The organism is Vibrio sp. S457-15 (genome assembly GCF_000960545.1).
Classification (GTDB): domain Bacteria; phylum Pseudomonadota; class Gammaproteobacteria; order Enterobacterales; family Vibrionaceae; genus Vibrio; species Vibrio parahaemolyticus.
The window spans coordinates 1-57671 of sequence record NZ_JYOQ01000177.1; the positions used below are offsets into that span (position 1 = coordinate 1).

Consider the following 57671-nt stretch of genomic DNA (forward strand, 5'->3'; position numbering starts at 1 on the left):
CTAAAGGGTTGTCGGAGACTACGACGTTGATAGGTCAGGTGTGTAAGTGCTGTGAGGCATTGAGCTAACTGATACTAATTGCCCGTGAGGCTTAACCATACAACACCCAAGGGGTTTTGATGGACTCGAAACAAGAACAGAATTGAATGTGTAGAGAACACAGAAACAGCTTTCCGAATTAAAGAATTTGCTTGGCGACCATAGCGTTTTGGACCCACCTGACTCCATTCCGAACTCAGAAGTGAAACGAAATAGCGCCGATGGTAGTGTGGGGCTTCCCCATGTGAGAGTAGGACATCGCCAGGCTTTTAATTTGAAGAAGCCCACTCGAAAGAGTGGGCTTTTTTGCATTTCAGAGTTCTGAAAATTAGGGTTATAAAAAATAACCCAAGTAATTCGAATCCATATACCTATTATTAAGGTGCAATGTATTTGCTCTCCGCTACCTTCCAAAAAGCTTTCACTAATGGGTTTTCTAACTGGTTTTTGGTGCAACAGACGCCAAGTTCAAATGGCTTAATTGGCAATACTTTTAAGCGATTAATCTTTTCCCTTACTGGACTGTTGTTGATTACGACATCCGGTGCGATACCCACCCCACATCCCAATGCAACCATGCTTACGATGGCCTCATGTCCAGACGTTTGCGCGTAGATATTCGGTTTTATTTTCATTTTTTTGAGCCAAGTATTAGCCCTGTCCCTTGCTGTGCCTGCTTCCGGAAGAATGAATGGAATGATTGACCAATCTGGCTGCTCCTTTTGCAATTCCTCAGCAAATGAACTGACACCGACAGGAGCGATGACAGACAGAGGGATTTCACTGATCGTTTCAAACGCGATTTTGTTTGGCATCTGCTCCGATTTGGCTGAGATGGCAATATCGGCTTCATCTGCTAGTATTTTGTCGATTGCTTGAGCTGGGTCACCGGTTGATAGCTTAAATTCAATAAAAGGATGCTGAAGACGAAAATCGGAAATTAACTCTGGTAAATGGCTGTAGCTGGCGGTCACCGAACAAAAGAGACGGATTTCCCCCTTTAGCTCGCCTTCGGTTCCTTTTATATGGTTTTGATACTGTTGCCATTCACTAAGAATTTTTAACGCGACAGGCATTAATTTTTTGCCTTGGGTTGTCAGCTCTACACTGCGATTATCGCGAACAAACAGCTGTTGATTTGTTTCTTCTTCCAACTTTTGTATTTGTCGACTGAGGGCAGAAGGACTGATGTGCATGGCTGCAGCGGTTTTGGCAAAACTTTTACTCTCACAGAGATGAATGAAAAGTTGCAGGCTTTTGATATTCATTAAATCTTTATTTCCATGTTGCATAAATTGCAATAAGTAATTGTGAATATATCACTTTAAGCAACGTTATGTCTGTTTTAGTATGAAGTTATTCGGTAAGACGGTTACCGACCTTTATGGAAGAATGTTTAAGGAGCGCCCAGATGGCTAACTATTTCAATACCCTAAACTTGCGCGAGCAATTGGATCAACTTGGTCGTTGTCGCTTTATGGACCGTGAAGAATTTGTATCTGAAGCGGATTACCTGAAAGGTAAAAAAGTGGTCATTGTGGGCTGTGGTGCTCAAGGTCTAAACCAAGGCCTGAACATGCGCGATTCTGGTCTTGATGTGTCTTACGCACTACGTCAAGCTGCGATCGATGAACAGCGTCAATCGTTTAAAAACGCCAAAGATAATGGCTTTGAAGTTGGTAGCTACGAAACGCTAATTCCTCAAGCCGATCTGGTTGTTAACTTAACGCCAGACAAACAGCACACTAACGTTGTTGAGACGGTGATGCCACTAATGAAAGAAGGCGCTGCACTAGGTTACTCTCACGGTTTCAATGTTGTGGAAGAAGGCATGCAGATTCGTAAAGATCTGACCGTTGTCATGGTTGCTCCTAAGTGTCCTGGTACAGAGGTTCGTGAAGAATACAAACGTGGTTTTGGTGTTCCTACCCTAATCGCGGTTCATCCAGAGAATGATCCAAAAGGTGAAGGTTGGGATATCGCGAAAGCTTGGGCTGCAGCAACAGGTGGTCACCGTGCGGGTTGTCTTGAGTCTTCTTTTGTCGCTGAGGTGAAATCAGACCTAATGGGTGAGCAAACCATTCTATGTGGCATGCTACAAGCGGGGTCTATCGTATGTTACGAGAAGATGATTGCTGAAGGCATTGATCCGGGTTATGCAGGTAAGCTACTGCAGTACGGTTGGGAAACCATTACGGAAGCTCTGAAATTCGGTGGCATCACTCACATGATGGACCGTCTATCTAATCCAGCGAAAATCAAGGCGTTCGAGCTTTCTGAAGAATTAAAAGACCTAATGCGTCCACTTTATAACAAGCACATGGACGACATTATTTCTGGTCATTTCTCTAGCACCATGATGGCTGACTGGGCAAATGATGATAAAAATCTTCTAGGATGGCGTGCAGAAACTGGTGAAACTGCATTTGAAAATTACCCAGAAACGGACGTTGAGATTTCTGAGCAAGAGTACTTTGACAACGGCATTCTAATGATTGCAATGGTTCGTGCTGGGGTTGAACTGGCATTTGAAGCGATGACAGCTTCTGGAATCATCGATGAATCAGCGTACTACGAGTCTCTACATGAACTTCCGTTGATTGCTAATACTATCGCACGTAAGCGTCTATATGAGATGAACGTGGTTATCTCTGATACGGCTGAATATGGTAACTACCTATTTGCTAACGTAGCAACGCCTTTATTACGTGAGAAATTCATGCCTTCTGTTGGTACAGAGGTTATTGGTAAAGGTTTAGGCGAAACGTCTAACCAAGTGGATAACGCGACTCTTATCGCAGTGAACGAGACTATCCGTAATCACCCAGTGGAATACATTGGCGAAGAACTACGTGGCTACATGACGGATATGAAGCGCATCGCGGTTGGTGGCTAATTCTCTTCGCTGCACAGCATTGAAGATATTAAATGAACTCCAGACAGATTGGAGTCGATAAATACAAAAAACACGACATCTAATTAAAAGGCTTGGTCTCCGTTGACCAAGCCTTTTCGTTTTTAGTCGATTTGTCCATGTGCTGATAAGAAAAACGCTCCTGTCGAAGGAGTGTTTAGGGGCTTATTTATCAGCTAGCTTTTCTTCAAGCTCGGCTAATTTCTTTTCCATTTCTGTCAGCTTTTGACGCGTGCGTAGTAAAACTTGAGTTTGAACATCAAATTCTTCGCGGCTTACCACATCTAGCTTATTTAGTTGGCCTTGGATTACTTGGCGAACTTTTTGCTCAACGTCTGCGCCTAGCTCTTTTACTGGTGCTGGCATTGAGTCATGAATTTGTTTAGCAATTTGCTCTAATTTCTTTGGGTCAAACATAGTGGCTAAAACTCCTTTTGATTTGCCGACATTCTAAGTAAATGATACGGGAAAGTCGCCATTTAGATGGTAAAAAAGAGAGCAGCAATAAAAAAGGCCACCGAAGTGACCTTTTTCTTCGCTTCTTGAGCTTATTTGTTTTCTGCTAGTTCGCGGTGCGCTGCTTTCGCTTCATCAACTCGAGCTAACTTTTCCAAGTCTTTATCTTCAACAAAAACTGGCAGTGGTTTGTGTTTTTCAGCTAGGTAGCTGTAAATCACAGGTAGTACGAATAGCGTGAACAACGTACCAAGTGCCAAACCAGCCACGATTACGATACCGATACTAAAGCGCTGCTCTGCGCCTGCACCCGTTGCGTACATGAGTGGGATAAGGCCGGCAATCATCGCCGCAGTGGTCATCAGAATTGGACGAAGACGCACTTTCGCCGCCTCCATTACTGCATCGATTCGAGACAGTTTGTTGTGCAGCTGCTCTTCTTTTGCTACTTCACAGATCAAGATACCGTGTTTGGTGATCAGACCGACCAACGTGATCAGACCGACCTGCGAGTAGATGTTCATCGAGGCTGTGCCCCAAGCCAAGGCGATCAACGCACCACACACCGCTAGCGGTACCGATACCATGATAACGATAGGGTCACGAAGTGATTCAAATTGAATCGCGAGAACCAAGAAGATGATGGCTAACGCAAGACCAAACGTTGCGTATAGCGCGCTACCTTCCGTCACGAACTGACGTGCTTCACCCATGTAATCATGGTTGTAACCTGCTGGCAGTTTGTTTTGTGCGATATCTTCAAACCAATTAATGGCATCACCCATGGCTACACCAGGAGTCGGAACTGCACCCACAGTCGCTGAGTTTAATTGGTTGAAATGTGGCAGAGAGCGAGGCTCTGCCACGACATCAATGGTGATCAGGCTACCCAATGGAACCGCTTTGCCATCAACGGAGCGTACGTAGTAGTGCTTCATTGACTCTGGATTTAAGCGCCACTTACGTTCAACTTGTGGAATAACTTCGTACGAGCGGCCGTTAAGGTCGATACGGTTAACATAACCGTCAGCCATCATAGTGCTTAGCGTGATACCGATGTCTTGCATCGTCACACCGTAAGCGCCTGCTTTATCCTTATCGATCTTGATCTTCATGGTTGCTGAATCATATTTCAGATCGAGATCGGAATAGACGAACATTGGACTGCTTGCTACTTCCGAAAGAACGTCACTTGCAACGGTAAACAAGCTTTCAAAGTTGTTTGGTGTTGTAATCACGAACTGGATAGGCAGACCAGACCCCGCACCTGGTAGTTCAGGCATTTCGAATGCAGTGACGGCCATGCCAGGTACTCCTTGCACTAAGGCACCCACACGCTCTTTCAATTCGGCTTGGCTGGCTTCACGTTCGCTCCAAGGTTTCAGCGTTGCTAGACCAAACGCTTGGTTCGAGTTAGGCACACCGGTAAACACCTGCGCGTATTCCACCTCTGGTTGAGCTGACAGAATCTTGTTTACATCGTTCATGGTGTTTTGGATGTAATCCAAGTTCGCGTTCGAAGGTGCGGTACCCATAAGTACAACTACACCTTTGTCTTCCGAAGGTGCAAGTTCACTAGGAATGAACTTGAACAAGATAGGTAAGCTCGCAAATACAATAATGGCAAATACAATCACAACCGGACGATTAGCCATTACCGATCTCAGTATGCCCTCGTAACGAGTCGTCATACCATCAAGGATATGGTGAACTTTTTGTTCAAACTTGCTTGGTTTTTCGTTCGCCTTCAGCATTTTCGAACACATCATTGGTGATAGTGTCAAAGCGATGATGCCGGATACGAATACCGAACCTGCCAGTGTCAAAGCGAACTCTTTGAACAATGAACCTGTGATACCACCCATTAATGCGATTGGCGCGTACACCGCACCTAGTGTCAATGTCATTGCGATAACCGGAACCGCAATTTCACGCGTACCAATGATCGCTGCACGGAATGGGGATTCACCTTCTTTGATGTGACGGTCAACGTTTTCTAGTACCACGATCGCGTCATCCACCACCAAGCCAATGGCTAGAACCATCGCCAGTAGCGTCATCAAGTTCCAAGAGAAACCCATTGCTTGCATCACCATCGCCACACCAATCAAAGAGAGTGGAATAGTCACGATAGGAATGATTACCGCACGGAACGAGCCTAGGAACAGCGTGATAACCACAAGTACTATGACCGCTGCTTCCAGGATGGTTTTCACCACTTCGTGAATCGATTCGTTGATCGCAATCGTAGAGTCGTACATCACGTTCATTTTGATGTTGCTTGGTAGGTTGCGCTCAAGTTGAGGCAATAGATCAAGCACGTCTGCCGCGATGTTGATCGGGTTAGCACTTGGCGCTGCGTTGATCGCCGCAACCACAGCTTCTTGACCGTTTGCACTTGCGCGGTAAACGTCGTGACTCTTCTCTAGCGTTACTTTAGCGATATCACCTAGGCGAATCACATCCCCTTCACCAGTTTTCACAACTAAGGCTTCAAGTTCAGCAACGTTTGATACCTGAGTATCTGCGCTACCGTTGTAAAGCACGAACTCGCCAGTCGCTTGACCTGTTGCGGATTGGTAGTTATTGGCGTTCAAAACGCTCATCACATCGGTTGCAGTCAGCTTCAAAGCGCCCATTTTGGCAGGATCTAGCCATACACGTAGTGCGTATTTCATACCACCATAGAGATCAACTTTGGACACACCGTTTACGGTGAACAACTGCGGGTTGATTACACGTTCAAGGTAGTCAGTGATCTGACTTGAAGATAATTCGTCACTCGTAAAACCTATGTACAGTACCGCCGTAGTCGAACCAGTCGACATGGTTACGGTTGGGTCTTCGGCTTCTTTTGGAAGCTGTGAACGTACCGAGTTGGTTTTTGCCAGAATGTCAGACAACGCTGCATTTGGGTCCGTGTTTAACTTCATGTTTATGGTAATGGTCGATTTACCCAGTACCGATTGAGAAGTCATGTAATCAATGTTGTCGGCTTGTGCTACTGCTTGCTCCAAAGGCTGAGTAATAAAGCCTTGGATTAAGTTGGCACTTGCACCGTAGTAACTGGTGGTTACGGTAACCACCGTATTTGTCATTTCAGGGTATTCACGAACCTGCATTTTGAACACTGCTTGCAAACCAAGTAGTGCAATCAAAAAGCTGATCGATACCGCTAAAACTGGACGTTTTATAAAAACATCAGTAAAGCGCATGATGCCTCCAATTAAAGCATTGGTGTTTCAGCAGGTGGAGTAATGGCATTGCTTTCAACAATGCTAACTTTTGCGTGGTTGCTTAAACGGACTTGACCCGAAGTAACTACCACATCACCAGGTTTCACGCCTTCCAAGATGTGTGCGATGTCTTTAGTACGTTCGCCCACTTTAACTACGTGTTGCTTCACGCGCTTTTCACCCTCTTCTTCTGTCACGATGTAGACGTTATCGCCGTACAAAGTGAAGGTGATTGCTGTTTGAGGTAGCGTCACTTGGTTTGCCAATTTCGGCATGATGATGTTTGCACGTGCGAACATACCGCTGCGAAGTTTGCCATCGCTGTTTGGAATGTCAGCTTGTACTTGGATCAGACCACTTTGTACATTTACCGCAGGTTCAATGGCAGAAATTGAGCCTTTGAATGGCTGATCTGGGTAGGCATCTACAAAAATATCCACTTCTTGGTCAAGTTTGATACGCGAGATGTCTGTTTGAGGCACGGTAAAGCGCAGACGCATTACGCTGCTATCTTCTAGGCGAACAATATCGCTACCAGCTTGGATGTATTGACCAAGATAAACGTTACGGATACCAACTACACCTGCAAATGGCGCTTTGATTTCACGACGATCGATGGTTGCTTTTAAACTCTCGATATCTGCTTTAAGCGAGTAGTAGTTTGCTTCAGCTTCATCGTAAGCTTCTTTAGAAATAGAACCTTTCTTAAACAGACCTTGGTAACGTTTGTATTTCGCTTCTGCTGCAGGAAGTTTCGCTTGTGAACTCTTCAAGTTCGCTTTTTCTACTTCAGAATCAAGCAGAACGAGAGGCTGGCCAGCTTCAACTTGAGTCCCTGATTCAAAAGCGATCTTGTCGATAACACCGCTCGTTTCGTTCGCTACCGTCACCCCTTGGTTTGGCTCGATAAAACCGATAGCCTCGATCACTGGTACCCAATCCACCGCTTTTACTTCCGTAACGGTTACTGGGAACTCAGGTTCAGGGCGGCTAGCGAAAGCGTCCATTTTTTGCTTGATATCAATTAGCCTGTATGTCACTACACTACCAAAAAGTAATAAAACAATTGATAGCATCAAAATCCACTTTTTCATTCTATTAAGAACTCCAAGTTAGTGTTTAATAATTGCATCCCAACTGGCTTCAATGGCTGCTTCCAGCGCATCGTCGTCCAATTGATAAAATCCCAAAGCATGTTTTCTCGCAAGCGCGACGCTTGCTTCAAAGCTTAATCCAGAGAGCACTTCGTTATCGAGAGGCTTAAAAACCCCTTCTTCTTTGCCCTGGTTGAAAAGGCGATCTACTTGGGCAAACATTTTTCGCTCAAGTTCCCACGTCTTGTTTCTTGTTGTGCAAGGTAACGAATCATATTGAACTCGATTACTGATGGCGTTTAAGTTGGAACCCGCCAAATTCCAGATGTTGAGCCACATGGTTCGATAGCGTTCCTTCAATGGCATGTCGTCATTAACGCCCGCTTGCACTGCAGAGGCAATGCGTTTGGCTACGTTAAGACGCACTTCTTCCAATAGATGTTCTTTGTCTGAGAAATAGCGATAAATCGTCCCGGCGGCGACACCCGCTTCGTTAGCCAGCTTTTGCATAGAAAGCCCTTGAAAGCCAGACTCTGCAATTAACTGTTCCGCAGCGGCAAGTATTTGATCGCGTTTATCTACAGCAGGGTTGTCCGTCATAATCCTACTACCAGTGAATGAACGTTCATTCATTATAGCTTAAAGTCTGGTCTACTATGCAACAGAATGTTGCACCAATCGGGGTAAAATTTACGAGAAAATCACCGTAGCATTCAAAGAGCCACCCCTTTATCATAGGCGCCACATTTGTCACCCGCAGAGAATTTGTATGAAGCTGAACCCTAGACAAGATGAAGCCGTAAAATACGTGTCTGGTCCATGCCTAGTGCTTGCCGGCGCAGGCTCAGGTAAAACGCGCGTAATTACTAATAAAATTGCTTACTTGGTTCAGCAATGTGGCTACAAAGCAAGAAACATCGCGGCCGTGACCTTTACCAACAAAGCCGCGCGCGAAATGAAAGAGCGTGTTGGTCAAACCTTGGGTAAAGCCGAGTCGAAAGGTTTGATGGTTTCTACTTTCCATACCTTGGGTTTGAATATCATCAAACGTGAGTACAAGCAGCTTGGGTTAAAAGCGGGCTTTTCGTTGTTTGATGATCAAGACCAGATGGCGCTGTTGAAAGAGTTGACGGAAAAGCAACTCGACGGTGATAAAGACCTACTCAAACAACTATTGAGTACGATCTCCAACTGGAAAAACGACATGTTAACGCCAGAGCAAGCCAAAGCGATGGCGAAAGGCGAGCAACAACAGCTGTTCGCTTTTTGTTTTGAGATGTACCAGAAGCAGATGAAGGCGTACAACGCGCTCGATTTTGACGACCTGATCTTGCTGCCGGTATTGCTGCTGCGTAATAATGAAGACGTGCGTCAGCGTTGGCAAAATCGCATCCGCTATCTATTGGTTGATGAATACCAAGATACCAACACCAGTCAGTATGAACTGGTCAAATTGATTGTGGGTGAGCGCGGTCGCTTGACCGTCGTGGGTGATGATGACCAATCGATTTATTCGTGGCGTGGTGCCAAACCGCAAAACTTGGTGCTGCTCGGGCAAGATTACCCGAATCTGCGTCTGATCAAGCTGGAGCAGAACTATCGCTCGACTAGTCGAATTCTTCGTGCTGCAAACATTTTGATTGCCAATAACCCGCACGTGTATGAAAAATCACTGTTCTCAGAAATTCCTGACGGCGAAAAACTGAAAGTGTTGCTAGCCAAGAACGAAGAGCACGAAGCAGAAAGGGTCACGGGTGAGTTGATTGCGCACAAGTTCTTAAATCGCACGGAATATCGAGATTATGCGATTTTGTATCGCGGTAACCATCAATCGCGCTTGATTGAAAAATCACTGATGCAAAACCGCGTACCGTACAAACTGTCTGGCGGTACATCGTTTTTCGCGCGTGCCGAAATCAAAGACATCATGGCGTATCTTCGAGTGTTGGTGAACCCGGACGATGACAACGCATTTCTGCGCATTGTGAACACGCCGCGACGCGAAATTGGCCCGGTAACGTTAGAAAAATTGGGCAGTTACGCCAATATGCGCGGCAAAAGCCTATTTGAAGCAAGCTTTGAAATGGGATTAGAACAACACCTATCGGGGCGTGGTCTCGAAAATCTGCGTCGCTTTACACAATGGTTGGTGGCGATTGCCGATCAAGCTGAGCGAGGTAACACAGTAGAAGCTGTTCGTTCCTTGGTTCGTGACATTCATTACGAAGATTGGCTGTACGAAACCTCAGCCAGCCCGAAAGCCGCTGAAATGCGCATGAAGAACGTTTCGGATCTCTACTCTTGGATTGTGGCTGACTTAGAAGGTGACAATTACGACCAAGAAGAGAAAACGCTGAAAGAAGTGGTTCAACGTTTGACCTTGCGTGACATGATGGAACGCGGCGAAGAAGACGAAGACAGCGATGCCGTTCAATTGATGACATTACACGCATCAAAAGGCCTAGAGTTTCCTTACGTTTATTTGATTGGTTCGGAAGAGGGCATATTGCCGCATCAAACCAGTATTGATGAAGATAACGTCGAAGAAGAGCGACGCTTGATGTACGTAGGCATCACCCGCGCACAGCGAGAGCTGACGTTTACCATGTGTAAAGAGCGTCGCCAGTTTGGTGAGTTGATCAAGCCGACTCAAAGTCGTTTTTTGGATGAGCTGCCGTTTGATGATGTCGAATGGGAAGTGAACAAAAAGCCTGTGTCTCAAGAAGAACGAATGGCAAAAGGTCAGGCGCACATTGCAAACCTGCGCTCGATGTTTAAGAAGTGATCTCTTTGATCTCACGGTAAATCAAGTTCACTCCAAACAAAAAGGCTTGCCGATTGGCAAGCCTTTCTTAATTCAGATGAGTCGCCGCTGTATTACAAGCCATCAATCATGTGGTCGATGGCAGCAATGATTTCATCATCAGAACAGTCCATACATGTACCTTTTGCTGGCATCGCGTTGAAGCCTTCAAGCGCGTGCTTCACTAGCACGTCTTTGCCTTGCGCGATACGCGGAGCCCAATCGTCAGCATTGCCCGATTTTGGCGCGCCGTTTACACCAGATGCGTGACAAGCAATACAAAAAGTACCGTAAACTTTGGCGCCATCACGTGGACCGGTTGGTTCTTCCTTCACAGGCTCTGAACCTGCTAGATAAACATCACCGACAGGTTTGATGCGTTCTGCGATCGCATCGTATTCAGTTTGGCTGATGTCAGAAGCTAAAGCTGCCGTAGAGAAAGTTAAGGCAGCGAACAAAACGCTAATCATTTGTCGAGACATATCCATTAAACCCACTTCACATTCCCGAGGTAAGTGACTTACCTATTTATATAGTTAGAGTATTGATACCGCGTCGAGAAAATCATTCGAAATCTCTCCGATGGCATAAAATGATTAAACAACTTGGTTGCAGCTGTTAAATCAATGTAAATAATGGGTGATTATATCCCGATAACTTGTTGCAATAAACAACAAGTTATCCATGACAGGGCGTGAATCACATCAAAAATACACTTTAAAGGCAGATAACTGTCGAAAAAGAGACCAAACGATAAAAAAAGTAAAAAAAGTACTAGACGGCATAGTGTGATATCCGTATTATTCCACTCCGCCGATAGGGCATGCGCCCGTAGCTCAGTTGGATAGAGCGTTGGCCTCCGGAGCCAAAGGTCGAAGGTTCGAATCCTTTCGGGCGTACCATACCCCGGAGGAAAAGTCGGTAAAACTCAATGGTGGCTATAGCTCAGTTGGTAGAGCCCCGGATTGTGATTCCGGTTGTCGCGAGTTCAAGTCTCGTTAGCCACCCCATTCTTTCCTTTTTGGATAGAATACGGTAGCATTGCTTCCCATCTTGATGTTGAATCAGGATAAAACATAAGTCGGTGAATAGCGCAGCTTGGTAGCGCATCTGGTTTGGGACCAGAGGGTCGGGGGTTCGAATCCCTCTTCACCGACCACTATCTAGTTTATGGCTACATAAGTAGCGGTGAACATAAAAATTTGATGGTGGCTATAGCTCAGTTGGTAGAGCCCCGGATTGTGATTCCGGTTGTCGCGAGTTCAAGTCTCGTTAGCCACCCCATTCTTTCTATAAAGAATACATGCTCGGTGAATAGCGCAGCTTGGTAGCGCATCTGGTTTGGGACCAGAGGGTCGGGGGTTCGAATCCCTCTTCACCGACCACTATTTAAAGCCTCAGTCGAAAGACTGGGGCTTTTTTGCATTTTAACCACTCTATTTTCCGTCATATTAGCTGATAGTGGCTAGCCAGAAGATTTCTATCAGCAGAATCTCGCTTTGCGTTCGAATTGTAAGGTTGGTACAGCTTTTGGTGCTTTAGACCACCCATGATCCCAGAGCTTTTCGCGCAGATAAAATAAACCCCAGCTCAATGTCTGGGGTTGTGGTTTTCTTAATTCGCTGTTGTTATTGGGCGAGTGTTTTCAGGATTTCTTTTAGCTCGACGGTTTCTCGGATTTCAAAGTTCGGCGTTATCTCTGTTGGATTACTTGCGCCAGTCGCATTCACCCACACACTCAAAATACCCATGTTGTTTGCGCCTGCGATGTCTGCCGCTAAAGAGTCACCGATGTGTAAGGCTTCTTCTGGTTTGACGTCGACAAGATTCAAGGCTTTTTGGAATATGCTGGCCGCTGGTTTTTCTTCTGGCTCTTCGCCACCCACAATAATATGGTCCACCCATTCATCCATTTGTGTTGCTTTCAATTTGGGGTGCTGCGAGAAAATTGGACCGTTAGTGATCACAACAAGTTTGTAGTGCTTACGTAGATCCGTCAGCATTTCTTTTACGCCAGGGAAGAAAGTGAACGCGCCCATACGTGCTGAATCAAAATAGTGTTGTGCTTGCTGAGCTTGCTCTGCATCGATGTGGATGCCGTCCTCCGCCAAAATCGTTTGGAGCAGACCACAGCGAAAAGCATTTTCGTCTGGAAGAAGAGCAACCAGCTGGGGAAACTCTGCGTTGAGCTTTTTATATACCCCTTGCAAGTAGCGTTGTAAGAATGCTTGAGGATCAGAGACTTGTGGATACGTTTGTTGAATCCAGGCAGCAAATTTTTGCCCTGCAGCTTTGTCTGCTTGGGATGTGCCACATAACGTCTCGTCCATATCAAAAAAAATCGCTTTAAGCACAGGGGCTCCTTTCATTCACTACTTAGTCATTAGTCACTGGCGTCGAAAGCCTATTATCCCACTCTAAATCGCATCGTAAAGAGGCAATCCGTCAGCAAATTGTGCAGTTTCGTTTACGCTTAAGTGATGCTGTTCTTTTGGCTTAATCATTAAACCGCATAACGGGCGCATAATCGCAACTTTGAGGAGGTTTCCTCTGTTTTGTTGTGGTGCTCACGTTTTAGCCTTAGGTGAAGCCGGTTAACTTTGGTTTTTTATGTTTGCCGACTATTTTGTTAGTAACATTTTATGCCGAAAAATCGCTTTTGGTACGATATATTGTTTGGTAAATGTTAATGATCACACATGAATAGTGTGGTTATGGTGTGAGGTGATGTTGTGCCTATATTTAGAGCATTTTTCTAGTTTTAATGGTGCATGGCGCACAAAAATGGGGTGATATGAAAGTGGTTAAATACTTGTTAATGCATTTTTATTCGCTCATTGTGCGTGTATTCAATGTTTTTACGGCGGAATATACTTTAATTGTTGCTTTTTTGTGTGATTTTTGCCAAATTGTTTCCGCATTAAGATTTCAGAGTATTATTCTGAATTTGAACGGATTCATTCAGGTGATGAATGGCACGGGCTTTCCCAGTGCGATTCGATACCACAGACAAGGCAGTAGAGGTCTGAAATGTCACTATTAGAGGTGAAAAACCTTCGTATTGAGTATCCATCCCGACACGGCGTTCACGCGGCCGTGAAATCACTTTCGTTTAATATTGAACGAGGTGAAATCGTGGGTGTTGTTGGCGAATCCGGTGCGGGTAAGTCCACCGTTGGTAACGCCGTTATCGATTTGCTGAGCCCTCCGGGACGCGTTGCCAGTGGCGATGTCTTTTTGGATGGTGAAAAAATCTCTGGCTTAACACCAGAAGCGATGCGTAAGGTGCGTGGCTCGAAGATTGGTTTTATCTTCCAAGACCCTATGACCTCTCTTAACCCTTTGTTTACGGTTGAGCAGCAGCTAAAAGAAACCATTCATGCCAACATGAAAGTGTCTGACGACGAGGCGTATCAACGCGCGTTGTCTCTGATGCAGCAAGTCGGCATCCCTCAGCCTGAAAACCGTCTTAAACAGTATCCTCACCAGTTTTCTGGTGGTATGCGTCAGCGTGTGGTTATCGCGATCGCTTTGGCTGGTGAGCCAGATCTGATCATCGCCGATGAGCCAACCACGGCACTGGACGTATCAATCCAAGACCAAATCCTGAATCTTATCCGTGAGTTGTGTATCCAGAACAATGTTGGTTGTATGTTGGTTACGCACGACATGGGTGTGGTTTCAAACGTTACAGACCGCGTGGCGGTGATGTACCGTGGTGATCTTGTTGAGTTTGGGCCAACGGCAAAAGTGTTGGGTAACCCAGATCACCCATACACGCGCAGCTTGATTTCGGCGGTTCCTCGCTCAGACAGAAAGCTCGATCGTTTCCCTCTGGTGAGTTACATCGAAGAAGCGACAGAAATGAAGTCGCTGGACATCAAGAACCACTGGCTGGGTCAAAGCCAAGATCAGCGTGAGTACACTGGCCCGTTGTTGGATGTGAAAAACGTCAACTTAAGGTTTGTGACTAAGGACTCTTTGTTTGAAAGCCGCCGTGAATACGTGCAGGCATCGAACAATGTGAGTTTTGAGGTGCACGAAGGTGAGACGTTTGGTCTGGTGGGTGAGTCAGGTTCGGGTAAGTCGACCATCGCGCGCGTGATTGCTGGCTTGTATGAGCCAAACTCTGGCCAAGTGAAATTTGAAGGCATCGATCTCACGGCGATGAAGTCGGAAAAAGAGCGTCGTCCGATGCGACGTCAAATGCAGATGGTGTTCCAAAACCCATACACGTCTATGAACCCTCGTATGAAGGTGGCAGACATTATTGCCGAGCCAATTCGTTTCCATAAACTCACCAAGAATGAAGCAGAAACACGTCAAATCGTAAATGATTTGCTTGATCATGTTGGTTTGGGTCGCATGGCTGGCGTGAAATATCCTCATGAATTCTCTGGTGGTCAGCGTCAGCGTATTTCGATTGCGCGCGCTCTGGCCACTCGTCCTCGACTTTTGATTTGTGATGAACCGACATCAGCGTTGGATGTGTCGGTACAGGCACAAATTCTGAACTTGCTAAAAGATCTGCAAAGTGAACTGAACCTAACGATGTTGTTTATCAGTCACGATTTACCGGTGATTCGTCAGATGTGTGACCGAGTAGGTGTAATGCAGATGGGCACGTTATTGGAAGTCGCGCCTACCGAGCAGCTCTTTACTGCTCCACAGCACGAATACAGCAAAAAATTGATCTCTCTGATGCCTGAATTTACGGGCTTGCGAGAAGAAATCAAAACGGCATAAACCAAGTATTTCGCTTGGCTGATCTTTAGTCATTATAAAGACGCAAACACAATAACAAGGGATCCGGATCCCCGCATGAAGGAGTTATGCAAATGAAAACCATGAAAAGCAAATTAGCAGTGGCGCTAATGGCTGCGGGCCTTAGTTTTAATGCGCTAGCAGCAGATATTAAAGTTGGCTACGCTGCTGACCCAGTATCGCTTGACCCGCATGAGCAATTGTCTGGCGGTACACTGCAAATGTCACACATGGTATTTGACCCTCTAGTTCGTTTCACTCAAACAATGGACTTCGAACCTCGTCTAGCAGAAAGCTGGGAACGTGTTAACGACACAACGGTACGCTTCAAACTGCGTGAAGGCGTGAAGTTCCACTCTGGTAACTCGCTAACAGCGGATGATGTTGTGTGGACATTTGAGCGTCTACAAAGCTCTCCAGACTTTAAAGCGATCTTCGACCCGTACGAGAAAATCGTAAAAGTGGATGACTACACGTTCGATTTGGTTACTAAAGGTCCATACCCACTTGTTCTGCAAACGGCGACGTACATCTTCCCTATGGACAGCAAGTTCTACTCAGGTAAGACAGAAGACGGCAAAGACAAGTCTGAACTAGTGAAGCACGGTAACTCATTTGCATCGACTCACGTTTCCGGTACTGGCCCATTCATCGTGACATCACGTGAACAAGGCGTAAAAGTGGAATTTGAACGCTTCAAAGATTACTGGGATAAAGCGTCGAAAGGTAACGTTGATAAGCTAACGCTAGTACCAATCAAAGAAGACGCGACTCGTGTGGCTGCGCTTCTTTCTGGTGGCGTCGATATGATTCACCCAGTAGCGCCAAACGATCACCAACGTGTGAAAGATGCGAAAGGCATCGATCTCGTGACACTACCTGGTACGCGAATCATCACGTTCCAAATGAACCAAAACAGCAATGAAGCGTTGAAAGACGTTCGCGTTCGTCAAGCTATCGTGCATGCGATCAACAACGAAGGCATCGTGAAGAAAATCATGAAAGGCTTCGCGACAGCTGCTGGTCAGCAAAGCCCTGCGGGTTACGTTGGTCACAACGAAAAACTGGTTCCTCGCTACGATCTGAAGAAAGCTAAAGAGCTGATGAAAGAAGCGGGCTACGAGAACGGCTTTGCCCTAACTATGATTGCGCCAAACAACCGTTACGTGAACGATGCAAAAGTTGCACAGGCTGCGGCGGCAATGTTGTCTAAGATTGGTATTAAGGTTGATCTGAAAACCATGCCAAAAGCGCAATACTGGCCAGAGTTTGATAAGTGTGCGGGTGACATGCTGATGATCGGTTGGCACTCAGACACTGAAGACTCTGCGAACTTCAACGAGTTCCTAACAATGACTCGTAACGAAGAGACAGGTCGTGGTCAGTACAACTGTGGTTACTACTCAAACCCAGAAATGGACAAAATTGTAGAAGCAGCGAACGTGGAAACGGATCCAGCGAAACGTGCAGAAATGCTAAAAGGCGTTGAAGCGACGCTTTACAACGACGCAGCATTTGTACCGCTACACTGGCAAAGTGAAGCGTGGGGCGCGAAGTCTAACGTGAAAGCAGCAGACATTGTGAACCCAATGGTTATGCCTTACTTCGGCGACCTAGTGGTTGAATAATCACATGATGTAGTTAGAAGGAGGGGACGTATTCCCTCCTTCATGAGCTTCTCTCAAGGGATGCTTGATGAGGCTCATCACTCAGCTCAGTTTTGTTTCAGTCGGATTGAGCGAGTTTACAGACTGAATTTTCTCTCTAAATTTAGAGATCTATGGATAGTTAAGGGGCAAGGAATGTTTTCGTTTCTGGTCAAGCGCCTGTTTCAGGCACTGATAGTGATGTTTGTGATCAGTTTGGTGGCGTTTGCCATTCAGGACAACCTGGGTGACCCGCTGCGTGAGCTTGTAGGTCAGTCGGTTTCAGAGTCGGAGCGTCAAGCGCTGCGTGATGAACTAGGCCTGAACGATCCCTTTATCACAAAGTACACTCGCTTTGTCGGTAATGCACTGCAAGGTGATTTAGGTACGTCCTACTTTTTCAAGCGCCCAGCGGTTGAGGTTATTCTTGATAAGCTGGTGGCGACACTAGAGCTCGTGTTTGGCGCGACGCTCATCATTATTGTTTTATCGATACCACTTGGGGTGTACTCCGCGATTCACCCGAAAAGTATCTTCACCAAGTTTGTCATGGCGATGAGTAGCGTCGGCATCTCGATTCCGGTCTTCCTGACGGCGATCATGCTGATGTACGTCTTCTCCATAGAGCTTGGTTGGCTGCCTTCCTACGGGCGGGGCGAGACCGTCAACGTGCTCGGTTGGGAATCTGGCTTCTTTACCATTGATGGTATCAAGCACCTGATCTTGCCGTGTATTGCGCTGGCATCGATCATGTTGCCGCTGTTTATCCGTCTGGTTCGTTCAGAAATGCTGGAAGTACTGAGTTCGGAATACATCAAGTTCGCCAAGGCTAAAGGCCTAAACTTACAAAAAATTTATTACCAACATGCACTTAAGAACACCATGCTACCGGTACTGACGGTAGGTGGCGTGCAAATTGGTACCATGGTGGCCTACACCATCCTCACAGAAACCGTATTCCAATGGCCAGGCACTGGCTTCCTTTTCCTAGAGGCGATTAACCGTGTTGATACACCGCTAATCACAGCCTACGTAATCTTTGTTGGTCTGATCTTCGTGGTAACCAATACCATCGTTGACTTGCTGTACGGCATCATCAACCCAACTGTGAACCTAACTGGAAAAGGAGCTTAATCATGAGCCAAACCAATACTCCTGCTGCTCCTTCAGCCGTTCCATCTGCGTGGGAGCGCTTTAAAAACTCGGATTTCTTGTACTACTTCAAGCGCGACAAAGTGGCGATGGCGAGTTTTACGGTGTTTTTGATGTTCTTGGTGCTAGCACTGGCGGCGCCAATTCTGGCACCAACTGACCCGTACGATCTGACATCTATCGATATCATGGATTCAGAATTACCACCATCTTGGATGGACGGCGGTGAAGAACGCTTTGTGCTCGGTACGGATGAGCAAGGCCGTGATATTTTATCGACCATTCTTTACGGCTCTCGTTTGTCGCTGACGATCGGTTTTCTAGCGGTCGGTCTACAGCTTGTACTGGGCATCATCATTGGTTTGTCGGCAGGCTACTTCGGCGGTCGTATCGATAGCTTCTTGATGCGTTTTGCAGATGTGCAGTTGTCGTTTTCAACCATGATGGTAGCGATCATCGTCTCGGCCATTTTCAAAGCCAGCTTTGGCAGCGATTTTTACAGCCAATATGCGGTCGTGATGCTGGTGGTGATCATCGGTGTGGCTGAATGGCCACAGTACGCGCGTACGATTCGTGCATCGGTACTGGCAGAGAAGAAGAAAGAATACGTAGAAGCGGCACGCGTGATGGGCTTTAAAGCTCCACGCATCATGTTCCGCCATATTTTGCCGAACTGTTTGTCACCAATCTTGGTTATCTCAACCGTTCAGGTGGCCAACGCCATCATGTCGGAAGCGGCGCTGTCATTCCTAGGTTTGGGTCTGCCAGTTGACCAACCATCTTTGGGCGCGTTGATCAGCATCGGCTTTAACTACATCTTCTCTGGTGCTTGGTGGATTACAGCCTTCCCAGGTATTGTGCTAGTTACTTTGGTACTGGTTATTAACCTTCTGGGTGACTGGTTACGTGATGTATTTAACCCGAAACTGTACAAAGGTTAAGAATTTAGACATAGAGCATTGTTAAATCGCTCATTTCCTTCCTAAACTGAGAGCCGGATGCAATTCCGGCTCTTTTTTTGCTAGTTATTCTTTATTCACATTTTTTTGGCGCTTTGCCGCCATAATGACCTTACCCACTACTTCAGAGTGAAGCGTATGGAAATGAAGAAGGCACACCTCTCATCACGCATTGTCCAATCAGGCCTCAGCTTAGGAGGGCTATTGCTGTGCGCCCAATTTTCAGCTCCGGTATTGGCCGATGACTTTCTTTGTCAGGCGACTCAAGCGAGCGACAAAGAACTGCCGATGCTAGAGAAAAGTTGCCCAATCGGTCAGGGTGTTTGGGGAAAGAAAGTGCCGCAAGGAGGCAATGATTTCTATTGGATTCAATGTGGCTTGCTGCCTAAACCAATGCCACTTGCCAAAGCCAAACCCATTTACAGCAAAATCACCACCGATGTTTGGATGAAGCCCGAAACAAAGGGCTATCGTTGTCTTATTGGGCCTTATACAGAATTTTCTAAAGCGTCTGCTGATTTGCGAGGAGTCAAAACCTTGTCGAACTATCGCGAGGCATTTATTCGTGTGGTTGGCAAAGGGAGTGACAACACCGTGAAGCAAACGCAGTCGTCATCAAAGCCGGCTCCTGTCGCCAAACCAAACGTCGCACCGAAGCCTGTTGCGCCAGTCGTGGCCAGTCGTCCAGATACCGAGGCGTTTAAAGCTTCTGCGACAAAAACAACAGCGCAGCCAGTTACGGCCAAAGAGCCGAAACCGAGCACGACAACAAAACCGGTTGCGAAAGCAAAACCAGCACTGAGCGTAAAAGGCAATGGAGAGGTGGAAGTGCGCTTGCGAGCGTCTCTACATGGCAAAACGTATGTCGTGCCTTACCTGTTAGATAATCAGTTTTATATGGAATATGGTAAGCCGTGGAATCGACTCAACTACGAAAGCTCGCAACAGATTTGTCAGCAGTTGGGCATGTCGCTCGCCACGGCGACTGAATTTAAAGCGTTGCGAGATTCTGGTGTGATGGAGAAGAACAAATGGCCGCTGCAATTGCCGTATTGGGGTAAAGATAAGAAAGGCTTGTTTGCCGATCGAGAACCAAATCAGTTAACCGGCACGTCGTTGTTGAATGTGATGTGTGTGAAGTAGCGGTTGTTCATCCTTAATGTATTCATACATTTTAGGACGAAACATGCTTGTCAAAACGAAGAGAGCCCCGCGATGCGGGGCTTTTTTGCGGTCTCAAATATTGTTGCTACTTGAGAGGTGTTTCTTTGTGACAGTTTGAGCAAATGTACACTTCTTTGATACCGACAAATCGTTCCCAGAAGGTTCGACGTCTTCTACGTAAATGCACACTGTCGCAACAAGGGTTGACGATGGTTGCTTTAGTCATCGTCACCTGGCTCCAAAATTGGTAGTGAAGCCGCGATGCTTGTCATTACTTCTTTGTTGTGAGAGTACAGGCCATATTCCGGCGCTGATTCATGACCGTTTTGCTCTTTACTCCAATGAATACCGATGTAGAAATCACCAAAATCACGGTTGATGTAACGATGACGAGTTTTGTAATCTGATTGTGAGCCCGTTTCTTCTAGAATCAGCAGTTCACGACCTTCATCATCCTTGATTTCCCAGTTTCCTGGCGTTTGGAAGCCGGTCGGCATGAACGACGAGTAATTGTAAGTGTCAGCGTCGTATTCGTATGTACCTGAAGAGTATTTCAGGATTTTGTCGTCGTCTTTGCCTTTACTTTCTACCATCAAGTCATGCTCTACCGTGCCATGCTTGATGTGTTCTGCAACCGAAAGTGATTCCGCAAACGGTGTGTTGCTTGAATCCATCCAGAACAGTTCATCATCTGAGATTTTAACGATAATCTGAGTGCCGTTATTCCCGGTTTTGTGCTGGTACAGCATTTCATACTCTTCGCCGTAGCTGTTGTATAGCTTGCCGTCTTTTAGCTCGACGTCTTCACAGTCTTTGTTGTTGTATTCCGCGTAACCGGTTTGTTGGTCAAGATCTGCAAGAATGGCGTAGGCATCGTGTTCCCATGTGTTTTCTAGGACGTCGCTGATGTTCGCTTTGTACTCTTGGTTCATCTCATCGTGGTTTGAACCCCAGCAGAATAGTAGGCCCTCAGAGTCCTGCATCAACATGGCATAGCCAATTTCACCATCTTTTTGCGCAAAGCTACCCATTTTCCATTCTTGACCGTTGAAGTGCGCTTGCGTGAAGCCCAAAGTCGGTACTACTGGTGGTGGCGTAACGCCTTCTTTTACTTCTGGCATGCTGAGTGCAATCTGCACCGCGGTATGACCATCTGTTGCGCTAATGGTAAGTGCTGCACCAGATTCACCAGCTTTTGTCGGTGTGCCTTTAATGGTGACAATCGCATTGCCATCTTCAATTGCTGATAGGCCTTCAATGCCTACGTAGTCCGCTGAGTAGTCGGTGATCTGACCGTCTTTATCTTGGAACAAACCAGAAATATCGAGCGTTTGTTCAAACAGTTCGCCCTGTTGTAGGTACCAGCCATCAACAATGGATTGCAGGCGAGCTTGCTCTGCTTCAACAACCATTGGTGGTAAGTTTGCAGATTCGATTTCGATTTCGAATACTGTGCTCACAGTTGATAGCACATCCCCGTTAGAGTTTTTGTCCTGCGCCGTTAGAACAATCTCAAAATCACCGGATTTTTCTACGATCGCGGTTGGGTGTAGAACAATTAGGTTACCAACTTGCTCAACTTCAATGCCTGTGCCCGCTAAATTATGCGTCAGTTTTGTGCTCACAAGGCTTTGGTCTTTGTCTTTGAAAAGACCTTCGATGTTTAGCTCAACGCCATCAAATGCGGCACCTTTTACGATTTTTGGTAGCTTATCCAATTTATCTTCAGCTGCGTCTTCTACGGTTTCGTTGACGGTTAGCTTGTTGTTGACTACCGTTTCAGGCGCTAAGTTGTCGCTATTTGGCGTGCTATCAGTGATGACTGGACGTAGGCTTGGGTCATTGATGTTTTCGCCAGACGCGACAAGACGATCCACTTCTTGGTTTGCCGCTTGAGCAAACTCAGTCGCTTTCTTCTCGTAATTTGTTGGGTTTTGCGCTTTAGATTCTGTCAGAATCTGAGCGGTTTTATGTAGTTCGGCGTTTTTTGTCGCACCTTCAACAAAGTCACTGTACAGATCAATCGGAGCTTCCTCTGAGCCTCCCAATGCTTTGTTTACGTTTGCTTTCGCGTCTTCTTCAGTAATTGAAGGGTCTTTTGCCATTTCAATCGCCACAAGGTCCGTGATAGGTGAGATCACGTTAGACGATGATGGTGCGCGGAATACGATTTCGTGCGCCATAGCTTGGCTTGGGTGGTCCATATCTACGGTGTAGGTGCCAGCGTATTTCTTGGCATCCAAGGCGATAAGTTGTTTCTGTTTCGCACCGTTTGGAACGAGAGTTTGCAGTGCTAAGGTTTTTTCTGGTTTAGCGGCCAGTGTAAGCTGACCTTTCTCATCGGTCAGACCAAGAATAGATTCTTGAGTGTCCCATTGACCGTTGTTGTTCGTGTCTTCAAAAACAACTGCATTTTTGAAGTAGCCGTCAAAACCTGTGATCACAACACCGTTGCTTGCACTGCTTGAACCGCTATCTGAACCGCCACAGCCTGTAAGAGCGATAGCCACTGACGCTGCTAATAAACTCACCTTATTCATTATTCATTTGTCCTTGTTCGTTTCCGAATGAGAAAGTCGCTTTTTTTATTGTTGTTTTTCTTAAATCTCACTAGTGAGATTTAAGAAAGTTGTGTCTTTTTAATCACTATTGAGTAAGTGTTCAAGACACGAAAAACCGCATAAAACCCGTAAAATTTATTTGAGTTTTTTGTCGATGAGGAAGGAAATGAGACTTTGATCACGGTTCCACTTTTTGTTTTTAGTGATTTAATGGTCAAAATAACATTATGTATTTTAAGTGGTTATTTTTTGTTGCTTGAGCGTAACGGCTTTGGGCTGTGATAAATCATATTGATTTTAAATTCTTCAACGCGATCAGCCAGTTCAGGCTTTGGACGCAAAATGTAGCTGTACACCTCGCCATCAAGTAGTTCGTCGTAAGGCGAGTAGCTCAGATCAAATGCTAACGATTGTTGTCTGGTCGTGGGGTTACTAATGTATTCGTAGCAGTCAATTAGGTAAGTCGGATCGTAGGGGTTAGGATCGGAGATGATGTCGACCTGATAGTCTCCTTGACCAGCAATGACATGGCTGCCGTACCAGATGGCGACATCAGCACAATACAAGTTTGGATTGTAAGTGCGTAAGTTGAGATCGGAATCGATGCTTTCACCATGAGGACCAATGACTTGAGTTCCATGGTGATAAATATAATTGCCAATTTCAGCCACGAGATAATCGCCGTTTGGGCGAGGTAGCAAATAGTCAAAAAAGGATATCTGGTATAAATATCGTCCTGTCGGTGCGTTGATGCGTTTTTCCATCGATTGCTTGTTCTTTTGCATGGTATAGCTTTCGAATTGTTTGCCATCAAACACGGTGGTGAAATAGTTCTGAGTCTCTTTATGAACCTGAGATGGGTACACCTTTTTGGTGGTCCAGATTTGACGAGCACCATTTGCGCTAACAATCAACGAGTCATCACTGATTTTATAATGGCCCACTTTTTTTAGTGCTCCCTTTTCTGGGCATAACCGCTTGTTGTTGGAGGCGGCAAAGTACACTTCTTCGTTTTCAAACTGAAACGCTTCGCAATACACCACTTCATACGCGTACGCGATACCGCCAAGGTTTTGTGTGGTTTCGAGGCGATACACAATGTCACCGACCAAAGGATGGTCGGTGTTGTTTTGCTCTTCTTTAACGACTGGCAATTCAAAACGGGTCGTGACCCAGGCGTAATCTTCTTGACCATGATGATTGTCACGAGCAGCCACGGCTAAGTAAGTGGTTTGGTCGATTTCTTCTGGCGCACCTTGTACCACGATTTGGCCTTGGTTGAGCACCTGAAGACCATTGGCGTTTTCTAACCAGATCCGAGTGGTGAGCAAGTCACCATCTGGGTCTTCAAATAATTGGTTCAGACTTAACGAATTGCTGATCGGCTTGTTCTGCGTCAGCTCCCAACCATAAATGATGGTTTGCAGTTGCTGTTCGACCGATAGGTTGATGATGGGTTTGCTGTTGTTCGCCGCATCAACCTTGGGTTGTGGTGTCACCGCCGTCAGATCGTAAGGGTAGTAACCGTCAAACGTATCGAAAGGGTTCTCGGCGACGTTTTGTTGATCGAATGGGGTGGCATTAAGCACTGCATCTAAATCGAGAGAGCTCGAGCCATCCAACGCCGATGTTGTGAGCGCCTGCTTCACCTCAATTAACGACGTACGTTCACCATAGTGATGTTGGCTTTTTCTTTTATCGACAGGAGAGCTATTTAAAGAGCTGGCCGCAGACGCCATGCTGCTCTCGTCACTTAACAAGTAAACACCCAATAAACCGGCGCCGATCGCGCCGATAATCCACAGTTTCTTGGTCATGATTTATGCGTGTGCCATTCTTGATTGCAGCCAGCTGCGTGAGAACTTGAGGTCTTTTTCGATTAGGCTTGCGCTGCACTCTAGCAGTTCGCTGATCTCCTGGTTCTTCATGCCCATCAGGTATTTGAGTTTTAAGGCGCTCGATTGACGCGGGTAGCGTGTGCTAAAGCTATCTAAGGCTTTGTCCATGATGATCAACTGCTCAAAGCGGTCTTCTTCGTCCTTCATCAGCGTGATGTGCTGGCGTTTTTGCGCTTGGTGTGAGCGAGCGTTGTCGATCAATATTTGGCGCATGACTTTAGCGGCCATTAAGAAAAAATCACGCTTGGTCGCGATTTCACTCATGTCGCAGTTTGACATCTTTAGGTAAGCATCATGAATCAATGCGGTGGTGCTGTTGACGCTGTCTGCCAATACCATGTTGTCGGTGCCGTATTTTTCGGCGTTGCGCTCACGTTCTTGTTGGGCGATTTTACGCAGTTGCAAATAGGCGAATTGGTACAGCTCGCTTTCGGCTTGTTTATTACCAGACTGCCACTGCTGAATAATGTGGGTTAGGGCTGAAGTCGTTGCCATGGTTATACCTCCTCGCTCACTTTGACAAATTCAGAAATCGTATGCGTTTCAATATGATCAGAACCATCTCGGTTACGACTAACGTTCTGTTGGTAGCGATACAAAATGCCTTGCTCCCAGTTGGCTCCCGCCGGTAAGTACTCCCAAGTGGTGTAGTTGATTTCTGCCGGAGTGGTTGACCAGCGCACCATGATGTTCATTTGCGCCAAATTGGCTTTCGGTTCGTCATTGTTTACCCACCACATATCGGCAAACTCGCGGGTGACATCTTGGGTGTATAGGCTTGCATCGGTTGGGCAGGTCTCGGCGCTGCGTGGCAATCGCATCACTTGTTGGGGGCGCATTAACAGACACGATTGTGTCATGGATTGCTGGTGGTATTGGGTTTGCTGCCACACGCCGAGGTAGTCGATGTCGTGCTCGTTGGTGTTAGGGTAGGAAAACCACAGCATTTCAGTGCGGTTGCTGTGTTGGATGTGTTTGTTACGCCCGAGACCTTGTACTTTCTCCATAAAGAGCTCAGTGCTTGGGTCAAAATTCATCGCGACTGAGCGATATTTCCAGTCGCCTTCATCGTCAAAGTCTTCGAGAGAGAAGCCGTTCAAGTCGTTGCGGGTGCATCCTGTGATAGAGCAACCAACAAGGTTAAACCAATCCGAAAACTTGCTAATCGGCTCGACAATATCTTCAGTAATTTGGTGATTCGGTGATATGAAGCAACCTTGAAAATGGTCGCCAACACTCGGGTGTTCAATTAACGAATCTTTGGTGATGGTGAATCGGGTTTCACCAAAAGGGGGGCGATATTTGGGGTGATGTTTATAGCGCAGATCGTAGGCACAAGCGCGGCCCTGCCAATCTTTCTTTTTGATCACGATGTTTTTGAACGTGATACCGCGAGGTTCAAAGATGATCTCATCAGAGGCAAAGTTTTCCTCAATGTACTGCTGGCTTTCGTTCAAGTGATCAATCGCCTCATCGACAGAAACCCAGTCGAGGTTGAGATGTCGTTTAGCGTCATCCAGATAATTGAGATCGAGACTCTTGAGCTGGCTTTGAAAGCGAGGATCAGACAACACACGGTTGGCTAAGACAATTTCCTCACGATTCTCAGGCGTGCTGTCGAGAGAAAGCAGCAGACGCGTCATATTGATGCTGCGACTGGGTTTGGTGGTTGCCATCGTTGGCGTAAGCACTTCTTGGCTCGATAAGGTTGTTAGCAGATAACCTTTGTCATCGTTACCGAGGAAGAAGCTGATCACATCACCTGGTTGGTAATGAAATGCGCCTTGCTGAGTGACTCCCGTGATATTGGAACTGGTTTTGTAATACAGGCCAGTCACTGGAGAGTCGATAAAGTAGCCTTGCTTCAAGGTTGAAGCTGGCGGGTGTGAAGTGGCTGCAGAAGCATCTGCCGCCAAAGTGGACGTAGCCGTCAATGCAGACAGCCAAAATACCACTGAACGTGTATACATCTTGTTTTAAGCCTTATTGGTTGGTGCTGTCCTTAGACGCACAATTTGGCTGACAACTCATTGGTGTAGTTAGGTGCTTCTCTGGCACCGGTGTCATCATCGCCAACAACATTTTTTGTTTTATATGTTTGGGGATATCTGGGTTAGAGAGTATCCGCCTTCGTGTTAGCTCCATCATGGAGTTCACCGAAAGATGTTCGACGTTCTGCCCCTTCGCATGGAAGATGAGGCGAGTCAGTTCGTACATCATATCTTCTGCAATCTTCTTCTCTTGTTGCAGTTGGATATTCTTTTGAATCAATGCATTACCAAATAGCACGCCGGATAAAACCAGAATGGCAGATAATGCTGCAGCCAGCGGACGGCGCTGTACTAAACGCAATGCGCTGTACAACGGCCAATGTTTTTTTTGTTCGATTGGGCGCCGCTCAAGCATGCGCTCAATATCAATTCTTAGTGCTCGAACGTCTGAATAGCGCAGTTTTGCGGCAGAGCGTGTCGCGCGTCTAATGACCCAGTAAACATCAGACCAAACGCGCGGTGACGGAAACATCATCGCGAGAATTTTACCCAGAGAGTACACATCGCTTTGTGCCGTCAGAAACTGACCAGTCTGTTGTTCTGGACTGGCAAAGTTTTGGCTAAACGCAATTAATGCGGGTGGGGATTCGCCACCGCTGTTTTGCACTTTCTGCGTCAGGTTGAAATCGAGCAATTTCGGTCGTTTATTTGGGTCAATCAGGATATTTTCAGGCTTGAGATCGGCGTGTAACACGTGGTGGTGATGCGCGTGTTCCATTGCCTGACAAATCTGCTTAAACAGCGTGAGCTTCTCGCGGTCTGTCAGTGTGACTTCGGCAAGATAATCATCCAATGTTTGGCCAAACACGCGCTCCATGACGATGTAAACCGAGTCGTCATGCAGGCCGCCGTCAAAGACTTTCGCAATATAAGGGTGATTTAAACGTGCTAGTAGCTGCGCTTCATCGAAAAGTGCCCGTTGTCCGAGCACATTACTTAAATTGCTTTGGATGAATTTGATCGCAAGATCTTGCTCGAAGGTCTCATCTGCGCGTTGCGCGGCATAAACGACGCCCATACCACCACGTCCCAACTCATGAGTTAGGCGATACTTACTGATCACTTCGCCACTAAGGTCGATCTCGCTGTTGGTCGCTTGATGAGCGCCAAAGTAAAGCAATTGCGTTAATCGCTCTTCTGGGGCTTCATGGGCTAAAAGGGACGCGAGTTGAGTGTATAGCTCAGGTTGACTCTGTTGCAATTCTTGGAGGTATTGCTGCTTTTGAGAGTCGTCCAGATCAAGAAGATGATAATAAACTTGGGTTTCGCTGGAGCCTAACTGCACAGTGCCTGATATCTTATTGTTTTACGTGCGCTATTTTATAAGAAACTCAATATTAATGTCATTTATTTATTCGTTTTGCGAGTGTTTCTTTAAAAACAACTCTGTAACAATAAGTGCATGATTTTATTGTGGATATTATGTTTGGCTTTTGGTGGCTTGTCGGCATCCTGTGTATTCGTCATAATGTTACATGTAACATTATTGATAAATCACATATTTATGGCTCAACAGAATAAAAAAACACGAACGACATTGCAGGATGTCGCAGACCAAGTTGGCGTAACAAAGATGACGGTTTCGCGCTATATGCGCAATCCAGAATCGGTGGCTGAGAAGACCCGCGTGAAAATTGCCGCGGCAATCGAGGAGATGGGGTACATCGAAAATCGCGCCCCCGCGATGTTGTCTAAGTCCTCCAGCAAAGCCATCGGCATCTTACTTCCTTCTCTGTCCAACCAAATTTTTGCTTCCTTTGTTCAGGGCATAGAGACGGTCAGTAAGGCTAACGGCTACGAAACACTACTGGCACACTTTAGCTACGATGAGTTGGAGGAAGAGCGCAAAATCGCCTCTTTGCTTTCCTACCAAGTGGATGGGTTGATTTTGACTGAAAGTCACCACACTCCACGCACGTTGCAGATGATCAAAAACGCTGGCGTTCCGGTGGTCGAAACCATGGAATTGCCGCCACAACCGATTGATATGGCTGTGGGCTTGGATCATGAAGACGCTTCGTACAACGCGGTGAAACGTATGTTGGACGCTGGTAAACGCACCATTGTTTATTTCGGTGCGCGTTTGGACACGCGTACCAAACTGCGTATGCAAGGTTATGATCGTGCGATGAATGAAGCCGGACTCGAACCCAAACATGTGTTAACTGGCGTGCACTCCAGTTTCTCCCTTGCGCATGATTTGCTTGAACGCGCACTGGAAACGTACCCAACGCTCGACGGGGTGTTCTGTACCAACGATGACATCGCAATTGGTACTATGCTGAGTGCGCAGCAGCGTGGCATTCAAGTCCCGCAGCAATTAGCGGTGGTGGGTTATAACGCCTTAGATATCGGTCAGACCATCAGTCCGAAGCTGACCAGCGTTGATACGCCGCGTTTCCAAATTGGTGTAAAGAGTGCAGAGCTTTTAATTGCGCGTCTGAAAGGTGAAGCGCAAGAAGAAAAAGTGTTTGATATGGGTTATCAGATCACTTCAGGAGAGAGTGTTTAACTCGCAGTTAACCGCTCTTCGTATTCGCTCATCAATGGTATTGGCAGGTTAGGGTATGGCACATCAGCTGGATGCATTGGATCTCAACTTAATGCGTTTATTAAAAGCCGTGGTGGAAAACCGCAGCATCAAGCTGGCCGCAATGCAGCTTGGCATTTCTCAACCGAGCGCCAGCCGCGGCGTAATGAAGCTGAAGCAAGTGTTTGATGACCCGCTATTTGTGCGTAAAGCGCATGGGGTAGAGCCATCTCCCATGGCGATTCGCCTTGCCGCCGAATTCGATAACATGATTGCACCACTGGAAAAAGTGGTGCAAGAGTTTGAAGTATTCGACCCTCAGCAATATCAAGGGCAGATCGCGATTGTAACCGACCCTTATTTGATGGATGAACAAGGGCAGCGATTGCTAACTGGCTGTCATCGAGCGTTCCCTAAAGCGCACTTTGCCTTTTCCAGTTGGAACAGTTATTCGCACGATGAAATGCTCGAAGGTGAGCACGATTACTGCATTCTTGACCAAGAGACCGAACTGTCGAAAGACATTTACATGCGCCCGTTATTCGTTGAAAAACGAGTGATTTTGGCGCGTAAAAACCATCCGACCTTGTCGAAAGTCAGCAATGATTGGGACACGGTCTCCAAGCTGCCCCTTGTTTCTTTGCCTGCGCCCGCGTCATATAAACCGCTTTGTACTGTGGAGTCCGAGTATCGCCGTATGGGCTATGAGCCCGTGGTGTTATTGAAATCCTATAATTTGCGCGTGGCTTGCCAAATGCTGCAAGAAACCGACGCGATTATGTATGCCAGTCAAAGCTCGGCATTGTTGATGCCGGAACTGGCGTCTTACGCAATGCCACTCGTCAACCGTGAGTTCAGTCAGTTTGTGGTCTCTGGCGGTTTCCTTCAAACCAACCGCAACCATCCTTTGCACAGACACCTGCATAAAGTGGTGCGACAAACCCTCAATACGCCGCTGATTTTTACGCAGTGACGTCACTTTATGGCATCGGCTGAATGAGAGATCAGGTACTTTAACCTTGACAATATTGTGTGATTACATAGACAACTTACTTCTTAAGATATTCAAAAATGAATATCTCAATTACCTGTCTCTTTTTCCTACCCAGCGCTAACCTTATCTCAAATAGTCAGGAGAAGTGGCTCATTTTTATCTTTTTAACTTTTTGAATGTCGATACAGGTACGCGACATTCACCATTCTCCGTTATGCATTTTTTTAATTTCTGATGGAGGATTAATCATGCTAGTTGCACGTCTATTTTTATTGCTCGCCATCGTTGCCGAAGTGGCTGGCACCAGCACGATGTCTCTTATTGGACAAGGGCACGGGTGGTGGGGCTACATCGTAATGTATGTGCTGATCGCAATCTCTTACTACTTTCTCGCGTTTGCCGCGAAGAAAATATCGATCGGTGTGGCATACGCTGTCTGGGAAGGGTTGGGTATCTCGTTGATCACCGTGGTGTCGATCATCGCCTTTGATGCCAACTTAAACCATCAAGAGCTGTTTGGTTTGATGTTAGCCGTTGTCGGCATTGTGTGTGTGACTTTAGGGGAATCACACGATCAACCTAACGCTGAGAAAAACGCCGATAAACCGGCAAAAGAACGTTCATTTTCTGCTAGTACAAGGTGCGAATCATGAGTCAATTTTTTACGATGTCATTTGGATTTGTCGTGATGGCTGCCTTGGTCGATATCATGGCCAATATGGCACTGACACGCTCAAAAGGTTTTAAATACAAAGGCTGGGGTATTGCGGCGATTGTGTTGGTACTGACAGCATTCACGCTGTTGGCACAAGCGGTTAAAGAGATCGACTTAGCCATTGCTTACGCCTCTTGGGGCGCGATCGGTATCTTGGGTACCGCAGTGGGTGGAGCCTTGCTGTTTAAGCAGAAACTCAAGCCAATCGGCTGGTTTGGTATCTTTGTGGTGATTGCTGCGGTCGTAGTGATGAAAACCGCTTAATCAAGCTAAACAAAAACAACGAAGACAAATACAAAGAGCGGAGTATCAAACTCCGCTCTTTTGGTTTTTCTGGTTTAAACAATGAAGCTTGCGCCTTCTTCTGCGCTAGAGACGTTTTGGCGGATCACGCTAAACAAGCCTCGTCCCCATGTTTGTTGGGTAGATTCGGTGTCGAAATGAATCAACTCGCGACCAGTGGTATCGCTTAAGTTGTTCAGTTCACCCGTTTGGCAATCCAGACGAATCAAATCGCCGTTGCGCACCAAACCAATCGCGCCACCACGAATGGCTTCTGGAGAAACATGAATCGCAGACGGAATTTTACCTGACGCGCCAGATAAGCGACCGTCAGTAACCAGCGCCACTTTAAAGCCCGCTTTTTGCACGTTACCTAAAATTGGCATCAGCTTGTGCAGTTCAGGCATGCCGTTTGCCGCTGGGCCGTTGTGTGTGACCACAACGATGCAATCTTTGTTCAGCTCGCCACGTTTGTACGCGGCTTCCACTTCGTGTTGGCATTGGAATACGATCGCTGGTGCCACAATCACGCGTTGCTCTTCTTTCACCGCAGACACTTTCACCACGGCTTTGCCCAAGTTGCCAGTCAGTACGCGAGTGCCGCCGGTGTTTTGGAAAGTGGCGTCTGGTTTGGCGATCACGTCACCGTCTTGGCTGCCTTGGCACGGCGTCCAAGTCAGTTGGCCATCGACAAGGCTCGGCAGCGTCATTTGGTCTTCAAATTCACCAAACACGGGTTTCACATCGCGATGCAAAAGTTCGGATTCGTTCAAGCGGTGCAATAACGCTGGCACGCCACCCGCGTCTTGGAACGCGTTCATATCGGCTGGGCCGTTCGGGTAAACGCGAGCTAACAAAGGAACCACATCCGAAAGATCGCTGATGTCTTGCCACGTGAGCAAGATGCCAGCAGCACGCGCCACGGCGATCATATGAATGGTGTGATTGGTGCTGCCGCCAGATGCAAGTAGAGCGATGATGCCGTTGACCAAGCTCTTTTCTGTGACCACTTCTGCCAACGGACGGAAGTGTGCAGAACCCGCCGTCATTGAGGCGATTTTCAGAGCCGCGTGATCGGTTAACGCTTTACGCAGTTGGGTATGGGGATGAATGAATGCCGAACCTGGCAGCATCAAGCCCATGGCTTCGAACACCAACTGGTTGGTGTTGGCGGTGCCGTAAAACGTGCATGTACCCGCAGAGTGGTAAGCGCGACACTCCATATCCAGCAGAGCGTCTTTGCCGACTTCTCCCGCTGCGTATTTTTGGCGCACGTCGACTTTCTCTTCGTTGCTGATGCCTGTTGCCATCAGACCCGCTGGTACAAACGCAGTCGGTAGATGCGCGTAAGACAGCGCGCCCATCAGTTGCCCCGGGGCAATTTTGTCACAGATACCAAGCAGTAATGTGGCATCAAAGACATTGTGGCTCAAAGACAACGCCGTTGATTGCGCAATTAAGTCTCGCGAAAACAGCGACATATCCATGCCTGCTTGACCTTGAGTCACCCCATCGCACATCGCTGGCACACAACCTGCGACTTGCGCTGTATGGCCGTAGTCCGCCAGTACTTGTTTGATTTGCGCTGGGTAGTCTTGGTACGGCTGGTGGGCGCTCAACATGTCGTTGTAGGCGCTGATCAGCGCGACATTGGCATGAGTAAAATCGAGAATATTTTTCTTTTCAGAAGAGCAAGAAGCGGCGACTGCATGGGCTAAGTTACCACAAGATAAACCAACACGGCCTTTGCCAGCTTCGGCTTGCACTTCGGTGCGAGCAAGAAACGCAGCGCGCGCTTCACGGCTGCGCTCGGTCAAACGTTGTGTGACCTCAAGAACAACAGAGTGAGTCATTACGCCACCTCGATCGCTTGCATTTTGATTAGCTCAGCGGCAGAGCGTTCCACCACGTCGCTGATGTCTCCGTCGATACTGACGATCAGAGTTTGAGGCTCGTTGTCTGGGCGCTCTAGCGTCTCGAATTGGCTCTTCACCATGTTTTCTTTCATGAAGTGGCCTTTGCGCATACGCATGCGATTAAGGATCAACTCCATATCGCCATCAAGGAACAGGAAGGTCACGTTGTCGTTGCCTTCGCGGATCTGATCGCGGTAAATCTTTTTCAGTGCTGAACAGACAATAATGCCGTGTTCGTTTTTGCTTTCTAGGCTGTACGCCGCATCACGAATGCGTTCTAGCCATGGCTTGCGATCATCATCGTTCAGAGGCTGGCCCGATGCCATTTTCTGAATGTTCGCTCGTGGATGAAGATCATCACCATCAATGAATTTACGCCCTAGCTTTTTCGCTAGATGCTCACCAATTGTGCTTTTACCACTAGCACAAACGCCCATAACGATGACACTACTACCAGCCATAACTTATCCTCATAACCAAATTTGCGCGTGATCTCAATTTTTGAATTCACTTTAAAATATGGGTTTATCTTATTCATGTTATCGGTAACATGTTACCGGTAACTGAAATAAATGTGAACCATAACACAAACAATAATTCTTAAAGGTGAACCTATGGAGCAATTAACCCAAGCCCCAGATCCTACGTTCCTACTGACGATTGCAGGCCTTGCCATTGCAGCGTTACTCGTTCTGATCATTAAACTGAAAGTCCATGCTTTTGCTTCCCTTACTATGGTGAGTTTAGGCACAGCAATCGCCACTGGCGTTCCTTCTGAGAAAGTCGTATCGACCATGATGGGCGGCTTCGGCGGCACACTGGCTTCCGTGGCATTGCTGGTTGGTCTTGGTGCGATGATCGGTAAAATTCTTGAAGTGACTGGCGGTGCGAAAGTGCTGGCAGACACTTTGATTGGTCGCTTTGGTAAAGAGCGCGCACCATTTGCTTTGGGCGTCGCTTCATTACTGTTTGGCTTCCCAATCTTCTTCGATGCTGGCCTTGTAGTGATGATGCCAATCATCCTAAGTGTGGCGGCTCGTTTTGGTGGCTCACCAATTAAATACGCGTTGCCTGCAGCCGGTGCTTTCGCGGTTATGCACGCGTTTGTTCCACCACACCCAGGTCCGGTTGCAGCGGCAGAATTCCTTGGCGCAAACATCGGTCTGCTATTGGTGGTGGGTATTTTGGTTGCTATTCCAACTTGGTACCTTGGCGCTTACCTATTTGGTTTGTACGCGGGCAAAAAATTCGATATCCCACTATCTAAAGCCTTCTTTAATGGCGAAGCGATGGTGGATGAGCGCAACGCACCAAAATTTGGCACGGTTATGACCATCCTTGTGCTGCCAGTCCTGCTAATCTGTTTGGATACGGTATTGAACACACTGGCGGTTGCAGGTTTGATTGATGGCAAAACGGCACTGGTTGAGTTCCTACGTATGCTAGGTAAAACCCCAGTCGCGTTGCTGATTACTTTGGTTGTCTGTCTGGCTGTGTTTGCCAAAGACTACGGCATGGCAAAACTAGAAAAATTGTGTGGTGAGTCATTGGCTCCAATCTGTGGCGTTATCCTAGTAACGGGTGCTGGTGGCATGTTTGGCGGCGTACTGCGCTCAAGCGGCATCGGTGATGCACTGGCTGACGTTCTTACAGACACAGGTATGCCTGTGATTGTGGCGGCGTTTGTGATTTCAACCTGTCTACGTGTTGCTCAAGGCTCGGCAACTGTAGCGCTAACCACTACGGCGGCTCTTATCGCGCCAGTTGTGGCTGCATCAACAGGTTTGAGTGAACTAGACCTTTGCTTTATCGTAATCGCGATTGCGGGTGGTGCAACGGTACTGTCTCACTTCAATGACTCTGGTTTCTGGTTGGTCTCTCGTCTGCTTGAGATGGATGAGAAAACCACATTAAAAACTTGGACGGTAATGGAAACGTTACTTGGCGGTATCGCGTTTATTATCGTCGCAACATTAAGCTTTATTCTTTAGAGGTTCCCCATGACAACACTTGAACAACGATTAAGAGAAATCAAAATCGTCCCAGTTATCGCAATCAACGACGTAGCACACGCTCTGCCACTGGCAAAAGTGTTGGTAGAAAACGGTTTACCATGTGCTGAAGTAACATTCCGCACAGAAGCGGCGGCGGAGTCGATTCGCATCATGCGTGAAGCGTACCCAGAGCTGTTGATTGGCGCGGGCACCGTTCTGACCACAGAACAAGTGGATATCGCGATCGAAGCGGGCGTGGACTTTATCGTTAGCCCAGGTTTCAACCCAACCACAGTGAAATACTGTCAGCAACGTGGCGTGACTATCGTACCAGGTGTAAACAACCCAAGCTTGGTTGAGCAAGCGATGGAAATGGGTCTGCGTACGTTGAAGTTCTTCCCTGCTGAGCCATCAGGCGGTGTAAACATGCTGAAAGCACTGACGGCGGTTTACCCAGTGGAATTCATGCCAACAGGTGGCGTAAGCCCATCCAATGTGGAAGATTACCTAGCGCTGAAATCGGTTGTAGCTTGTGGCGGTACGTGGATGGTGCCAACCGCAATGATGGACAACGGCGATTGGGAAGGTATTGCTGAATTGGTTCGCGCAGTTAAGTAAAACGCACAAACGGCTCCGAAATACCCCCGAACGTTAGAAAAAGTGATACGAAAAAGGGTCATCAAGTTACTTGATGACCCTTTTGCTTTTGGGAATGAAACGGCTTTAGAAGTGATGCTTCATAAAGCGCTTAATGAAGCGAATGAAATCTGCTTCGGCTAGCTTCGCGCACTTCAATGTTTGAGCGTGAGACAATTCTACATCTCCCAAGCCTTCTGCCATGTTGGTGATCGCACACACTGCCAATACGGGTAAGCCGCAATGCGCCGCAGAAATCACTTCTGGCACGACCGACATGCCCACGACATCACCACCGATGATTTGCATCATGCGGATTTCGGCTGCGGTCTCAAAGTTGGGGCCTGTGTAAGAGACAAACACGCCTTCATTCAGGTGAATGCCATTGGCTTTTCCGACTTCAAACGCTTCTGCGCGCAGGTCTTTGTCGTACGCATTGGCGAGGCTGAAGAATCTCGGGCCGTACTCTTCATCATTCGGACCGATCATTGGCGATTCAGGCATGGTGTTGATGTGGTCATGAAATACCACCAGAGAACCGACATCAATACGCTCAGGGCGAAGGGAGCCTGCCGCGTTGGTGACGAGCAAAAACTCACAGCCCAGCTTTTTAAAGGTGCGCACGGGCGTGGTCATGACCTTCATTGAGCCGTGTTCGTAGTAGTGACCGCGACCTTTCATGCACACTACGTCTACGCCGCCCATGGTACCAAGTACCAACTCACCAGAGTGGCCTTGCACGGTGCTAACCGGAAAGCCTTCGAGCTCTTCGTATGGAATGACCACTTTGTCTTGTAGTTCGTCTGCCAATACGCCTAAGCCTGAGCCTAAAATAAACGCCGCTTTAGGTTGGAAGTTTGGTTTGCGTTCACGAATGGTTTGTAGCGCGTCGATTACTGGATCGTGATTCATGTTAGTCACCTTCTGGTTGTGTGTTGATTCCATTGTGTGACTTTCTGCGCTGGTTATCTTTGCTTTATTCGTTACTATCATCCTTAAAAAGAGGATGATGAAATTCGCTAGGACTCAATGCATGAAGTCAGAACCATTTGAGCGCGTGACGCTGAAGATGCTGCGTTACTTTTACGAGGTCGCACAAACCAAGCATTTCACTAAGGCCGCCGAGAACCTCAATATCACCAATTCGCCGTTGAGCAATCGCATCAAAGAGTTGGAAGAAGAGCTTAACGTCAAACTGTTTGAACGTGATTCAAGAAACGTCATGCTGACGGAGGCCGGGCGATTGTTGGAGTCCAAATGCCAACTGATTTTTCAGACCTTGGATGTCTCGCTCAATCAAGTGCAGCAAGTGGGCTTGAACCAGAGAAACATTTTGCGAGTTGGTGTGGTAAGTAGCGCATTTTGGGGCGGATTTGATCGTCTGTTACAGCGCTTCCATGCTGAGCATGACACTTATCACGCCGACATTTTTGACCTTAACCCAGAGACGCAAAAGAAGCATCTGAGTGAGAAGAAAATCGACGTGGGCATTGTGCGTTTTGCCGATGCACTCAACATTTATCCGTATCAGTCGGTATCTTTGGGCAAAGATGTGTTTGTGGTGGCGGTGTCGGAGCAACATGAGTTAGCCAGCAAATCTTTGCTGCGGCTCCAAGATTTAAAGGCGTGTGAGTTTGCGTTTATGAGTTTGGCGAATTCTGCCTCGGCAAACTTCATCATCAATGCCTGTCTGCAAGAAGGCTTTTCACCCCATATTGGCAAACAAGTGGTGGAGCCAAGCACCTTGATGGCATATGTAGCAAACAGCAATACCGTGACGTTGGTGCCGTCGACGTTTTCTCAGCATCATTGGCATGGGATTCGTTTTATCAAGCTGAAAGAGTCACTGCGTGCAGACTTATGTCTGATTCATGACGGTAAGCAGGAGAGTGCTATCAAAGCCGAGTTTATTCGCACGTTATTGGAGAATGCGAGTTAAGCATGAGCAAACAAAAAAAGGTCATCCTAAGATGACCTTTTCAAATGATTCGCTGAAATCAGCAATGCGATTAGCGCGCAATTAACGCATCGTTACAAACTCTTCAGAGCCCGTTGGGTGGATAGCCACAACCGAGTCGAAGTCTGCTTTGGTTGCGCCCATCTTCATTGCTACGCCGAAGCCTTGGATCATTTCATCTACCGTGAAACCGATGCCGTGTAGACCAACAACCGTTTCTTCTTCGCCCGCACATACAAGCTTCATCTTACATGGTTGACGGTGCTTAGTAACGGCGGTGTACATCGCCGTAAAGCCAGATGTGTAGACTTTGATGTTGTCTTTGCCGTACTTCTCTTCCGCTTCTTGCGTTGTAAGACCGATAGTGCCGATTGGTGGATGGCTAAATACCACAGTTGGTACCAAATCGTAGTCCATCTTCGCGTTTGGTTTGTTGTTGAACAAACGCTCAGAAAGTTGACGACCCGCTTTCACTGCTACTGGTGTTAGCTCGATACCGCCTTCCATGATGTCACCCACACAGTAGATGCCTTTCACGTTGGTTTCTTGGTATTCGTCTACCTTAATGTAGCCTTTTTCGTTCGTTGCAACGCCGGTTGACGCTAGGTTGATTGCGTCTGTTGCTGGGTGACGACCGATTGCCCAAATCAGTTGGTCAACGTTTTGGCTCTCACCGTTTTCTAGGTGCAGAGTTAGGCTGCCATCGGCTTCTTTTACCACTTCTTTTGGTACAGAATGGGTATGCAGTGTTGGGCCTTCTGCTTCCATTACTTCAACCAACGTATCGATGATCATAGGATCGAAGCTACGCAGTGGTGACTCTTTACGTACGAACAGGTGCGTTTCTGTACCTAGTGCGTGCAGTACGCCAGCAATTTCAACTGCGATGTAGCCTGCGCCCACAACCGCAACGCGTTTTGGTTGCTCTGCTAGGTCGAAGAAGCCGTTTGAATCGATGCCGTATTCAGCGCCTGGAATGTTTGGAATAGTAGGACGACCACCAACCGCGATCAGAATGTGATCCGCAGTATAATGTTCACCGTTTACTTCTACGGTTTTCTCGTCAACAAACTTAGCAAAGCCTTTAATCACGTTTACTTTATTGTTGCCAAGAACGCGATCGTAAGATTGGTGAATACGACCAATGTACGCCTGACGGCTCTCAACCAGTTTGCTCCAGTCGAAACCTTTCACGTCGACATCAAAACCGTAATCTTCTGCGTACAGGTTCATTGCTTCTGCGATTTGTGCGCCGTGCCACATCACTTTCTTCGGTACACAACCTACGTTTACACAGGTACCGCCGAGATCTTGAGCTTCGATTAGCGCAACTTTCGCGCCGTACATCGCCGCACGGTTTGCAGATGCGATGCCGCCACTGCCGCCACCGATACAGATATAGTCAAAATGAGTCGCCATTACTTTCTCCAAGAGCTTATAAATTTTATCTGGTACATAGATAGATTGGGATGACCTTGCCTGAACTCAATGCCACCGTTATCCCACTATCATAAATCGAATGTAACGAATTCCTAAATGGGAAAAAGTGACATTGCTTATGACAAATAGCGATGAGAGGTATAAAAAGAAGAATAAGCGCGATCAGACGGCGGGTTTGAGAGCATAAAAAAGCGCAACGAGAATGTCGTTGCGCTGAGAGGTTTTGGTGCAGAAGTGCTTACTCTGGCACAATCCAGTCCACTTTCCAGTGGCCGGTGGCTGGTGCGATCGCGTCTTGCAGGAATGGCAGAATCTCTTTCATCTGGCTTTCCAGTTTCCACGGTGGGTTAATCACAATCATGCCGGATGCCGTCATGCCGCGCTCGTTGGTATCGGGTGCGACACCCAATTCGATTTGCAGAATCTTGCGAATGCCGAGGCTCTCTAGACCTTCAATCATGTCTTCGATGTCGTGACGGTTTACCACTGGGTACCAAATCGCGTAGATGCCCGTTGCCCAACGTTTGTGGCTTTGGTAAATCGCTTGCACCACATCGCGGTACTCTTTAGCTAGCTCGTATGGCGGGTCAATCAGTACCAAGCCACGACGTTCTTGCGGTGGTAGGCTGCCTTTTAGACGCTTAAAGCCATCTTCTTTGTAGATGCTCACTTGGCGGTCGCGATGGAATTCTTGCTCCAGCAATGGATGATCGGCTGGGTGCAGCTCTGTCAGCACCATGCGGTCTTGTGGGCGGATTTGCGCACGCGCCACACGCGGTGAGCCTGGGTAGTAACGCAGCTTATCGCCGTTGTTGAGTGCTTTGATGGCATCGATGTAGCTTTTGATGTCTTCAGGAATATTTGGGTTATCCCAAATACGCGCGATGCCTTGTTTGTATTCGCCCGTTTTCTCAGACCATTCGTGAGTCAGATCGTAACGGCCCACACCCGAGTGGGTATCGTGATAAACGAATGGCTTATCTTTTTGTTTCAGCGCATCAAGAATGAGGCTTTGAACGATGTGTTTGACCACGTCGGCATGGTTGCCAGCGTGGAAGCTGTGGCGGTAACTTAACAAATTAAACTCTCGAAACACTCTTTGGCTGAGTGTGGTCTGTGATTTCAGATACAATAAATTTTCGGTGTGTTGAGGGCATTATACCCAACATCCTTGCAGATGCAGAATCTCCGTTTGATTTTGCGCGACTTAAAATGCACTCACTATTGAAATCTCTTTAAGTCACCCATACTTACTAAACATATTGAACCTAAGTGGGATCGCAGTGCTCCAATAGAGTGCTCTGCCACTTAGGCAGAATAAGACTCAAGGACAGAGCAAGCTCTCGTTGATCATCCGGTCATCGCAGCATAGAGAAAGGGAACGGAGCTCCCCCAATCCATGTTGTCGGCTTACTTGTGCATTGGGTCCGCCTATTTTATGGGCAGTCATAGAGCCAAAACACAAAAGGAATTATTCATGTCTAATCCACTTCTAACGTTTACGGACCTACCTCCGTTTTCGCAAATCAAACCAGAACACATTAAACCTGCTGTCGAGCAGGCGATTGCAGATTGTCGCGCCAAAGTTGAAGAGGTGCTAAAAGACAACACCAACCCAACTTGGGAAAATGTGATTGCTCCTCTAGAAGAAATTGATGACCGTCTGAGCCGCATTTGGTCGCCAGTTGGTCACATGAACTCTGTGGTGAACAGCGAAGCTCTGCGTGAAGCGTACGAAAGCTGCCTACCAATTTTGTCGGAATACGGCACTTGGGTTGGTCAGCACAAAGGCCTGTACGAAGCGTACAAAACCATCAAAGCGAGCGAAGAATTTGCAACGCTAACGCGTGCCCAGCAGAAAACCATCACCGATGCGCTACGTGACTTCGAATTGTCGGGCATCGGCTTGCCATCAGACGAGCAGCACCGTTACGGCGAGATCAGCAAACGCATGTCTGAGCTGAGCTCTAAATTCTCCAACAATGTGCTGGATGCCACCATGGGTTGGACCAAGCACATCACGGATGAGAAAGACCTCGCGGGTATGCCAGAATCGGCGTTGGCAGCAGCGAAAGCTGCCGCAGAAGCAAAAGAGCTCGATGGCTACCTGATCACGCTGGATATCCCATCTTACCTACCAGTCATGACGTACTGCGACAACCAAGAGTTGCGTAAAGAAGTGTACGAAGCGTACGTGACGCGCGCTTCTGATCGTGGTCCAAACGCAGGCAAATGGGACAACTCAGAAATCATTACTGAGCAGCTAAAACTGCGTCATGAAATCGCACGTATGCTGGGCTTCAACACCTTCAGTGAGAAGTCGTTGGCGACGAAAATGGCAGAAACTCCGGCTCAAGTGCTTGGCTTCCTAAATGACTTAGCGACACGTGCGAAACCGCAGGGTGAGCGCGAAATTGAAGAGTTGCGTCAGTTTACTAAGGGCGAATTTGGCGTTGAAGAGCTGAACGTGTGGGATATCGCTTACTACAGCGAGAAGCAAAAACAGCACTTGTTCCAAATCTCGGACGAAGAGCTGCGCCCATACTTCCCAGAGTCAAAAGTCGTGAGCGGTCTGTTTGAAGTGCTAAACCGCGTGTTTGGCATGACCGTTACTGAGCGTGAAGGCGTAGACACTTGGCACGAATCTGTGCGTTTCTTCGACATCTTTGACGCTGAAGGCACACTCCGTGGCAGCTTCTACCTAGATCTCTACGCTCGTGAACACAAACGTGGCGGCGCGTGGATGGATGACTGTCGTGGTCGTCGTATTACGCTATCTGGCGAACTGCAAACGCCGGTTGCGTACCTAACCTGTAACTTCAACCGTCCAGTGGGTGACAAGCCAGCACTGTTTACGCACGATGAAGTTGTGACACTTTTCCATGAATTTGGTCACGGCATCCACCACATGCTGACGCAGGTAGAAACAGGCGCGGTATCAGGCATTAATGGCGTACCTTGGGATGCGGTTGAGCTACCAAGTCAGTTCTTAGAAAACTGGTGTTGGGAAGAAGACGCGCTGGCGTTCATTTCTGGTCACTACGAAACGGGCGAGCCGCTACCCAAAGTGATGCTAGACAAAATGCTCGCGGCGAAAAACTTCCAATCTGCGATGGGGATTTTGCGTCAGCTAGAATTCGGTTTGTTCGACTTCACGCTTCACACCGAATATGACCCAGAAGTGGGTGCGCGTGTGCTGGAAACCTTGGCAGAAGTGAAAGAGAAAGTGGCGGTCGTTCCAGCGGTTGAGTGGGCGCGTTTCTCACACAGCTTCGGTCACATCTTCGCTGGTGGTTACAGCGCGGGTTACTACAGCTACCTATGGGCAGAAGTGTTGTCGTCAGACGCATTCTCTCGTTTTGAAGAAGAAGGTATCTTCAACAAAGAGACGGGTCAAAGCTTCCTGAACAACATTCTAGAAATGGGTGGCAGTGAAGAGCCAATGGAGCTGTTTAAGCGCTTCCGTGGTCGTGAACCACAAATCGATGCACTGCTGCGCCATTCGGGTATTGCGGCGTAAATTGAGCAAAAAACACCAAGGCCAACCGTTCGGTTGGCCTTTTTTGTACATTTTTTATAAAAAATTTTACGGATTCACGTTGCGGTTGATCGGGTTTTGCAACGATATCAATGTCTCCGTGGACTGAACCTCATCAATGGCTTGCAGCTTATCAATCAGCACAAATTGCAGTTCTTCAATCGATTTGCACATCAATTTGACGAATATGTTATACGCGCCTGTGGTGTAGTAAGCTTCCACTACCTCATCGAGAGCATTGAGTTTTTCTAACGCGGAATGGTAGTCACGCGCCGCGTTAAGGTTAATACCAATAAAGCAACACACATCGTAGCCGAGCTTCTTGGTATTTACGATCACCTCCGTACCCTCGATTATGTCAGCCGATTTCATTTTCTCGATACGCACATGAATGGTGGCAGGGCTGACATCGAACTGCTTAGCCATTTCGGCGTAAGGCGTTCTGGCGTCTGCCATTAGTGTTTTTAAGATTGCGCGGTCAAGGTCGTCGAGTTTCGGCAGGCTCGCATTCATACTATTATTTCCGTTGGGTATGAGAGTTACGTCTCTTTTATACTCACAGCGGACACGATTCACAAGGTTTGGCAGGGGTAACTGCGGGTTAACTCCGATGCTATGGAGAGAATGTGCAGCGTTTTCTGATTTTGGTCGCCTTATTCTGGAGTGCATGTGCCTGGAGTGAACTGACACTTGCTCAAGAGCCGAAGGTGCTTGTCGTCCATTCTTATCACCAAGGATTCTTTTGGACGGATTCCATTCAGCGCGGGATCGATCAACAACTCGATGACCGCGAGATGGACATGCGCGTCTTATACTTGGATTCCAAGCGCAACCAGAGCGAGCAGTTTTTTACCCAGCTCGAATCACTCTATCGCACCAAGTTGAGCGATGAGCGTTTTGATGCCATTTTGGTGACGGACAACAATGCATTGGAATTGATGCAACACTTGGCGCCGTTGATCAAAGACACGCCAGTGATTTTCTGTGGCATCAACAATTACCGTCCTTCCTTTCATCAATCACTTAACGCAACCGGCGTGATTGAGAACGTCGATTTAGAAGCGAACTTAGCGCTGATCGAGCGTTTGCATCCAGACAACAAGCAGATTTACATCATCAGTGACCATTCGGTGACTGGTGCAATACTTCGCGACGAGATTGACGATTTTATCCAACAACATGACCGTTATCGCAACAAGATCACTCAACTTGTCCCTGACAATGTCGAAGCATTGAAGAAAAAAATCGCTCAACTCAATAAAGAAAATGTGGTGCTGTTTTGGACTTACTACCGCGACAAAGATGGTGTGGTCGGCAGCGAGCGTGACTGGATTCAGATCAACAAGGCCTCCAACGCGCCATTGTTTATGGTGCACGATGTAGGATTGGGTCATGGCGCGGTGGGCGGCGTGATTCAAAGCGGTTATCGCCAAGGTGTTGAAGCGGCTAGATTACTAGAACAGGTGCTCGACCACCCACAAGAACCATTACCTCCGGTGGTGAATGGCGATTCTGAAATCAAGCTCGATTACCAAGCGGTCGTGCGCTGGGGGTTGGGCGCAGAGCAAGAATCCTCGGCGGTCTTTTTTAATAAGCCGATGGAATTTTCGGAGCGTTTCGCCAAAGAAATTCGCTTGTTTGGCAGTTTGTTCGTGTTGATGCTGGTGGCTATTTTGCTACTGAGCTACTACTTGCAACGCATTCGTCGCAGCGAGACAGCTGCTCGTGAAAGCCAGGCGATTTTAGAGTCCATTTTTGACCAAAGTATGCAGTACATGGGGATTTTGGATAAACATGGTTTGCTTAAATCTGGCAACGATCGTCTGCAATCTTTGCTCTATCATCAGGAATTACGCTTAGATAAGCCACTTTGGTTACATCAAAACTGGAGTGAGCAAGCACGCCACGCGATCGCCGATTATTTTGATGCACCGCAGCAACAAGTTTCGACATTTGAAGCCGAAATCTGGAGCAAAGAGCACGGCTCTATGGTGCTCGAAATTTCCTTAAAGCCATTTTCCCAGCAGGTGGGCAAACAAAAGCAGTATCTGTTTGAGGCGCGTGATATCACCAGCCGTAAGTTGATGGAAGATAAGCTCTATCAGCGTGAGTCGAGCTTGCGTAATTACTACGAGCAGCAGCCCGTGATGATGGTGACGCTCGACAGTCATAACCGCATCCAAGAAGTGAACCGATTCGCGCAACTGTTATTGGGCTACGAGCCGATTGAGATGCTCGGCCATCGCCTGCGAGAGTTCTATCTTGATGACAAAGCGCTGTTCCCACGCCAGGTGTTGTTGCAACCGAGTCATCAAGTTCATGATGTATGGCGACGTGAAATCGAGTATCGCCATGCTGACGGGCACAGTGTTTGGGTACGCGAAAACATTCGACCGCTCAACGATTCCGATCAGTTGCTGATTGTGGGTGAAGACATTTCAGAGACCAAGCTTTTGGCTGAGAAGTTAGAGTATCAGGCGCGTTATGACTTATTGACGGGGACATACAACCGCAACCACTTTGAGTTGGAGTTGAAAACTGCGCTGCGTGAAGTGGATAGCCACCGCCGAGTGCATGCGATGTTGTACCTCGATCTCGACCAGTTGAAAGTGCTTAATGACACCGTTGGGCACGATGCGGGCGATGCCGCGATTCAATTTTGCGCCAGCATGTTGGAAGAGGTGCTGCCATACAATTCCGTGCTTGCGCGAATGGGCGGCGATGAATTCGCGGTGCTACTGAAAGATTGCGATGAGTATGGCGCAATCAATATTGCGAAGGTGATTATCTCGACATTGGGCGAGCACCTGTTTATCTGGGAAGATACACGCTTATTCATCAGTTGCTCGGTCGGCATTCGTATCATCGATCACACGGCAGAAACGCCGCAAATGGTGCACGCGCAAGCAGATTCGGCGTGCCATGCGGCGAAAGAGCAGGGGCGTAACCGTTACAATCTGTTCAGCTTAGATAATGAAGAGTTGCAGCGTCGCCAGATGGAAATGCAGAGCGTCAACTTGGTGCACGAGGCGTTGTCCAATCAGCGCTTGGAGCTGTTTGCTCAACGAGTGATGAATTTGCAGTCGCCAGAGTCGCTGATGTATTTCGAGATTTTGGTGCGTATTCGTGACGCGCAGGGTAACTACGTCTCTCCGGCGATTTTCATTCCCGCCTCCGAGCGTTATAACATTGCGCATTGGATTGATAAGCAGGTGATCAACCAAGCGCTTGAATGGTTTGAACAGCGACCAGACGTAGTGGAAAAGTTGGGGCGTTGCTCGATTAACCTTTCTGGTCAATCCATGGGGAATCAGGAATTTATCGATTTTCTCTTCGAACGATTGAAAAACTCGACCATGCCGTGCGAAAAAATCTGTTTAGAAATCACAGAGACGGCGGCCATGGGCAATTTAGATCAAGCCATCGACTTTTTCACCAGAGCCAAATCGCTCGGCTGTATGATTGCGCTGGACGATTTTGGTTCGGGCTTGTCGTCTTTTGGTTACTTGAAGAAACTTCCTGTAGATATCGTGAAAATTGATGGTCTTTTCGTGCGAGATATCGACGTGAATGAAATGGACCGAGTGATGGTTCGCTCCATTAACGATTTGGCGAAGCAGCTTGGCAAAGTTACGGTGGCGGAATTTGTCGAAAACGAACAAGTCATGCAGCACTTGATCGACCTTGGTGTGGATTACGGGCAAGGTTATGGCATTGGTCACCCGAAACCGTTGGCTGAACTGGTCGAGAATCTCTCTTCGCTTTAACCTTGGCATCTCGCCGCCAATCTAGCTTTTAGAGGTAACTTGGGTATACACTCAGCGCCAGTTACCTCGATTTTTATTGGAGCCTCCTTTTGCAACTGCAATTGATCTGTGAAGACCCGTCTCAACAATCTCATCTCGACGAACTGGCTGCGCGTTGGCAGCTTTCTCACACTGACGAGAGCGACTTTGCTTTGGTGCTGACTGCGGAGCGTTTAGAGCTGCGTAAAGTCGATGAGCCTAAGCTCGGTGCGATTTTTGTCGATTTGATTGGTGGCGCGGTGGGTCATCGCCGTAAATTCGGTGGCGGTAAAGGGCAAGCGATCGCAAAAGCCGCAGGCTTGAACAAAGGTGCGACCCCAACCGTGTTAGACGGCACGGCAGGCCTTGGTCGCGATGCGTTTGTGCTCGCATCGCTAGGTTGTAAAGTGCAGATGGTCGAGCGTCACCCAGTCGTGGCGGCCTTGTTGGATGACGGTTTGGCTCGCGCGAAACAAGACCCAGAAATCGGCTCGTGGGTATCTGAGCGTATGTCGCTGATTCATGCCTCCAGCCATGACGCGCTGGATCAACTGGCGCAAGACAGCGAGTTTGTGAAACCGGATGTGGTGTATCTCGACCCGATGTACCCACACCCAGAAAACAAAAAGAAATCCGCGTTGGTGAAAAAAGAGATGCGCGTCTTCCAATCTTTGGTGGGAGCGGATTTGGATGCCGATGGATTGCTCGAACCTGCTCTGGCCTTGGCAACGAAACGCGTGGTGGTTAAGCGCCCGGACTACGCGAATTGGCTGAACGAGCAAAAGCCAAGTATGGCGATTGAAACCAAAAAGAACCGTTTCGACGTCTACGTCAAAGCCTCGATGGCATAACCTCCTGACTCGCAAAAACTTCTCGTCACAGCATTGAACCAAGTGCTGTGACGCTGCCATTCTTTCCTGCACACTATTGATAGTTTTCACTTGCTAATTCGACACTCTGACTGTATATCTAACTAAGAATTATTATTATTTCACTTGTTGTGATGCTGTCGATAATTGGGAAGCTGGAGTAGTCGAATGTCTAAACGCTTATGTAAGATGAACCGCAAACAAATTGCGGCCAACTTGGGTGACATTCACCGTTTGGTCGTCGCACCTAAGTTCGTTTGTCGCTCTTGTGCACGCTCTTCCGCTTCTAAAGACTCATTGTGTAAGCCTGCCGCAATTCCTCCACAAAAATGCCAAGACAAGCCGTTAAACGAGCAACAAGCATGCGGTCTGTTAGCTGAAGCGCTGCCTGCACAATCCATCTCCGTCACGCCAAAACACAGCGCAGAAAAGGCGGCGATCGTGAAACGTGTGGTCGAGCGAGTGAAAGAGAAGAAACAAGCTGCGAAAGTGGTGACACCAGTGTCGATGGCGGCTCCTGCACTGTTTGATTTGGCCGATAAAAAAGCGCTTAAGAAAGCGAAAAAGGCACTGAAAAAACACTACAAACAGCAGAAAAAGCTGCTAAAAGTGGCAAAAAAGCAGCAGAAGTTGCTCAAGCGTCAACGCAAACTGGAAGCCCGCAATGCGAAGTTGGAAGTGTTGTTACCAACGCCGCCGAATGCGTTGATGGGCGCAAGCTCGCAAGCCAAAGTGCATTAATTGAATTAAAAAAAACGCTCTCCAGTTGGAGAGCGTTTTTTATTGATGGAATATGTGTTGAGAAAGGCGCGCTACTTATTGGCGTAGCTCATTTCAACGCGTTTTTTCACCCACGTTTCGTTAATCCATAGCGATAGCATGATGATCGCGCCGCCAATCGCGAGGCGCACGATGTCGACGTCTCGGTTCCAAATTACGATGTTCACAATCAGGCCTGCTGGCACTAACGCGTTGTTCATTACCGCTAACGCGCCGGCATTCACTAAGGTTGCCCCTTTGTTCCACGCAAAGTAACCAAAGCCTGATGCAATCAAACCAAGGTAGGTCAAAATGCCCCATTGGGTTGCGGTGGTTGGCAGTTTGTCGAGGTTGCCCATGAGCGCGAAAGCCACGGTTGCTACACAAAGCGCACCCAAGTAGAAGTAACCAAACACGGTGTGCTGTGGTAAATCGACGGGCTCACTTTCCATGATGTATTTGTAGCCCACCTGACCGATGGCAAAACAGAGGTTTGCCCCTTGTACGACCAAAAAGCCCATTAGGAAGTTTTCGTTAATGCCAGCGAATTTGATCCATGCCGCACCCGCGACTGCGATCAGCGCAGTGACTAAATACCAAGGCGAAAAACGACCTTTCAGGAAGTCGTAAATCAGCGTTACATAAATCGGTGTGAATACAGTGAACAGCAACACTTCTGGAACAGAAAGGAGTAAGAAAGACTGGTAGTAGAAGCAGTACATCAAACCGAGCTGAAAGCCGCCGACGATCATCAGTTTCGCGATCAGAGATTTGCTTACGCCGCGGAATTTAAGGAAAGGAATGAATACAACGCTGGCCAGTGCCACACGCATGAACACGGAGAACCAAGAATCAACCTGACCAGCAAGGTAAACGCCGATCAGGCTGAATGAAAATGCCCAAAGCAGGGTAACTGCGGATAGATAAGCCATAGATGAGAATCTTTATCAACAACAAATGTGCCCGCAGTCTAACCAAGTTTTAACGTCGCGCCAATCAGTCTTTTAGCGGTACGACCAGCATATCGACTGGTGAACAGTTAATCAGTTGACGAGTTGAAGAGAGAATCTTGCTCCAGAAATCTTGGTGATGACCACAAACCACTAAATCGATACTGTAATCTTTGATGGTGTCGCACAACTCGTTACTTAAATCACCACTGCCGACTAAAGTATGAGTGATTGGGTATTGAGCGTACTCCGCAAAGTTTGCCAATTGGGTACGAGACGCTTCCATCGCTTGATGTTGCGCTTCTGCCATGTTGATATCGATAAGCCCGGTGTAGAGCTCTGCGTAATTCACGTCGATGTGAATAAAAGAGACTTTCGCATCCAGAGGTTTAGCCAGTGATACGGCTTTCTTAATCAACACTTTACTGTCGTCTGAAAGGTCGACTGCCACAAGTATGTGTTTGTAACTCATATTGCTATCTCCTTGTAAGGTCGTATACCTAAGCAACCTCGAACTGACCTCAGTGCCAAGGCCCTGACTTCGATATTTATGAAGTCACTTGGGTATAGTTTCAGATTAGCACTAACCCTTGAGAAATTTTGCCGAAGTGATCTCATATCATTATTGTAGGTACAAAGTCTTGTCTCAGTAATCATGTTATAGTGGTGTAAAACGCATGCACATAAATAGGAGTTAACATGCTGTCTCAAACTATGGTCGAACAATTGAATGAGCAAATTAACCTAGAATTTTTCTCATCCAATCTATACTTACAAATGAGTGCTTGGTGTGAAGACAAAGGTTTTGAAGGTGCGGCTGAATTTTTACGTGCACACGCCGTAGAAGAGATGGAGCACATGCAACGCCTGTTCACGTATGTGAGTGAAACTGGCTCAATGCCTATCCTAGGCGCGATTGAAGCACCAAAACATGATTTCGCAAGCCTAGGTGATGTTTTCCGTGAAACCTACGAACATGAGCAAATGATCACGGAAAAAATCAATAAATTGGCGCATGTTGCATTTACAAGCCAAGATTACTCAACGTTTAACTTCCTACAGTGGTACGTGTCAGAACAGCACGAAGAAGAGAAGTTGTTTAAAGGGATTTTAGATAAGATCGAATTGGTTGGTGAGGACGGCAAAGCGTTGTTCTTCATCGACAAAGATCTAGCTCAAATGGCGAAAGAAGGTTCATCTTCAATCATGGGTGCTCCAGCTGCGTAAAGCGTTCTCGACGCGATAAGTAGCGGTTAAAAGACGAAGCATTGATCGTCTTTTTCTCTTGAGCATTGTTGAAGATGTAGGGAGGAAAAGATGATCAGTGGAGACACAATCTTATTTGCGCTAATGGTAGTAACGGGGGTCAATATGATCCGTTATCTCACCGCTCTTCGTTCTCTTATTTACATCATGCGTGAAGCGCACCCATTGTTGTATCAACAAGTGGATGGCAATGGTTTCTTCACCACTCACGGTAACGTCACCAAACAGGTGCGTTTGTTCCACTACATAAAAAGCAAAGAGTATCACCATCACCATGATGAGATATTCACAGGTAAGTGTGAACGGGTGCGTGAGTTGTTTGTGCTATCAACCGCGTTGCTTGGTGTTACCCTACTGGCGGCCTTCATCTTGTAGGTCTTTCCAGCTAAGCCTTACTAGGCGATGCTTGGAATTTAAGCGCTTTTCCCTTTCGACATTTGTCGGTAGAATGGCGCTCTTAGAAAGCAAGGATGTGCAAATAAGCACATCCTTTTTTATTGTTTTGGATTTTGGATAGAGCCTAAGAGCGACCGATGAGTAAGAAATTTGATGTTGTTGTAATTGGCGCGGGAGCCGCGGGTTTGATGTGTGCTGCAGAAGCAGGCAAGCGCGGACGCAGTGTGCTTGTGCTGGATCATGCCAAAAAGCCAGGACGTAAAATCCTTATCTCTGGTGGTGGCCGCTGCAACTTCACCAACTACGACGTATCAGCCAGCAACTACCTATGCCAAAACCCACACTTCGTGAAATCGGCGCTGTCGCAATACACCAACTGGGATTTCATCTCTATGGTCAGCAAACACGGCATCGAGTTTGAAGAGCGCGACCACGGCCAATTGTTTTGTGTCGATGCCTTTACCGCCAAAGACATCGTGAAGATGCTGCTGGCCGAGTGTGACATGCCAAACATTCAACAGCGTTACCAATGCGATGTGCACACCATTGAGAAAACCGAAGAAGGCTTTCGTCTGCACGCGGGTACTGAGCCCGTTGAGTGCGAATCTTTGGTGGTTGCGACCGGTGGCCTTTCCATGCCAAAACTGGGCGCGACGCCGTTTGGTTACAAAGTGGCTGAGCAGTTTGGTCTGCCGGTAATCCCAACCACGGCGGGACTTGTGCCATTTACGCTGCACAAAGAAGACAAAGAAGATTTTGCTGAACTGTCTGGCATTGCGGTGCCTGCGGAAATTACCGCCGAAGATGGCACCATGTTCAAAGAAGCGCTGTTGTTTACTCACCGCGGCTTATCGGGCCCTTCGGTTTTGCAAATTTCCTCTTTTTGGAAAGCGGGTCAGAAAGTTTCCATCAACTTAGTTCCTAACGAAGACATCGCTCTGCTGCTCGAGCGCAGCCTTGAGAAACATCCAAATCAATCGCTAAAGAATACCTTAGCAAAAGTACTGCCAAAGCGTTTAGTGGAAGTGCTGATTGAACGTAAAGAGCTGATGGACAAACCTCTCAAGCAGTTCAACCCGAAAGAGCTTGCTAGCGTGGTAGAGCGTTTAGAAAACTGGTCAATCGCACCTAATGGCACTGAAGGCTACCGCACGGCGGAAGTGACTTTGGGTGGTGTAGATACCGATCACCTGTCTTCTAAAACCATGGAATGTAAAAACATCAAAGGCCTGTACTTCATCGGAGAAGTGATGGACGTTACCGGTTGGTTAGGTGGCTATAACTTCCAATGGTGCTGGTCGAGTGGCTTTGTGGCAGGTCAGTGGGTGTAATCCAGCGCTGCACGCAAAGATAGAAAGAGACGATGAAAAAGAGCACTGAATTCAATTCAGTGCTCTTTTGCTATTTGCGGTGTGTTTACTCGTCTTGATACTTTTCGAGCTTGTTGTACAGCGTTTTAACGCTGATACCCAGCTCCTGAGCCGATTCCGTTTTGTTGCCTTGATTCTCTTCAAGCGTATTGAGAATAGCGGCTTTTTCCAGCTCTTCTAACGATACGCCAGCAGGCACCATATCTTCTAATCGGGTGCCAGTTTCTAGTGGCGGCGTATCGAAAATCAGATGCTCATCTTTAATGGTATCGTCGGCGAGAATGAACGCACGCTCGATGGTGTGCTTGAGTTCTCGAACGTTGCCAGGCCAATCGTGCATGGCGATTTTTTGGATTGCCGAGTCGAGAATCGTCTTCGTTTGGGATTCGTTAGCGTTGCGGTGCGCAATAAAGTGTTTGGCTAATCCGACGATGTCTCCGCCGCGTTCGCGCAATGGTGGAACGGTTAGCGGGAAGTGCGATAGCCTGAAAAATAGGTCTTCACGTAGAAATTGTTCTTCGATCGCGACTTTAGGATCGCGGTTGGTCGCCGCGACGATGCGGGTATTGGCGATGTGGACGGTATTACTGCCCACTGGGCGGTATTCGCCAGTTTCTAGCACACGTAGCAGTTTCACTTGATGCTCGATCGGCATCTCCGTAATTTCATCCAAAAACAGCGTGCCGCCTTCCGCTTGCTTAAATACCCCTTGGTGAGTTTTGTTCGCGCCAGTAAATGCGCCTTTTTCGTGGCCAAACAGTTCGCTATCGACCAGTTCTGGGCTAATGGCACCACAGTTGATGGCAATAAAAGGTTGCTGCTTGCGCTCGCTGGCGAGATGGATGGTTTGTGCCACAAGCTCTTTACCTGAGCCACTTTCACCAACAATCAATACGTTGGCTTCGGTTTTTGCGACACGGCGGATCATGCGGTACAGCTGGTGCATCGGAGAAGATGAGCCAACTAGCAAACCAAACTGATCCAAATCGCTGGTGGCGACTTTACGTCCTTGCTCCTGCTTGTGTTGATAATACTGGCTCACTTCGGTCAGCGTATCAGACAGGATGGTGAGATCGACGGGTTTTCTGTAGTGAAAAATGGCACCTAGGTTCATCAGTTTATCGAGGTTCTCGTTAGGCGCGCCTGAACTGATGATGATTAAGTCCATGTCGTAAATGGCTTCGATATCGGAAAGTCGCTGGTAATCAGCGTGAGTGAAATGTGCCACTTCGACAATCGCGACATCCGGTTGAACGTCGACGAAGTGATCAATCCAATCATCGTCCGTTTCTGTGTCATACAAACGGAACTTATGTAATTCCTGACAAGAAGCGATAGCCTCTTTGAGGGCGGGGTCTTGTATTCTTAGAAACAGGCTTGGCAGTGACATAGAAATGTCCTCTTCACTATAACAGAAACAATGTACGTGTATTATTTAAGCTGTACAAGACAAAATATTGTCAAAGTCTGTTTAAAATCTGGTTGGTTATTAATATAGTGAGATCAACAGCAAGCTATATATCTACATCGTTTTTCTTTCCTTATTTGTTGTGTGGAATTTTAATCCTTAGAAATTAATCTCTCTTGATGGTTTTTGCGTACAAAAATAAACGAAAGGATGAGATGTTATTTCTTCTCTATTTATCTTTTCTTCTTCAATGATTAAAAATTACATTTCTTCTGTGTAAATTATTCACGAATGGTTTTTCTCTCATCTTAAATATAACGGCTGTTTTTAAATAAACGCTTTAAAAATAGTTACTTATAAATTTGGCACATGCTTTGCTCTATTAGAACTGCAACGTCAATATAGGAGAATTACCATGAATAACATCGCAGCTAAAATTGTACTTACTTCAGTTCTTGCAACGTCATCTACCGCAGTATTAGCCAGTGATAAATGGGAAAAAGAATCCATGGACGCTTGGCTAGATGGTAAAGCAGAAACCACCTTACTGCTTAACAGCAATCTGAACTCTTTTGATATCAACACTGATGTTGAAAATCAGGTGGTTACGCTGACAGGTTCGGTCAATAACGATTTGGAAAAGTCGCTGGCAGAAGAGTTGGTTTCAGGCCTTGATGGTGTGAAAAAAGTAAATAACGAGCTAACGGTAGTGAGTGAAAATAAACAAGATGCCGATTCTGATGCATTTGCTGCATTAACGGATTCAAAAATTACTACTATTGTGAAAACTCGTTTACTGATGGATACCAGCGTTAGTGGTACAGACATTGATGTCACCACAGAAAATAAAACCGTAACCTTAACCGGTAAAGTGAACTCAGATGCCGAGCATGATCTGGCATTATCGATTGCAAATAATACCAACGATGTAAATAAGGTTGTCGATAAGCTTGAAGTTGTTCAGTAATAACTAATATTGAGCTTTCACTTTAAAAAATAAGGAGACAACACCATGGTTCGTTGGATGTTTATTTTCCTTGCTTTGGCTCTCGTTTCAGCGGTGCTCGGATTTAGTGGTATTGCCGGTGCCGCCGCAGCTGTCGCGCAAGTGATATTTTATCTGTTCCTGTTGTCATTAATTGTATCAATAATATTTGTGATACTTGGAAAGAAAAACGTAAATAGATAGGAGTTAGCATGCGAGTTACGTCATTTATTTATCGTATCGCCGCAGTATTTGGTTTGGTATTTGCTTTAGCGGCGTGTAGTGATGAAGGGCCAATGGAAAAAGCGGGCAAAAAATTGGATGAGACTGCGGAAGAAGCGCAAAACGCCATTGAAGATGGTTGTGAAAACCTTAAAGAGAATCTGAACGCGGAAGACAAAGATTGTTAAGCGTTCACCTCATCCATCAACAGCAAAAAAGGGCGGCGTGATAACCGCCCTTTGTTTTACCAACTATTCTTAATCCGATAAGGAGTCAGAGATGAAGAACATATTCGATGTGCTAAAAGAAAGTCATGAAAAACAGCGCCTTTTGCTGGATGCACTGATGGAAACATCCGGAGATTCCCCAACTCGTCGAGAGTTTTATCGTGACCTAAAGCACGAGCTTGAGCAACATGCCGCCGCTGAAGAGCGTTACTTTTACGCACCGCTGATTGAGAGCGATAAGACGATCGATATGACACGTCACGGTATTGCCGAGCACCACGCCATCGACAAAGTGATCGCTCAGTTGGATGACACCGCGTGGAGCTCGCCCGCTTGGCTTACGCACATGAAAACACTGCGCCACAAGGTACTGCACCATCTGGAAGAGGAAGAGCAACGCTTTTTCCAAATGGCAGGCAAGGTGATGTCCGATAAACAAAAACAGCAGTTGGCCAATGACTATATCGAAGAGATGGCCAGCTAAGCGTTATCCCATCGCTAAGGATTAAGGAGGTCGAATGTTCATCGTCAAATATTATCTACTTGGCGCGCTGGTTGCGTTGCTCGCTGCTATCTACATGCCTCAAATCGTAGTGAGTTTACTGCTGCTTTGGGTTTCGCTTTCCTTAGCGTTAGTCAGTGCGGCTTACTTGTTTGATTTCCCGTCCATCTTCAGGAAAAGCCAAGACGGAAAAATTGTCTGGTGGATTCGATGGGCATTCATTCCCTTCTTACTCGGGGCGAAAGCCTACAACGCCTGGGAGAGACGGCGCGATACTGTCCCTCCCATTCAACAAGTCAGCGATAATCTTTATCTTTCTCGGCGCTTGTTCCCGAGCGATTTGGCGTTTCTCGACTCTCACGACATTTCCTGCATTGTTGATGTTACGGCGGAGTTCGCAGGTTTAGAAAGCGCCATGACTGACAAGCAATTCAACTACCTTTCTATTCCCGTTCTGGATCATAAAGCGCCGACTTTGGAGCGTTTACGTCATGCGATGAATTGGATTGATACCCAAATCGCCTGCGGGCGCTCTGTGGTTGTGCATTGCGCACTTGGGCGTGGCCGTTCGGTGTTTGTGGTGGCGGCTTATTTACTGAGTAAAGACCCATCGCTCTCGGTGGAATCGGTGATGCGGAAAATCAACAGCGTGCGCAGTACTGCAAGGCTCAATAATCTGCAGATCAAAACTCTGCGCGCGATCAGTGAGAAAGGCGTGCTAACACTCGATGAGCCGACCTGGATGGTGGTGAACCCTGTCGCGGGCGGTGGGAAATGGCTGCAATACGAACAACATGTGATTCGTGAGTTGACCAAAAAATATCGTCTCAGCATTCGCCAAACGGACGAAACCACCAGTGCAGAAAGCCTCGCACTGCAAGCTAAACAAAGTGGTGTGAATCAGGTGATTGTTTCTGGTGGCGATGGCACGGTGACTGAAGTGGCGAGCCAGTTGGTCGGCACTGACATCAAGCTCGGCATCATACCGTTGGGCACGGCGAATGCGCTTTGCCATGTGCTGTATGGCATCGGCGTGAAGTTATCACCGGTGGAAAAAGCGTGTGAAGCCATTCTCGCAGGTCATTGCCAACGCATAGACACCGCAGAATGTAATCAGCGTTTGATTCTGTTGGTGCTGGGTATTGGCTTGGAACAGAAGATGATTGAACACGCGCATCGTGAAGAGAAAAATGCTTTTGGGCAACTGGCGTATTTAACGGGCTTTTTTAACGCTGTTACTTCCGAAGAGGTGCAAACTCTGCAAGTAACCCTCGAAGGGCAGGCGGCGAGTGAACAAGGATGGGAGAGTCAGGAGATGGAGGTGCACAGCTTCGTCGTTGCCAACATCGCGCCATTTAGTACCGTGTTAGCGCAAGGTGGCGGCGCGCCGCAGCCAGATGATGGGAAACTGCACATTACCTACCTTGATAACACTCAGTCGCTGGGTGGACGCCTAGTGGCGTTGTCGGATCTAACATTAACCAGCGTCGGTGCGCAGGATGAGTCGAATCTGTTTCAGTACGCGAGCGCGACAGGGGTAACGATTACTGCGGATAATCCGATTGACTACGTCATCGACGGTGAACTCTATTCTGACCGTCGTTTAGAAATCAAGATTCGTCCTCAGTCGCTTAATGTGTTTGTTCCCAGTTAACGTCGGTGAAGACGACTGCGAGTAGAGTCGAATACAAACAACGACGCAAAAAACGTATCACTTGTGATGCGTTTTTTTATATCGAACGTCGACTAATGGTGGATGCGAATAGATGCAGAAAGTAAGTAAAGTCTGTGTTGGTCGATGCGTAGAATAGACAAAGCAACAGATAGAAGGGCAAAAATAGAGAAGGCAAACGAAGGAAAAAGGTGAGCAGAGCTACTCACCTTGGGGTAAATGTTTTTCCAGCTCGTCGTTTTCGACTTGTAACGCCGCCACCCAGTACGAGATCAGCGCTGTTAAGTTGGCATCATCCAACTCTCGGAGGAGCTGTTTTAACTCACTCAGTAATTGCGCATTCATAAAATGCATCTCTTTATAATTACCGAGAGTAGCAATTCCCGTTTTGTTGGCGTGTTCTGCGATAAAGTCGTCGCCATTTTGATCAAAAAATAGATCGACCATTTTTTTGATCATCACTTTTTCTATTTTAACGAACCGATAGGCTGATCGAGCAATATTCATATGTGAATGAGGAT

Annotated in this window: 48 protein-coding genes, 5 tRNA genes and 2 rRNA genes (1 of these 55 running past the window's edge); 33 read left to right on the forward strand and 22 right to left on the reverse strand. The window is 47.2% G+C overall.

The features are described 5' to 3' along the window. Positions 1-99, forward strand: a 23S ribosomal RNA gene (locus UF05_RS19590); the annotation flags it as partial. Between the two features lie 91 nt (positions 100-190). Beyond that, positions 191-306 (forward strand): 5S ribosomal RNA (rrf, locus tag UF05_RS19595). A 110-nt stretch (positions 307-416) separates the two neighbouring features. On the opposite strand, the gene ilvY is transcribed toward rrf, so the two are convergent. Then, complete coding sequence (ilvY, locus tag UF05_RS19600) at positions 417-1307, reverse strand: HTH-type transcriptional activator IlvY (RefSeq protein ID WP_005455228.1); 891 nt, start codon at positions 1305-1307, stop codon at positions 417-419. Positions 1308-1450: 143 nt separating this feature from the next. Here ilvY and ilvC point away from each other — a divergent pair, with 143 nt between their 5' ends. Next, positions 1451-2935 carry a ketol-acid reductoisomerase gene (gene ilvC, locus UF05_RS19605; RefSeq protein ID WP_025501944.1) on the forward strand — a complete coding sequence of 495 codons (1485 nt, stop codon included), beginning with the start codon at positions 1451-1453 and terminating at the stop codon, positions 2933-2935. Positions 2936-3118: 183 nt separating this feature from the next. Here the strand turns inward: ilvC and ubiK are convergent, their stop codons facing one another. The 4 genes from ubiK to UF05_RS19625 all read right to left on the reverse strand — a co-directional run bounded on the left by ubiK (position 3119) and on the right by UF05_RS19625 (position 8339). Further along, the gene (gene ubiK, locus UF05_RS19610; RefSeq protein ID WP_005496609.1) at positions 3119-3370 is read right to left on the reverse strand and encodes a ubiquinone biosynthesis accessory factor UbiK; all 252 of its coding nucleotides are present in this window, start codon (positions 3368-3370) and stop codon (positions 3119-3121) included. A 131-nt stretch (positions 3371-3501) separates the two neighbouring features. Then, positions 3502-6624, reverse strand: coding sequence for a multidrug efflux RND transporter permease subunit VmeD (gene vmeD / locus UF05_RS19615; RefSeq protein ID WP_025501943.1), 3123 nt, complete (start codon positions 6622-6624; stop codon positions 3502-3504). 11 nt (positions 6625-6635) lie between these two features. After that, complete coding sequence (gene vmeC / locus UF05_RS19620) at positions 6636-7739, reverse strand: multidrug efflux RND transporter periplasmic adaptor subunit VmeC (protein ID WP_045544767.1); 1104 nt, start codon at positions 7737-7739, stop codon at positions 6636-6638. Between the two features lie 18 nt (positions 7740-7757). Then, positions 7758-8339: a TetR/AcrR family transcriptional regulator gene (locus UF05_RS19625; protein ID WP_005487525.1), complete on the reverse strand. Its 582-nt coding sequence runs from the start codon at positions 8337-8339 to the stop codon at positions 7758-7760. A 169-nt stretch (positions 8340-8508) separates the two neighbouring features. On the opposite strand from UF05_RS19625, the gene rep reads away from it, so the two are divergent. After that, positions 8509-10524 (forward strand): DNA helicase Rep, encoded by a 2016-nt coding sequence (gene rep, locus UF05_RS19630; RefSeq protein WP_005455214.1) that lies wholly within the window; start codon positions 8509-8511, stop codon positions 10522-10524. A 92-nt stretch (positions 10525-10616) separates the two neighbouring features. Here rep and UF05_RS19635 read toward each other — a convergent pair whose 3' ends face one another. Continuing rightward, a complete protein-coding gene (locus tag UF05_RS19635) occupies positions 10617-11030 on the reverse strand; it encodes a c-type cytochrome (protein ID WP_005455203.1) in 414 nt (137 codons plus the stop codon). 337 nt (positions 11031-11367) lie between these two features. On the opposite strand from UF05_RS19635, the gene UF05_RS19640 reads away from it, so the two are divergent. The 5 genes from UF05_RS19640 to UF05_RS19660 all read left to right on the forward strand — a co-directional run bounded on the left by UF05_RS19640 (position 11368) and on the right by UF05_RS19660 (position 11927). Continuing rightward, a tRNA-Arg gene (locus UF05_RS19640) sits at positions 11368-11444 on the forward strand. Positions 11445-11476: 32 nt separating this feature from the next. Further along, positions 11477-11552, forward strand: a tRNA-His gene (locus UF05_RS19645). Between the two features lie 72 nt (positions 11553-11624). Next, a tRNA-Pro gene (locus UF05_RS19650) sits at positions 11625-11701 on the forward strand. Between the two features lie 49 nt (positions 11702-11750). Beyond that, positions 11751-11826, forward strand: a tRNA-His gene (locus UF05_RS19655). Between the two features lie 24 nt (positions 11827-11850). After that, positions 11851-11927, forward strand: a tRNA-Pro gene (locus tag UF05_RS19660). A gap of 243 nt (positions 11928-12170) precedes the next feature. On the opposite strand, the gene UF05_RS19665 is transcribed toward UF05_RS19660, so the two are convergent. After that, the gene (locus UF05_RS19665) at positions 12171-12896 is read right to left on the reverse strand and encodes an HAD family hydrolase (protein WP_045544768.1); all 726 of its coding nucleotides are present in this window, start codon (positions 12894-12896) and stop codon (positions 12171-12173) included. 676 nt (positions 12897-13572) lie between these two features. Here UF05_RS19665 and UF05_RS19675 point away from each other — a divergent pair. From UF05_RS19675 to UF05_RS19695, 5 genes are all read left to right on the forward strand, one after another. Beyond that, positions 13573-15288, forward strand: coding sequence for an ABC transporter ATP-binding protein (locus UF05_RS19675; protein WP_005455179.1), 1716 nt, complete (start codon positions 13573-13575; stop codon positions 15286-15288). 92 nt (positions 15289-15380) lie between these two features. Continuing rightward, entirely contained in the window at positions 15381-16934 is a 1554-nt protein-coding gene (locus UF05_RS19680) for an ABC transporter substrate-binding protein (RefSeq protein ID WP_005478744.1), read from the forward strand. A gap of 174 nt (positions 16935-17108) precedes the next feature. Beyond that, on the forward strand, positions 17109-18086 hold the full coding sequence (locus UF05_RS19685; RefSeq protein WP_005455219.1) for an ABC transporter permease: 978 nt from the start codon (positions 17109-17111) through the stop codon (positions 18084-18086). Positions 18087-18088: 2 nt separating this feature from the next. Further along, entirely contained in the window at positions 18089-19045 is a 957-nt protein-coding gene (locus UF05_RS19690) for an ABC transporter permease (protein ID WP_005455202.1), read from the forward strand. 156 nt (positions 19046-19201) lie between these two features. Then, complete coding sequence (locus UF05_RS19695) at positions 19202-20206, forward strand: SPOR domain-containing protein (protein WP_045544769.1); 1005 nt, start codon at positions 19202-19204, stop codon at positions 20204-20206. A gap of 239 nt (positions 20207-20445) precedes the next feature. Here UF05_RS19695 and UF05_RS19700 read toward each other — a convergent pair whose 3' ends face one another. The 5 genes from UF05_RS19700 to UF05_RS19720 form a co-directional block, all read right to left on the reverse strand. Further along, a complete protein-coding gene (locus UF05_RS19700) occupies positions 20446-22767 on the reverse strand; it encodes a hypothetical protein (RefSeq protein WP_031849935.1) in 2322 nt (773 codons plus the stop codon). A 263-nt stretch (positions 22768-23030) separates the two neighbouring features. Then, entirely contained in the window at positions 23031-24605 is a 1575-nt protein-coding gene (locus UF05_RS19705; RefSeq protein WP_045544770.1) for a hypothetical protein, read from the reverse strand. A gap of 3 nt (positions 24606-24608) precedes the next feature. Then, positions 24609-25181: a sigma-70 family RNA polymerase sigma factor gene (locus UF05_RS19710; RefSeq protein ID WP_005455178.1), complete on the reverse strand. Its 573-nt coding sequence runs from the start codon at positions 25179-25181 to the stop codon at positions 24609-24611. Positions 25182-25183: 2 nt separating this feature from the next. Beyond that, positions 25184-26656, reverse strand: coding sequence for a hypothetical protein (locus UF05_RS19715; protein WP_045544771.1), 1473 nt, complete (start codon positions 26654-26656; stop codon positions 25184-25186). A 13-nt stretch (positions 26657-26669) separates the two neighbouring features. After that, positions 26670-28022 (reverse strand): serine/threonine-protein kinase, encoded by a 1353-nt coding sequence (locus UF05_RS19720; protein WP_045544772.1) that lies wholly within the window; start codon positions 28020-28022, stop codon positions 26670-26672. 219 nt (positions 28023-28241) lie between these two features. On the opposite strand from UF05_RS19720, the gene UF05_RS19725 reads away from it, so the two are divergent. The 4 genes from UF05_RS19725 to UF05_RS19740 all read left to right on the forward strand — a co-directional run bounded on the left by UF05_RS19725 (position 28242) and on the right by UF05_RS19740 (position 31240). Next, a complete protein-coding gene (locus tag UF05_RS19725) occupies positions 28242-29249 on the forward strand; it encodes a substrate-binding domain-containing protein (RefSeq protein WP_029832692.1) in 1008 nt (335 codons plus the stop codon). Positions 29250-29304: 55 nt separating this feature from the next. Beyond that, positions 29305-30240, forward strand: a complete 936-nt coding sequence (locus tag UF05_RS19730) for a LysR family transcriptional regulator (protein WP_005455215.1) — start codon at positions 29305-29307, stop codon at positions 30238-30240. A gap of 269 nt (positions 30241-30509) precedes the next feature. Further along, complete coding sequence (locus UF05_RS19735) at positions 30510-30914, forward strand: SMR family transporter (protein WP_005455212.1); 405 nt, start codon at positions 30510-30512, stop codon at positions 30912-30914. Then, complete coding sequence (locus UF05_RS19740; protein ID WP_005478614.1) at positions 30911-31240, forward strand: SMR family transporter; 330 nt, start codon at positions 30911-30913, stop codon at positions 31238-31240. The genes UF05_RS19735 and UF05_RS19740 overlap by 4 nt, the downstream gene beginning before the upstream one ends. A gap of 74 nt (positions 31241-31314) precedes the next feature. Here UF05_RS19740 and edd read toward each other — a convergent pair whose 3' ends face one another. Continuing rightward, on the reverse strand, positions 31315-33111 hold the full coding sequence (gene edd, locus UF05_RS19745; RefSeq protein WP_023583851.1) for a phosphogluconate dehydratase: 1797 nt from the start codon (positions 33109-33111) through the stop codon (positions 31315-31317). Then, positions 33111-33635 (reverse strand): gluconokinase, encoded by a 525-nt coding sequence (locus UF05_RS19750; RefSeq protein ID WP_005467756.1) that lies wholly within the window; start codon positions 33633-33635, stop codon positions 33111-33113. Before UF05_RS19750 ends, edd begins: the two co-directional genes overlap by 1 nt. Before the next feature lie 153 nt (positions 33636-33788). Between UF05_RS19750 and UF05_RS19755 the strand changes: the two genes are divergently transcribed. Together UF05_RS19755 and UF05_RS19760 are read left to right on the forward strand one after the other, a co-directional pair. After that, the gene (locus UF05_RS19755) at positions 33789-35165 is read left to right on the forward strand and encodes a GntP family permease (RefSeq protein ID WP_021486891.1); all 1377 of its coding nucleotides are present in this window, start codon (positions 33789-33791) and stop codon (positions 35163-35165) included. Positions 35166-35174: 9 nt separating this feature from the next. Next, the gene (locus tag UF05_RS19760; RefSeq protein WP_005394384.1) at positions 35175-35786 is read left to right on the forward strand and encodes a bifunctional 4-hydroxy-2-oxoglutarate aldolase/2-dehydro-3-deoxy-phosphogluconate aldolase; all 612 of its coding nucleotides are present in this window, start codon (positions 35175-35177) and stop codon (positions 35784-35786) included. 105 nt (positions 35787-35891) lie between these two features. Here the strand turns inward: UF05_RS19760 and xapA are convergent, their stop codons facing one another. After that, the gene (xapA, locus tag UF05_RS19765; RefSeq protein ID WP_021822698.1) at positions 35892-36716 is read right to left on the reverse strand and encodes a xanthosine phosphorylase; all 825 of its coding nucleotides are present in this window, start codon (positions 36714-36716) and stop codon (positions 35892-35894) included. A 121-nt stretch (positions 36717-36837) separates the two neighbouring features. On the opposite strand from xapA, the gene UF05_RS19770 reads away from it, so the two are divergent. Further along, complete coding sequence (locus tag UF05_RS19770; protein WP_029847680.1) at positions 36838-37743, forward strand: LysR family transcriptional regulator; 906 nt, start codon at positions 36838-36840, stop codon at positions 37741-37743. A gap of 81 nt (positions 37744-37824) precedes the next feature. Here the strand turns inward: UF05_RS19770 and gorA are convergent, their stop codons facing one another. Beyond that, positions 37825-39180, reverse strand: a complete 1356-nt coding sequence (gorA, locus tag UF05_RS19775; RefSeq protein ID WP_005478739.1) for a glutathione-disulfide reductase — start codon at positions 39178-39180, stop codon at positions 37825-37827. Between the two features lie 259 nt (positions 39181-39439). Beyond that, on the reverse strand, positions 39440-40279 hold the full coding sequence (locus UF05_RS19780) for a 23S rRNA (adenine(2030)-N(6))-methyltransferase RlmJ (protein ID WP_005478729.1): 840 nt from the start codon (positions 40277-40279) through the stop codon (positions 39440-39442). A 399-nt stretch (positions 40280-40678) separates the two neighbouring features. Between UF05_RS19780 and prlC the strand changes: the two genes are divergently transcribed. Beyond that, positions 40679-42721 (forward strand): oligopeptidase A, encoded by a 2043-nt coding sequence (gene prlC / locus UF05_RS19785; RefSeq protein ID WP_025441126.1) that lies wholly within the window; start codon positions 40679-40681, stop codon positions 42719-42721. 66 nt (positions 42722-42787) lie between these two features. Here prlC and asnC read toward each other — a convergent pair whose 3' ends face one another. After that, entirely contained in the window at positions 42788-43252 is a 465-nt protein-coding gene (gene asnC / locus UF05_RS19790; protein WP_005465258.1) for a transcriptional regulator AsnC, read from the reverse strand. 113 nt (positions 43253-43365) lie between these two features. On the opposite strand from asnC, the gene UF05_RS19795 reads away from it, so the two are divergent. The 3 genes from UF05_RS19795 to UF05_RS19805 all read left to right on the forward strand — a co-directional run bounded on the left by UF05_RS19795 (position 43366) and on the right by UF05_RS19805 (position 48134). Next, positions 43366-46506 carry an EAL domain-containing protein gene (locus UF05_RS19795; protein ID WP_005496646.1) on the forward strand — a complete coding sequence of 1047 codons (3141 nt, stop codon included), beginning with the start codon at positions 43366-43368 and terminating at the stop codon, positions 46504-46506. Positions 46507-46595: 89 nt separating this feature from the next. After that, complete coding sequence (locus tag UF05_RS19800; protein WP_025502333.1) at positions 46596-47375, forward strand: class I SAM-dependent methyltransferase; 780 nt, start codon at positions 46596-46598, stop codon at positions 47373-47375. Between the two features lie 186 nt (positions 47376-47561). Then, positions 47562-48134 carry a hypothetical protein gene (locus tag UF05_RS19805; protein WP_020904396.1) on the forward strand — a complete coding sequence of 191 codons (573 nt, stop codon included), beginning with the start codon at positions 47562-47564 and terminating at the stop codon, positions 48132-48134. A 71-nt stretch (positions 48135-48205) separates the two neighbouring features. Here UF05_RS19805 and UF05_RS19810 read toward each other — a convergent pair whose 3' ends face one another. Both UF05_RS19810 and uspA read right to left on the reverse strand, forming a co-directional pair. Next, positions 48206-49084, reverse strand: coding sequence for a carboxylate/amino acid/amine transporter (locus UF05_RS19810; RefSeq protein WP_005467602.1), 879 nt, complete (start codon positions 49082-49084; stop codon positions 48206-48208). Between the two features lie 64 nt (positions 49085-49148). Further along, on the reverse strand, positions 49149-49574 hold the full coding sequence (uspA, locus tag UF05_RS19815) for a universal stress protein UspA (RefSeq protein ID WP_005467601.1): 426 nt from the start codon (positions 49572-49574) through the stop codon (positions 49149-49151). 227 nt (positions 49575-49801) lie between these two features. Between uspA and ftnA the strand changes: the two genes are divergently transcribed. The 3 genes from ftnA (at position 49802) to UF05_RS19830 (ending at position 52095) form a co-directional block, all read left to right on the forward strand. Then, complete coding sequence (ftnA, locus tag UF05_RS19820; RefSeq protein ID WP_005467599.1) at positions 49802-50329, forward strand: non-heme ferritin; 528 nt, start codon at positions 49802-49804, stop codon at positions 50327-50329. 90 nt (positions 50330-50419) lie between these two features. Beyond that, positions 50420-50743 (forward strand): universal stress protein UspB, encoded by a 324-nt coding sequence (uspB, locus tag UF05_RS19825; RefSeq protein ID WP_005394407.1) that lies wholly within the window; start codon positions 50420-50422, stop codon positions 50741-50743. 158 nt (positions 50744-50901) lie between these two features. Continuing rightward, the gene (locus UF05_RS19830; RefSeq protein WP_005478661.1) at positions 50902-52095 is read left to right on the forward strand and encodes an NAD(P)/FAD-dependent oxidoreductase; all 1194 of its coding nucleotides are present in this window, start codon (positions 50902-50904) and stop codon (positions 52093-52095) included. A gap of 85 nt (positions 52096-52180) precedes the next feature. Here UF05_RS19830 and UF05_RS19835 read toward each other — a convergent pair whose 3' ends face one another. After that, positions 52181-53524: a sigma-54 interaction domain-containing protein gene (locus UF05_RS19835; protein WP_029856642.1), complete on the reverse strand. Its 1344-nt coding sequence runs from the start codon at positions 53522-53524 to the stop codon at positions 52181-52183. Positions 53525-53957: 433 nt separating this feature from the next. Here UF05_RS19835 and UF05_RS19840 point away from each other — a divergent pair, with 433 nt between their 5' ends. The 5 genes from UF05_RS19840 to UF05_RS19860 all read left to right on the forward strand — a co-directional run bounded on the left by UF05_RS19840 (position 53958) and on the right by UF05_RS19860 (position 57132). Next, positions 53958-54509: a BON domain-containing protein gene (locus tag UF05_RS19840; protein ID WP_005496656.1), complete on the forward strand. Its 552-nt coding sequence runs from the start codon at positions 53958-53960 to the stop codon at positions 54507-54509. 45 nt (positions 54510-54554) lie between these two features. Next, complete coding sequence (locus tag UF05_RS25165; RefSeq protein WP_045544773.1) at positions 54555-54731, forward strand: DUF1328 family protein; 177 nt, start codon at positions 54555-54557, stop codon at positions 54729-54731. An 8-nt stretch (positions 54732-54739) separates the two neighbouring features. Then, a complete protein-coding gene (locus UF05_RS19850; protein WP_005466987.1) occupies positions 54740-54937 on the forward strand; it encodes a hypothetical protein in 198 nt (65 codons plus the stop codon). 91 nt (positions 54938-55028) lie between these two features. Next, positions 55029-55460 (forward strand): hemerythrin domain-containing protein, encoded by a 432-nt coding sequence (locus UF05_RS19855; RefSeq protein ID WP_005466989.1) that lies wholly within the window; start codon positions 55029-55031, stop codon positions 55458-55460. Positions 55461-55494: 34 nt separating this feature from the next. Further along, positions 55495-57132 carry a diacylglycerol kinase family protein gene (locus tag UF05_RS19860; protein WP_045544774.1) on the forward strand — a complete coding sequence of 546 codons (1638 nt, stop codon included), beginning with the start codon at positions 55495-55497 and terminating at the stop codon, positions 57130-57132. 219 nt (positions 57133-57351) lie between these two features. Here UF05_RS19860 and UF05_RS19865 read toward each other — a convergent pair whose 3' ends face one another. Beyond that, positions 57352-57671, reverse strand: partial view of a hypothetical protein gene (locus UF05_RS19865; protein WP_045544775.1) — the 3' portion only. It continues 79 nt past the right edge of the window; only the last 320 of its 399 coding nucleotides appear in the window; its start codon lies off the right edge, out of view; it ends in the stop codon at positions 57352-57354.

Bases quoted from the DNA above. Each gene is read 5' to 3' on its own strand.
- UF05_RS19685 (WP_005455219.1), top strand. From the start codon at position 17,109: ATGTTTTCGTTTCTGGTCAAGCGCCTGTTTCAGGCACTGATAGTGATG.
- UF05_RS19740 (WP_005478614.1), top strand. From the start codon at position 30,911: ATGAGTCAATTTTTTACGATGTCATTTGGATTTGTCGTGATGGCTGCC.
- UF05_RS19850 (WP_005466987.1), top strand. From the start codon at position 54,740: ATGCGAGTTACGTCATTTATTTATCGTATCGCCGCAGTATTTGGTTTG.
- ftnA (WP_005467599.1), top strand. From the start codon at position 49,802: ATGCTGTCTCAAACTATGGTCGAACAATTGAATGAGCAAATTAACCTA.
- vmeC (WP_045544767.1), bottom strand. From the start codon at position 7,739: ATGAAAAAGTGGATTTTGATGCTATCAATTGTTTTATTACTTTTTGGT.
- uspA (WP_005467601.1), bottom strand. From the start codon at position 49,574: ATGAGTTACAAACACATACTTGTGGCAGTCGACCTTTCAGACGACAGT.
- UF05_RS19715 (WP_045544771.1), bottom strand. From the start codon at position 26,656: ATGTATACACGTTCAGTGGTATTTTGGCTGTCTGCATTGACGGCTACG.
- UF05_RS19830 (WP_005478661.1), top strand. From the start codon at position 50,902: ATGAGTAAGAAATTTGATGTTGTTGTAATTGGCGCGGGAGCCGCGGGT.
- UF05_RS19750 (WP_005467756.1), bottom strand. From the start codon at position 33,635: ATGGCTGGTAGTAGTGTCATCGTTATGGGCGTTTGTGCTAGTGGTAAA.
- UF05_RS19755 (WP_021486891.1), top strand. From the start codon at position 33,789: ATGGAGCAATTAACCCAAGCCCCAGATCCTACGTTCCTACTGACGATT.
- ilvC (WP_025501944.1), top strand. From the start codon at position 1,451: ATGGCTAACTATTTCAATACCCTAAACTTGCGCGAGCAATTGGATCAA.
- ubiK (WP_005496609.1), bottom strand. From the start codon at position 3,370: ATGTTTGACCCAAAGAAATTAGAGCAAATTGCTAAACAAATTCATGAC.
- prlC (WP_025441126.1), top strand. From the start codon at position 40,679: ATGTCTAATCCACTTCTAACGTTTACGGACCTACCTCCGTTTTCGCAA.
- edd (WP_023583851.1), bottom strand. From the start codon at position 33,111: ATGACTCACTCTGTTGTTCTTGAGGTCACACAACGTTTGACCGAGCGC.
- uspB (WP_005394407.1), top strand. From the start codon at position 50,420: ATGATCAGTGGAGACACAATCTTATTTGCGCTAATGGTAGTAACGGGG.
- UF05_RS19680 (WP_005478744.1), top strand. From the start codon at position 15,381: ATGAAAACCATGAAAAGCAAATTAGCAGTGGCGCTAATGGCTGCGGGC.
- UF05_RS19625 (WP_005487525.1), bottom strand. From the start codon at position 8,339: ATGACGGACAACCCTGCTGTAGATAAACGCGATCAAATACTTGCCGCT.
- vmeD (WP_025501943.1), bottom strand. From the start codon at position 6,624: ATGCGCTTTACTGATGTTTTTATAAAACGTCCAGTTTTAGCGGTATCG.
- UF05_RS19835 (WP_029856642.1), bottom strand. From the start codon at position 53,524: ATGTCACTGCCAAGCCTGTTTCTAAGAATACAAGACCCCGCCCTCAAA.
- ilvY (WP_005455228.1), bottom strand. From the start codon at position 1,307: ATGAATATCAAAAGCCTGCAACTTTTCATTCATCTCTGTGAGAGTAAA.
- UF05_RS19635 (WP_005455203.1), bottom strand. From the start codon at position 11,030: ATGGATATGTCTCGACAAATGATTAGCGTTTTGTTCGCTGCCTTAACT.
- UF05_RS19710 (WP_005455178.1), bottom strand. From the start codon at position 25,181: ATGGCAACGACTTCAGCCCTAACCCACATTATTCAGCAGTGGCAGTCT.
- UF05_RS19675 (WP_005455179.1), top strand. From the start codon at position 13,573: ATGTCACTATTAGAGGTGAAAAACCTTCGTATTGAGTATCCATCCCGA.
- UF05_RS19805 (WP_020904396.1), top strand. From the start codon at position 47,562: ATGTCTAAACGCTTATGTAAGATGAACCGCAAACAAATTGCGGCCAAC.
- UF05_RS19700 (WP_031849935.1), bottom strand. From the start codon at position 22,767: ATGAATAAGGTGAGTTTATTAGCAGCGTCAGTGGCTATCGCTCTTACA.
- UF05_RS19735 (WP_005455212.1), top strand. From the start codon at position 30,510: ATGCTAGTTGCACGTCTATTTTTATTGCTCGCCATCGTTGCCGAAGTG.
- UF05_RS19705 (WP_045544770.1), bottom strand. From the start codon at position 24,605: ATGACCAAGAAACTGTGGATTATCGGCGCGATCGGCGCCGGTTTATTG.
- UF05_RS25165 (WP_045544773.1), top strand. From the start codon at position 54,555: ATGGTTCGTTGGATGTTTATTTTCCTTGCTTTGGCTCTCGTTTCAGCG.
- rep (WP_005455214.1), top strand. From the start codon at position 8,509: ATGAAGCTGAACCCTAGACAAGATGAAGCCGTAAAATACGTGTCTGGT.
- UF05_RS19695 (WP_045544769.1), top strand. From the start codon at position 19,202: ATGGAAATGAAGAAGGCACACCTCTCATCACGCATTGTCCAATCAGGC.
- asnC (WP_005465258.1), bottom strand. From the start codon at position 43,252: ATGAATGCGAGCCTGCCGAAACTCGACGACCTTGACCGCGCAATCTTA.
- gorA (WP_005478739.1), bottom strand. From the start codon at position 39,180: ATGGCGACTCATTTTGACTATATCTGTATCGGTGGCGGCAGTGGCGGC.
- UF05_RS19855 (WP_005466989.1), top strand. From the start codon at position 55,029: ATGAAGAACATATTCGATGTGCTAAAAGAAAGTCATGAAAAACAGCGC.
- UF05_RS19810 (WP_005467602.1), bottom strand. From the start codon at position 49,084: ATGGCTTATCTATCCGCAGTTACCCTGCTTTGGGCATTTTCATTCAGC.
- UF05_RS19840 (WP_005496656.1), top strand. From the start codon at position 53,958: ATGAATAACATCGCAGCTAAAATTGTACTTACTTCAGTTCTTGCAACG.
- UF05_RS19760 (WP_005394384.1), top strand. From the start codon at position 35,175: ATGACAACACTTGAACAACGATTAAGAGAAATCAAAATCGTCCCAGTT.
- UF05_RS19725 (WP_029832692.1), top strand. From the start codon at position 28,242: ATGGCTCAACAGAATAAAAAAACACGAACGACATTGCAGGATGTCGCA.
- xapA (WP_021822698.1), bottom strand. From the start codon at position 36,716: ATGAATCACGATCCAGTAATCGACGCGCTACAAACCATTCGTGAACGC.
- UF05_RS19690 (WP_005455202.1), top strand. From the start codon at position 18,089: ATGAGCCAAACCAATACTCCTGCTGCTCCTTCAGCCGTTCCATCTGCG.
- UF05_RS19770 (WP_029847680.1), top strand. From the start codon at position 36,838: ATGAAGTCAGAACCATTTGAGCGCGTGACGCTGAAGATGCTGCGTTAC.
- UF05_RS19860 (WP_045544774.1), top strand. From the start codon at position 55,495: ATGTTCATCGTCAAATATTATCTACTTGGCGCGCTGGTTGCGTTGCTC.
- UF05_RS19730 (WP_005455215.1), top strand. From the start codon at position 29,305: ATGGCACATCAGCTGGATGCATTGGATCTCAACTTAATGCGTTTATTA.